This window comes from Acinetobacter sp. GQ146, assembly GCF_059758585.1.
The window spans coordinates 519044-576714 of the sequence record NZ_JCAXDV010000002.1; the positions used below are offsets into that span (position 1 = coordinate 519044).

Consider the following 57671-nt stretch of genomic DNA (forward strand, 5'->3'; position numbering starts at 1 on the left):
TTCGGGTAAACCACGTGTTTCTGGCCCCATGAGCAAAGCAATCGGGCGATTCAAATCAGAAGTATGCGGCGTTTCAGTGCCTTTGGTAGTCAAAGGATAAACTGCATTCTGATCCACCCCTTGCGCGGCTAAAAATTCAAGACATTGTTCAATATTGTCCCAAATTTGCATACGTGCCCATTCATGGTAATCCAAGCCTGCTCGTTTCAGTTTTTTATCATCCAACTCAAAACCCAATGGCTTAATCAGATGTAGCTGCGCTCCAGTATTGGCACATAAACGAATGATATTTCCTGTATTGGCAGGAATTTCAGGCTCGTATAAAACAACATGGATCACAGTTTTTCTCTACTTAATAACTTGACCATCTATGCTACTTGCCAATTACGGTACAGTGCCATACCGCAATTGCAAATAAAAGAGATAGCGAATGGATGAAACAATGGCAAGGTGCTATTGCCATTGTAATTGTTCGCGCAAACTCACTACTTCACCAATAATGGTTAAAGTTGGCGCTTGAATATGATGTTCACTGACTTTGCTGGCAATATCTGCCAAAGTTCCCACCACAACTTTCTGTTCTGGAGTCGTGCCTTTTGAAATCAGGGCGACAGGCATGTTCGGGCGCTGACCATGCGCAATCAATTGTTGGCAAGTATTCTCTAGACCCACCAAGCCCATATAGAGCACCAGCGTCTGATTTTCATAAACCAGTTCAGGCCAAGGCAGTTCAGGTGAACCCTCTTTAAGATGTCCGGTCAAGAACCGTACACTTTGCGCATAATCCCGATGGGTAAGTGGAATGCCCGCATAAGCGGAACAGCCTGATGCTGCCGTAATGCCTGGTACCACTTGAAAGGTAATACCAGCATCAAACAGTTCTTGGATTTCCTCTCCACCACGACCAAAGATAAACGGATCGCCTCCTTTGAGACGGCAAACTCGTTTACCTTGACTGGCGTATTTCACCAATAAAGCGTTAATGCCTTCTTGCGGAACAGCATGATTAGATCGTGCTTTGCCGACATAAATTTTTTCAGCATCACGACGACAGAGATCCATGATCGGTTGCGATACCAAGCGGTCATAAATCACCACATCCGCTTGTTGCATTAAGCGTAGGGCTTTTAAGGTGAGCAGTTCTGGATCTCCAGGTCCTGCTCCGACCAAATACACTTCGCCTTTTGGCGTTTTCCATGCCTCTAAGGCGAGTTCAATCAGCCGATCAGCTTCAGCCTCATTACCATGAAACACCTGCTCTTTGAGTGGACCCGCGTACAAGTCTTCCCAAAAAATTCGACGCTCATCTGGATTACTGATTTTCTCTTTCACCGTTGCACGCCATTTCCCTGAAAACTCAGCCAGCTTACCCATACCATGGGGAATTAAGGTTTCTAACTGAGTCCGTAGCTGACGCGACAACACTGGAGAAGTACCGTTACTGGCAACTGAAATCACCAATGGGGAACGATCAATAATGGCAGGAACCATAAAGCGACAATGTGGCGGATCATCCACACTATTGACCAGTACCTTTTCGGCTTCGCAAGCTTCAAATACCTGCTGGTTGACAGCACGGTCATTGGTCGCAGCAATCACTAAACGATAGTCACGCAAATTGACTTGCATGGCAAAATGTTCAGCAAAATACTGGCCTTGGGTTTGTTCTACCAAAGCCAATAGATCATGTTCAATTTCAGGCGCAAGCACATGCAATATTGCCCCTGCTTTGGCTAATAAAACTGCTTTACGATAGGCAATACGCCCACCGCCGACAATCAGACACGCTTGCTGTTGCAACTTCAAAGAGATTGGAAATATCTCCACGGAATACCTCTAATATTTGTATCTGATCGTCTTAAAGCAATTTTCGTGCACAAATGCAGTCATTCATCGACTTTAATATTAGTCAATGAAGGTTAAGCCGCCCATATAGGGTTGCAATACTTCTGGAATCTCAATCGAGCCATCTGCGCGCTGATAGTTTTCCATCACGGCCAATAAAGTACGCCCGACGGCAAGTCCAGAACCATTTAAAGTATGCACAAACTCGGTCTTCTTCTGATCTGCACGATAACGTGCCTTCATACGACGCGCTTGGAAATCCCACATATTTGAGCATGAAGAAATTTCACGATAAGTGTTTTGACTCGGCACCCAAACTTCAAGATCATAAGTTTTTGCAGCACCAAAGCCCATATCACCGCCACATAATGTGATTTTACGGTAAGGTAAGCCTAATGCTTGCAAAATACCTTCTGCATGACCGGTTAATTCTTCAAGGGCTTGCATTGAATCTTCTGGTTTAACAATTTGCACCATCTCAACTTTATCAAATTGATGTTGGCGAATTAAACCACGCGTATCACGACCATAAGAACCCGCTTCACTACGGAAACATGGCGTATGTGCTGCATATTTTAACGGTAAACGATCTGCATCAATAATTTCGTCACGCACAAAATTAGTTACAGGCACTTCGGCAGTCGGAATCAAATAGTATTCTTTTTCACCTTGCAATTTGAACAAATCTTCTTCAAATTTAGGCAGTTGGCCCGTACCACGCAAAGAGTCTGCATTGACCAAATACGGCACATACGCTTCGGTATAGCCATTTTTTAGCGTATGCGTATCGAGCATGAATTGGGTGAGCGCACGTTGCAAACGTGCTAAAGGCCCTTTGAGCACGCTAAAACGCGAACCAGTAAGTTTGGTTGCCGTTTCAAACTCTAAACCACCCATCCACTCACCAAGATCCGTATGATCTTTGATGTCAAAGTCAAAGCTACGTGGTGTGCCCCACTTATACACTTCAACATTATCACTTTCGTCCTTACCTTCTGGTACAGACTCATGTGGCATGTTTGGAATAGACAACAATTTAGCTTCAAGCTCTGCCTGCAATTCTGCTAACGCAACTTCGGCCGCTTTGATTTCGTCACCAATCGCAGCCATACGCGTCATAATTTCAGAAGCATCGCCACCCGCTTTTTTAATTTGACCGACTTGCTTCGCACCCGCATTACGCTCAGCTTGTAAAGCTTCTGTTTTGGATTGTAAATCTTTACGGCGAGCTTCTAATGATGCCCACTCTTCTACATCCAACTGGATACCGCGTTTTGCTAAGGCTAAATTTACAGCCTCAATATTTGTTCTGATTAATTTCGGGTCGATCATAGCCAATCTTTGCTAAGGGAAAAAACTGGCTATAGTGTAAGCTGTTCATCTTAAAAAATACAGTCAACAACGTTCCGACACCGAGACATTCAGGTAATAATCCATCAATTAAGCTGATGGCTATAAACTTTAATGCTCAGGATATTGCGGCAGACTTGGTAAATATTCTGGACGGACAAATTTTTTCAGTGTGTAGTAGGGCAAAGTCAGCTCACTCATGCCTTCTGCATAGGAGGCCAGCTCATACAATGGATAAACAAAGACCAGTCCATTCGCACCATAATAAAAATTATCACTCAACTGCAATTTGCCTTTTTCAATATTATGTTCTTGTAGCCAATTCAAATTATTATCATACAGCGCCTCTAAAACTTGTGTATCCACACCCTCAAGCAAAATATCTTGCAAGGCTAAACGTTTTTTCTGTTTCAAATCAAAATTCACAAATTCCTGATGGTACATGCCATGTGCTGCACCTGCGGAATAAGTGTAACTTTGCATGGCAAAGGTGGCAAAATTATTGTTCTGTCCGACATAACGCACATAAGTCGAGCTTTGATTCAGGCTCGGTTGAGCATTATCATCCAAACGCACTTTTTGATTGGGCTGATCCGAAAAGGCTATTGGATCGGCTTTTTTTATCCGATCCATAAAATACTGATCAATCCATTGCATGTTCGTTTTCACAGTTTGAATATCATACTGTGTGCATCCTTCAGCCTCACAGGCTTCCGGTTTATTTAATTTCACCGCAACCACTTTGGCTTGAATGGCGGGAATCGTATCTACGGTTGTCGAGTGTTCGGCCGCCTTAGAATCTGAAACTGGCTTGGATGCTTCCTTAGGTTGGCAAGCTGTTAATAAAATGGTAGAACAAAGCAGCGGTAAGACAAAATATCGTTGTTTTAATTGAAAAGCATTCATAAATAGACCTTAAGTTCGGCATTTTTAAATATTGTCTTCACTATACAAAGTCTGACTTCTAGAAGACATTACAAAATGTAGCCCGACCCTATCTAGCAACTATTTTCTTTTTTCTCTTGTTAAAAAGCAGCGATCTGGTCGCTGCTTTTATGGCTCAATTTTCAATCAAAAACAAGATTCAGCTTATTGATCAATAATATCCGTGCCCTTTGGCGGAGTAAAATTAAACGTCGATGCAGGAATTGCCGCATTAAGCTTTACATTATTGAACTTCACATAAGTGGTTTGACCCAATGAATCTTGTAAAATCATAAGATTCGGGGCTTTGTTTATACCAAAACTAATCGTTAAGCTTTGGAAGGCACCATCATCACTTTTCGGATAAAGGGTATAATAGGTTTTGCCTTTATTCGGTTGAGTAATGCGATAAGACTTCATAATTTGGTTGGTATTACCCGACAATAACAATGCTGGCGTATTCGCAACTTGTTCATCTAGATTCTGACGCACCGCTTGCTGTAAATCTGGATCATAAATCCATACTGTTTTGCCTGAAGTCACGATGGTTTGCTTAGCTGGCGATGTCGTTTCCCAGAAAAACTTCCCTGGTCGAGCGACTTTCATTGTACCTTTAAAAGCCTGATTCATATGTTGAGCCGTCAAGCCTTTCTTTTGACTGCTGCGATTTCCCGATGTTACCTTGGTGGTTTGTACAAAATTCGCACTTAAGCTCTGAATACCACTTAATTGTTTTACCAAGTTAGCTGTTGCTTGTTGCTCCGATGCCGCGACAGGTGCCGCAAAAACAGTCGTACTCATCATTGGAGCCAAGCTCGCAGCTCCCAATGTCATAGCACACATGGTTTTACGAAGCATATTCATGTCATCACCTTTCTTTTTTGCAAGTTTGCAATCTTTGGAAAGACTCATATTAAACTAAATTTTTAGGCTAATAATCGAGAAAATAAGAAGATTTGTATATTTATTAAGGTGAAATGTAGTGATCCATTCATCATAATGAAGATCTTATTGGTATTTTCAAATGCAGAAAAGCCCCTGAATCATCAGAGGCTTCCCTGCTTGAGCAAAGACAAGGATTACTTATTTCCATTGCCAACCCACTGAAGCGCCAGCTCCAAAGTCACCTTCACTATTAAATGTTACTGCTGCTTTATAGACATATTTATTACTTTCAGTCACACCACTCATACCGAAGGCATAACCTTGTTCTCCTTCCCACATACCGACACCAGCACTAAACATACTATAACCAGCTTCAGTAGGTTGCGGTAAGGACGCGATCGCAATACTTGAAGCAACTGCGGCATAGGTTTTATCCTCTAATCTCCGCATATCTTGATTCAATGCATTGACTCGGCTGTCTGTATAAGCTTTCGCATCATTTAAGGTTTGTTTTCCTACTTGATCTACATACGTTTTCGCTTGATTTAGGATAGTCGTATCTGCCGCTGCCATGGCTTCTGGGGTAATACCATTGGTTCCATCAGCACCCGCTTCACCTTTCAAACTAGCCAACCATTCTATAATGGTTCCTTTATAGCCATTTGTAACTGCAGCATTATATGCACTTACACCAGTAGCGCCTGTAGCACCCGTTGCACCTTTTAAACTTTCTAGCCATTCAGTAATAGTACCTTCATAGCCTTGTGATACTGCTTGTTGATAAGCACTCAAACCTTGAGCACCTAGTGCACCAGTTGCGCCTGTAGCACCCGTTGCGCCTGTGGCTCCCGTAGCACCTGTGGCTCCCGTAGCACCCGTTGCGCCTGTGGCTCCCGTTGCACCTGTGGCACCAGTTGCGCCTGTTTCACCTGTAGCTCCCGTTGCGCCTGTAGCACCCGTTGCGCCTGTGGCTCCCGTTGCACCTGTGGCTCCCGTTGCACCAGTTGCGCCTGTTTCACCTGTAGCACCAGTTGCGCCTGTGGCTCCCGTTGCACCTGTGGCACCAGTTGCGCCTGTAGCACCAGTTGCGCCTGTGGCTCCCGTTGCACCTGTAGCTCCCGTTGCACCTGTAGCACCCGTTGCGCCTGTAGCTCCTGTAGCACCTGTGGCTCCCGTTGCACCAGTGGCTCCCGTTGCACCAGTGGCTCCTGTTTCACCTGTAGCTCCCGTTGCACCTGTAGCACCCGTTGCGCCTGTAGCTCCTGTAGCTCCCGTTGCACCAGTGGCTCCTGTTTCACCTGTAGCTCCCGTTGCACCAGTTGCGCCTGTAGCACCAGTTGCGCCTTGAAGACTATCTAACCATTGGCTTTCTGTCCCCTCAAAACCATTGTTCACCGCAACTTGATAGGCACTATCTCCATCTTGACCATCAATACCATTTGTGCCATCCATACCATCTTGGCCATCTGCTCCTTGTAGGCTGTCAAGCCATTCTGTTTCAGTCCCCTCAAAACCATTATTGACTGCTACTTGATAGGCACTATCACCGGCAGGTCCTGTAGGACCAGTAGGTCCAGGTATTCCATCGGTTGGACAATCACCTGTGTCTTGATTAGCATTACACGAAGCTGCAAAAACATTTGTATTCGCTGTCAATAAAATTGCACTTAAAAGAAGCACTTTCAAAGCAAACTTTTGTTTAGGTAAATAATGATTTGGCTCAAGTTGATTTAGATTCATTGCGGTGGCAATTGCAGCGCTCACTGGGCTTTGTTCATTTTTCAACTCATTCACAAAGCCTTGCGTAATTTGGCTGTCCGAAGAGTTCAAGACATTTTTATCTATTTTTTTCATGTCTTACTTCCTTATCTTTCTCCTATTCACACTATTACACCCTTAAAATAATGTGATGTACATCACCATTTATAGGTATATTGTGATAAAAGAAACTTTAACTAATAAGGCTTTTTCTTATCGGAACATGATTAAATTATTCTTTATTTATTAGGTATTAACGATAAAAAATTTAAATAAAAAAACCCGCTCAAAGCGGGTTTTCTCGAACTATTTAAGCTTAAGCTTCAACAGTTACATAGCGACGGCCAAATTGACCTTTCACTTCAAATTTTACTACGCCGTCAGCAGTAGCAAATAAAGTATGGTCACGGCCCATACCAACATTTGCACCAGCGTGGAATTCTGTACCACGTTGACGAACGATGATGTTACCTGCAGTTACAGTTTGACCACCGTAAACTTTAACACCTAACATCTTAGGATTTGAGTCACGACCGTTCTTAGTCGAGCCACCGGCTTTTTTAGATGCCATGTCTATTTACTCCTCGTGATTAGCCTGAGATACCAGTAATTTTCAACTCGGTAAACCATTGACGGTGACCGGTTTGCTTACGGTAGTGTTTACGACGACGCAACTTAACGATGCGGATTTTGTCGTGACGACCATGGCCAACCACTTCTGCAGTTACTTTAGCGCCAGCTACAACTGGAGCACCGATTTGAATGCTTTCGCCGTTTACAACCATTAATACGTCATCAAACGTAATAGTCGCACCAGTTTCAGCTTTCAATAATTCAACTTTAAGGGTTTCACCCTCAACTACACGGTGCTGTTTACCACCGCTTTGGATTACTGCGTACATAATGTACTCCAAACATGCCCGTGTCGTCGTGCCGATAAAGGGATATATCGATCTTAAAACGATCGCCACTGGGGTTATACAAGGGGACAGATTTTAAGTGATAATCGCACAAACAACAAGCCATCTTCAAAAAAAATCCTGAACTTGCTACTCAGTTGGAGTTAAAGTAGCAACATGCTAAATTAAAATAGAATGAAACACATACGACTGTGTAATAAACAATAGATTTTTAAAATCAATTCGCTACTATAGTCAGCAGATACATTTTTGATGTCGCTAATCGCGTCTTTAGCTGAATGAAGGCAAACCAATCGATGCTATTTTCTAACCTAGCAATGCTCTGTGTTCGGTTTTAGTTTCAAAGATATCGATTGGTTGTCGTATCAATTTCCAGCGCAATAGATCAATACATCACCCAACCAGTAGAGGTTTCTATTCCTATGGCCATCGACTTTAAGCAAGATATTCTCGCCCCTGTAGCTCAAGACTTTGCTGAGATGGACACATTTATTAATGAAGGAATCACCTCTAAAGTAGCTCTGGTGATGGCAGTCAGTAAACATGTCGTAGAAGCAGGCGGTAAACGTATGCGTCCGATTATGTGTTTACTTGCGGCAAAGGCCTGTGGTGCAGAAGATTTGGCGCAGCAACGCAAATTGGCCGCAATCATTGAAATGCTGCATACCGCAACACTGGTGCATGATGATGTCGTGGATGAGTCAGGTTTACGTCGCGGTCGCCCTACTGCAAATGCTACATGGAACAATCAAACCGCTGTGCTCGTTGGAGACTTCCTGATTTCACGCTCTTTTGATTTATTGGTCGATCTGAATAATATGACCTTATTAAAAGACTTTTCTACAGGAACTTGTGAAATTGCTGAAGGTGAAGTTCTTCAACTGCAAGCCCAACATCAGCCAGATACCACAGAACAAACCTATTTAGATATTATTCATGGCAAGACCTCACGCTTGTTTGAGTTAGCCACTGAAGGTGCTGCCATTTTGACAGGTACTCCACAATATCGTGAACCATTAAGAATATTTGCAGGCCATTTTGGTAATGCTTTCCAAATTATTGATGACATTTTAGATTACACTTCTGATGCAGAAACACTCGGTAAAAACATTGGTGATGACTTAATGGAAGGTAAACCGACGCTGCCATTAATTGCTGCACTACAACATACCACTGGTGAACAACACCAAATTATCCGTAAAAGTATTGCCACAGGCGGCACAGCACAACTTGAACAAGTCATCAACATTGTGCAGCAATCAGGTGCCTTGGACTATTGCCGCAAACGCGCCACTGAAGAAACTGAAGCGGCTCTATCTGCATTAACAGCCTTACCAGATAGCCCTTATCGTCAAGCCTTGTCTAACTTAGCACAATTGGCTTTACACCGAATTCAATAAAGAAGACTCGCCTATTTGCTTATGCATATCCAATTTAATCATGTGTTACGAAACATGCAGGAACAGCTTGAGAGCACTCAAGCTGTTGAAGATCGTTTACTGATTGAACTGGTCAATCTCGTTCGACCTAGTGACAGCAAGAATGTCGAGGAAATTGAGCTAAAATTTAGACAATTCATTCAGAGCCTGCTCATAACCCCTCAAGCAGCAAATACGTTGCAGTGCTATTTACTCCGCCTCATCAATCAATATAAACAGACCAGTTTATTTGCAGATACAGGCATTTTGTCGCTCGATGGTTTCTGGAATCAGCTGGCCCAACGTCTTGGCGCCCATGTTTTACCGCTCATAAATGACGACACGCAATTACAAGATCTGGTTCGTCGTGTCTTTCACCAACCGAATGACCAATACTGGTTGGACCAAATTTCGGAACAGCACTGGCGTCAATTGTTTCAGTTATTGAATCAGGGCCATAGCAATCAAAAAGAAAAGACCAAGATCAAAGATCAACTGATTAAAGCCATTACCGTCATTTCTTATCGTATTAGTGGCATTGGTCTCTATCCAGAATTTATTAATGCCCAGCCCGAACTGACAGAATACGAGTCTCCATTTTTAGTCCAAAATCGCGAAATTATTGATTTTATTCAACAATATAAAACCCTGCATCAAAATCAGGACGAATTTGCGTTGATTGCCGTACCCGATGCAGCTCAAGCGATGGTCATGATTGATCAATGCCGAGAAGTTGTGCTGAAAATACGACGCGCGACCAAACGCATTGGCGTGAGCATTAGCCTCACCTATTTGCTGTCCTTACTCGAACAATGCTTAGACCGTGTCGAGCTGCTACTGCAATTGATTGTTGAAGATGATGACTTCCGCTATCAAGCCATGAGCAGTTTACTGATTGATATTACCCAAGCTATTTATAACGAGCGAAGTGTACGTGCACTTTTAGCCAACAATAGCGAACTCATTGCCTTACAAGTGACTGAAAATGCCAGCAAAACTGGTGAACATTATGTAAGTACAGACAAAAAAAGCTTTTGGTCCATGTACCGTTCGGCGGCAGGTGCAGGTGTCATTATTGCCATCATGGCGACTTTAAAAACGCTGGCTTCGCGTGTTGTGATGGCTCCCATCATGCAAGCTTTTGTGTTTAGTATGAATTATTCATTCGGCTTTATGTTCATTCATATTATTCACTGTACGGTTGCCACGAAACAACCCGCCATGACAGCTGCGGCATTAGCAGCAACCGTACAACAGCGTAAAGGTTCCAAAACTGCTCAAATTGCGGAATTGGCGGCACTGATTATTAATATTATTCGCACGCAATTTATTGCCATTTTAGGCAACATTTCCATCGCTATTCCTGTGGCCGCATTGATTGCATGGCTCTGGCAAATCGGTTTGCATGAACCCTTAATGAATCATGCCAAAGCAGCAAAAGCCTTACATGACTTAAATCCCTTCACTTCTCTCGCGATTCCCCATGCCGCAATTGCAGGCGTCTGCCTGTTTTTTTCAGGTCTGATCGCAGGTTATTTTGACAACATGGCGGTATATCGCAAGGTGGGACCGCGAATTAAAGCCCATGTCTATTTAAAATTAATGCTGGGACAAGAACGGCTGAACACATTCGCTGAATACATTGAGCGAAATTTAGGGGCACTGGCAGGTAATTTTATCTTTGGCATCATGCTGGGGAGCATGGGAACCATTGGTTTTATTTTAGGACTCCCTCTCGATATTCGTCATATTGCCTTCGCATCTGCCAACTTTATTCAAGGCTTAATGAATATTAACGATAGCCCTGATATTGGTCTAATTATCGTTTCGTTTCTCGGGGTCCTGTTAATTGGTTTAACCAACTTATTTGTGAGTTTTACCCTAACGATTATTGTGGCTTTAAGAGCACGTCGCGTAAGGTTTGAGCAATGGAAACCCTTGGCTAAACTGGTTCTCACTCACTTTTTGACCCGTCCAAGTGACTTTTTCTGGCCACCTAAAACGCCCTTAGTGGTTGAAGAAACTACAAATAATCACAAAACTTTAAGTAAATGATTTGTTATATTTTCACCTCACTATAGATAAATTTAACCGAGTTCACACAGACTTGAAAAAAAGTGTACTGACTAGTACACTTTGACCCAGAGATTAACTGGGGAGGTCCGGTTAAAACGAACAAGAGGTTAATGCATGCCATACTTGTTGTTAATTATTGGTTGTTTTTTATTATTTTTCAGTGTTTTGATCTTAAAAACTCCCACTTTGCTGACACTCGACTTAACAATTGTCGAATGGGCAAGTCTTCATCGCACTGAAGAACTCAATCAAATTACAACCCTTCTTTCAGCAGTCGGCGGTATGCCTTTCGTGCTTTTTTTTACCACTTTATGGTGTTTAGCACTATGGAGGTATAAAAAACACTCATATATCTTTCTAATCTGTTTAGGATTATTTGGAAGTGGAGCAATTGCTTGGCTACTTAAATACTGGATTGCAAGACCGCGCCCACCTGAAATGCTGCATTTGGTTCAGAGTTATGGCGCCTCTTTTCCCAGTGCGCATAGTGTCTATGCAGCAGCATTAAGTTGTTTAGTTCTTTATCTCTATCAGACCCATTCCAAGTCTATCTATATCTGTAGTTTTGCAGTGTTATGGCTGATGGTGATGGGATGTTCGCGAGTGTACTTGGGTGTACATTTCCCTTCCGATGTTCTTGCAGGTTGGAGCATAAGTTTTATTTGGATTAGCCTGCTTTATATAGTGTATACGCATTATACAAAGCGAAAAATAATTTAATTTTTAGATAATAATCTATCCGAGGTGGAACAATGATGTCTGCAAAGCTTTGGGCGCCTGCCCTCACCGCTTGCGCATTAGCAACAAGTATTGCACTTGTTGGTTGTAGCAAAGACCCTGAAGATGCTCAAAAAGCTGCAGCATCTCAAAAAATGCCCCCAACTGAAGTGGGCATTATTGTTGCTCAACCGCAAAACGTCGAACAATCTGTAGAATTATCTGGCAGAACCACAGCGTTTGAAGTATCAGAAGTTCGCCCGCAAACCAGCGGTATTATTCTGAAGCGCTTATTTGCAGAAGGTAGCTATGTCCGTGAAGGTCAAGCATTGTATGAACTTGATTCTCGTGCCAACCGTGCGACTTACGACAATGCCAAAGCATCGCTCCTACAACAAGAAGCCAATCTAAGTTCATTAAGAACCAAGATGAACCGTTATCAACAACTGGTTTCGAGTAATGCTGTTTCAAAACAAGACTATGATGATTTAGTCGGTCAAGTGAAAGTGGCGGAAGCACAAGTCGCGGCAGCCCGCGCACAGGTTAAAAATGCTGAAGTTGACCTCGGTTATTCAACCATTCGTTCACCTATTTCGGGTCAAACCAACCGTTCAACGGTAACTGCGGGTGCCTTGGTAACCGCAAACCAGACTGAACCCTTGGTTACGATTCAACGTTTAGATCCAATTTATGTGGATATTAACCAATCAAGCTCTGAGTTATTGCGCTTACGCCAGCAACTCAGTAAGGGCAGCCTCGACAGCAGCAATAACACCCGCGTTAAGCTCAAACTAGAAGATGGCAGCGAATATCCTGTAGAAGGACGTTTGGCATTCTCTGATGCCAGTGTCAATCCTGATACCGGAACAGTGACGATTCGTGCGGTATTCCCGAACCCGAATCATCTGCTTCTTCCAGGCATGTTTGCCAATGCGAAAATTGTTCAGGGTGTGATTCCGAATGCAATTTTAGTCCCGCAAGCCGCGATTACACGTACTCCAACGGGTCAAGCCATGGCGATGATTGTGGATGCAAAAGGGACGATTGAATCGCGCCCAGTAACAACGGTGGGTGTTCAAGGTCAGGACTGGATTGTGACTGAAGGCATTAAAGTGGGTGAAAAAATTGTAGTCGATGGTATGGCGAAAGTAAAAGCAGGACAAACTGTGACTACCAAACCATATCAACCTCAAGCTGGAGCACCAACTGCTTCTGCACCTGCACCAACTGAAAAACCGCAAGCGAAGCAAGCTGAATCAAATACTGATCAAAAAGCTACTTCACACGCTTAAGGGGTAGACTGAATGGCTCAATTTTTTATTCATCGCCCCATTTTTGCGTGGGTGATTGCACTGGTCATCATGTTGGCGGGTATTCTCACGCTAACAAAAATGCCTGTTGCCCAATATCCAACCATTGCACCTCCTGTGGTGACAATTTCTGCAACGTATCCAGGAGCTTCGGCACAAACTGTTGAAAATACCGTGACCCAGATCATTGAACAACAAATGAATGGTCTAGATGGTTTACGTTATATTTCATCGAACAGTGCTGGTAATGGTCAAGCATCGATTAACTTGAACTTTGAACAAGGGGTCGATCCTGATATCGCTCAAGTTCAAGTACAGAACAAACTACAATCTGCAACCGCGCTTTTACCTGAAGATGTACAACGTCAAGGGGTAAAAGTGACCAAGTCTGGTGCGAGCTTCTTGCAAGTTCTTGCATTCCACTCACCAGATAATAGCCTGACTGCGGCAGACATTAAAGACTATGTAAACTCAAATATTTCTGAACCACTTAGCCGTGTTGCGGGGGTGGGTGAAGTACAAGTATTTGGTGGTTCATACGCCATGCGTATTTGGCTAGATCCTGCCAAAATGACCAGTTTGCAAATCACACCGAGCGACGTAGCTGCTGCGATTAAAGCGCAAAATGCGCAAGTAGCGGTGGGTCAGTTGGGTGGTGCTCCAGCGATTCAAGGTCAAGTATTGAACGCAACCGTCAATGCACAAAGCATGTTGCAAACCCCTGAACAGTTCCGAAATATTTTCCTGAAAAATACCACTTCAGGTGCTCAGGTTCGTTTGGGTGATGTTGCCCGTGTTGAATTAGGCTCAGATAACTATCAGTTTGATTCAAAATTTAATGGTAAACCTGCTGGCGGTATTGCAATCAAATTGGCCACTGGTGCGAATGCGCTAGATACCGCAGCAGCTGTAGAAGAACGTTTAAGTGAACTGCGTAAAAACTATCCTGAAGGTTTAGAAGACACGCTGGCATATGACACAACCCCATTTATTAAGCTTTCAATTGAAAGTGTGGTACACACCTTAATTGAAGCGGTAATTCTGGTCTTTATCGTCATGTTCCTGTTCTTACAAAACTGGCGTGCAACCGTTATTCCTACGCTTGCAGTGCCCGTGGTTGTTTTAGGTACATTCGCAGTCATTAACATGTTCGGCTTCTCGATTAACACCTTAACCATGTTTGCCATGGTTCTCGCGATTGGTCTTCTGGTCGATGATGCGATTGTCGTGGTCGAAAACGTTGAGCGTGTGATGCAGGAAGAACATTTGGATCCTGTGGTTGCAACTGAAAAATCAATGAAACAGATTTCAGGTGCACTGATTGGTATTACCAGTGTTTTAACCGCAGTATTCGTTCCGATGGCATTCTTTGGGGGCACAACCGGGGTTATTTACCGCCAGTTCTCCATCACCCTAGTCACCGCAATGATTTTGTCATTGATTGTGGCATTAACATTTACCCCTGCCCTGTGCGCAACCCTGTTAAAACAACACGATCCGAACAAGCCTGAAAGTAATAATATCTTTGCACGCTTCTTCCGTTGGTTTAACAGCAGCTTTGAAAAACTCTCTGTGAAATACCAAGGTGGTGTCAATCGTATGACCCATCACAAAGTGTTCTCAGGTGTTGTGTATGTCTTGGTGATTGCTGGTTTAGTAGGTCTCTACAAAGTCCTTCCTTCTTCATTCTTACCTGAAGAAGACCAAGGTGTGGTCATGACCCTTGTACAACTTCCACCAAGTGCAAGTCTTGAGCGTACAGACAAAGTCGTCACCACAATGACTGACTACTTCTTGAATAAAGAAAAAGAGCATGTACAGTCGATCTTTACGGTTTCTGGCTTCTCCTTCACAGGGGTTGGTCAAAACGCAGGTCTAGCCTTTATTAAACTGAAAGACTGGAGCGAACGTACCACACCTGAAGCGCAGATTGGTGCCATCATTCAACGTGGTATGGCGTTGAACATGATTGTTAAAGATGCGTCTTACATCATGCCATTACAGTTACCTGCAATGCCTGAATTAGGGGTTTCTTCCGGTTTCGACATCCAATTAAAAGATGCGAGCGGTCAAGGTCATGAAAAACTAATTGCAGCACGTAATGCCATTTTAGGTATGGCCGCTCAAGACAAACGCCTAGCGGGTGTACGTCCAAATGGTCAAGAAGATACACCTCAATACCAAATCACCATTGATCAAGCGCAAGCTGGTGCAATGGGTGTAAGTATTGCAGATATCAATAGCACCATGAGCATGGCTTGGGGTGGTTCATATATTAACGACTTCGTTGATCGTGGTCGTGTGAAAAAAGTTTATGTACAAGGCGAAGCCAATACACGCATGATGCCTGAAGACTTGAACAAGTGGTATGTCCGCAATAATGCCGGCACGATGGTTCCGTTCTCAGCCTTTGCAACAGGCGAATGGACTTATGGTTCACCACGTCTAGAACGTTATAACGGCGTATCTTCAGTCAATATTCAAGGTACTCCAGCACCAGGCGTGAGCTCGGGTGATGCCATGTTAGCCATGGAAGAAATTATTGGTAAGTTGCCATCTATGGGCTTACAAGGTTTCGACTATGAATGGACAGGTTTATCTTTAGAAGAACGTGATTCTGGTAGCCAAACTGGACCGCTTCTGGTTCTTTCCATGTTGATCGTCTTCTTGTGTCTTGCAGCCTTGTATGAAAGCTGGTCTATTCCTGTTTCAGTATTGCTGGTTGTACCTTTAGGTATCGTCGGTGCGTTTACTTTAACTTGGTTAGGCATGATTATTAAAGGTGACCCTAACCTGTCGTTTAACATTTATTTCCAAGTCGCAATTGTTGCTGTGATTGGTCTTTCGGCGAAAAACGCGATTTTAATTGTCGAATTTGCCAAAGAATTGCAGGAAAAAGGTGAAGATCTGTTTGATGCAACCTTACATGCTGCAAAAATGCGTTTACGCCCAATTATTATGACGACCCTTGCCTTCGGTTTTGGTGTACTTCCGCTTGCCCTTTCTGCAGGTGCGGGTGCAGGTAGCCAGCACTCTGTCGGTTATGGTGTGCTTGGTGGCGTCATTAGTTCTACACTTTTGGGTATTTTCTTCATTCCAGTATTCTTTGTTTGGATTCGAAGTATCTTCAAATACAAACCTAAGAAACAAAATCATCAGGAGCAAACATCGTGATGCAAAATGTATGGTCTATTTCAGGTCGTAGCATTGCGGTATCGGCACTTGCGCTTGCTTTGACAGCATGTCAAAGCATGCGTGGTCCAGAACCCGTCGCTCAAGCGAATATTCCACAAGGTTACACAGCGAGTGCTTCTGGTACATCCGTTGCTGAACAAGGGTATAAAGACTTTTTTGCTGATCCGCGTCTGGTACAAGTGATTGAAATGGCACTTGCCAACAACCGTGACTTGCGTACTGCTGCCTTGAATATTCAACGTGCCCAGCAAACCTATCAAATTTCGGAAAACAATCAGTTACCGACCATTGGCGCAAGTGGCAGCATTTTACGTCAAGATACGCTCAGCAGCACCAAGCCGATCACCACTTACAATGTAGGTTTAGGGGTTACCGCCTATGAGCTGGACTTTTGGGGCCGTGTACGTAGCCTGAAAGACAATGCTTTAGACAGCTATCTAGCAACGCAAAGTGCGCGTGATGCCACGCAAATTTCCTTGATTGGTCAAGTGGCTCAGGCGTGGCTCAGCTACTCTTATGCCAATGCAGGTTTAAAACTTGCCGATCAAACCTTGAAAGCCCAGCTTGAATCTTACAATCTCAACAAAAAACGTTTTGATGTGGGGATTGATAGTGAATTGCCTGTACGTCAAGCGCAGATTTCAGTGGAAACTGCACGTAATGATGTAGCGAACTACAAGACTCAAGTGGCACAAGCCCAGAACTTACTCAACCTGTTGGTGGGTCAAGCTGTACCAGAAAACTTGCTGTCTAAACAAGCCGTGACTCAGGTTAGCCGAAGCTCTGCCCTCGGTGCAGGTTTACCTAGTGATCTTCTGACCAACCGTCCCGATGTTCGCCAAGCGGAATATCAACTGTCTGCTGCGGGTGCCAACATTGGTGCAGCCAAAGCGAAGTTGTACCCAACCATTAGCTTAACGGGTTCTGCTGGTTATGCTTCGACAGATTTAAGCGAGTTGTTTAAATCGGGTGGCTTCGTTTGGTCATTAGGTCCAAGTTTGGATATTCCAATCTTTGACTGGGGCACACGTAAAGCCAATGTCAAAATTTCTGAAATTGACCAGAAAATTGCCTTGTCGAGTTATGAGCAAAGCATTCAAGCCGCGTTCCGCGAAGTGAATGATGCGTTGGCAACCCGTGAAAACATTGGTGACCGTTTAGCCGCACAACGTCGTTTGGTTGAAGCCACCAACACCACGTATAAGCTGTCTAGTGCGCGCTTCCGTGCTGGTATCGACAGTTACTTAACCGTACTCGATGCCCAGCGTAGTGCCTATTCCGCACAGCAAAGCCTCTTGTTGTTACAGCAAGCGGACTTAAACAACCAAGTTGAACTGTATAAAACGCTCGGTGGCGGGGTCAAAGCCAATACTGGTGATAGCATTCAGCATCAACCTTCAACTGCAGAAATGAAATCTGCCAAGTAAAAGTTGAAGCGATCAAAGCTCACCTCGGTGGGCTTTTTTTATTGCTTTTTATCGAACTTTTTCCTATCTTCAAGATTCTATTTCAATTTTCTCATTGGTTTTAACCTGCTTATGTTACTCAGTAATCTTGAAACTGTTCCAGGACATCATATTCGCCAACAACTGGATGTTGTCTATGGCAGTACCGTACGCAGTAAACATGTCGGACGTGACTTACTGGCAGGATTAAAAAATATTGTCGGTGGTGAACTCACTGCCTATACCGAACTCTTAGAAGAGTCACGCCAAGAAGCCATGAACCGGATGATTGAAAAAGCCCGCGCCTTGGGTGCCAATGCCGTGGTCGGCATTCGCTTTTCGACCTCGAATATTGCACAAGGGGCCTCAGAACTGTTCGTCTATGGCACCGCGGTGATTGTTGAACCCCAGCAGCGTATTCCCGATCCTTTTCCAGCATAAGGCACACTCATGGATGGTTTAATTTTCCAAGTCATCATCTTTGCCGTGTTGTTTGCTGTCGGTTGGGGCTTTGGACGGCACAATGAGCGTCAGCACCTCATGCAACTGGCCCAGCAGGAACAACGGCTCGCCTATATTCGCCTCGACAGCAGCCGTTTTAAGCAAAATACTGCGCAGGGACAACTGGTCAGCAGTAACGTGGTGATCTCACATGATTACTTCAAATACATCATTGCCAATCTGCAAAATCTACTTGGTGGTCGACTGACTAGCTATGAAACCGTGGTTGATCGCGCACGTCGCGAAGCCATTGTGCGGCTAAAACTCGAAGCAGAAAAACTCGGTGCGACGCAAATTCAGGGCTTACGCTTAAGTACCACAGAAATGGGCATGCAAGGCGGCATGGTTGAAGTATTTGCTTATGGCACTGCCATTCAAGCACCAGCCGCAACTTAAAATAAAAAAAGCGAGAGGATCGCTATCCATCTCGCTTTTTAATCCCGCATGAACAACTTTATTTGACTTTGGCTTTACGAATCATACGGTACAGCGCACTTGGCGATAAACGCGACATAAATACCGCCAGTGTTTCTTTACGCCCACCGACCACAATATATTCTTCACCTTGCATTAAGGCTTTCACGGTGTCTTGGGCAAAGACATCCGCTTCCAAACCATTGGCCGTCACTTCGTTATCATAACCTTGTGCCTGTCCGGCCCCATTTAAGGCATTAATCGACACATTGGTTTTCACAAACCCGGGGAACACCACAGAAACATCAATGCCCTGATCCGCCATTTCAGCACGTAAGCTGTTTGCCCACATATGAATTGCCCCTTTTGCCGCAGAATAAGAAGCGCGATATTGCACCCCCAATAAACCAGCAATACTGGAGACAAACACGACGCGACCAGACTGCTGCTTTAACAGGGTCGGTAACACTGTTTTGGTTAAAAACACCTGTGAAAAATAATCCACTTCCATAATGGTGCGTTCAGTTTGCATGGTGGTTTCAGCAATCAGGGCACGCTGACTTAAACCGGCATTGTTAATGAGCCAGTCGATCCGACCTTTGGCGGCCAAGACTTGTTCATAGGCATGTAATACTTGGGCTTCATTGGTAATGTCCATACAAATAGACAAATGCTGATCGGGGTTCAACAAACCAACACGGACGGTTTCCAACTCATCATAACGACGTGCAGTTAAAATAACTTGTGCGCCTTGCAAAGCACATTCCTGTGCCAATGCCTTCCCCAAACCTGAAGATGCTCCAGTAATCCATACCACTTTATTTTCTAAACTGTCTAGCTTTGCCATTGTTGTCTATCCTGATTCAATTGCGGCGTGCGCCCTCATTGTTGGTTGAATTTCTTAAAAAAACAAGAAAATGATTGAAATAATGACTCATGGTTTTCGCATCATATTGCGTACCTAACTTGTCGAAACGCTTATAGCCCATTTGCGTGGTGACGTGAATCACCCCATTCAAGGTTTTATCCACCATGACATTAAATTTCAGCATCTGTTTCGGAATCCGAATTAGATGGGTCACCCCTTGATCGACAATGTCGGTAAATGCATGAAGTGCCGGCATGACAGCCTCATTAATCCCCTGCTGCATTTGTTCGGCATTACTCAGCAGTGCCTCTACACTTTGTGAATCGACAGGATAGGATAAGAAGTATTCCCCGTCTTGCTCCGACATCAAACCATGTAAATAATTCACCATCGGCAGCAAGCGTTCATTGCCAAAAAGTGACACTGACCATGGCATATATTTACGCGTGGTTTGCATAATATGCTGAATCACGCGAGCCGATTCCTGATCCCCCGACTGTGACACACGCGTAATCTCGCCAAAGACCTGATCAATCACTTCATAAGATATATCCGCCAGCACCTCCCCCAATGCCTTGGCTAAATTGTCATTTTGCCCTTGATTGAGTTGCTGATGAATGTCCTGAAAACGTTGATGGGTTGCTGATTTCAACTGAAGTGAAATAACATAACTCATTCTATTTTTTCCTTTTTATCAAGTTCTGCGATCTGATGCGCAGTCGTTCTACAAGCTTCATCATAAAACCTATCACCTGCCGTGACAATTGCAGAAACAAAGCATTTGACGAACATCCCAAAGCCCTTATTTTTTTGCTACACTAGGTGCAATTTTTTATTCACTTTTTATCTGTTCTGACTATGACTGATTCTGCGCAAAATATTGCTACGACTTACGATCCGACTGAGATCGAGAAAAAATGGTACAAGACTTGGGAAGACAAAGGCTACTTTAAGCCATCGGGTCAAGGCGATTCATTCTGTATCATGATTCCGCCTCCGAACGTCACAGGCAGCTTGCACATGGGTCATGGTTTTAACAATGCCATTATGGATGCCCTAACGCGCTACAACCGTATGTCGGGTAAAAATACCTTATGGCAACCGGGGACTGACCACGCAGGTATTGCAACCCAGATGGTGGTTGAACGTCAGTTGGGCGCGCAAAACATTAGCCGTCATGACTTGGGCCGTGAAAAGTTCATTGAAAAAATCTGGGAATGGAAAGAACAATCGGGGGGCACCATTACCCGTCAAATCCGTCGTCTAGGTTCTTCGGTAGATTGGTCACGTGAACGCTTCACCATGGATGAAGGTTTATCCAATGCGGTGAAAGAAGTGTTCGTAAAACTGCATGAAGATGGCTTGATTTACCGTGGTAAACGCCTCGTTAACTGGGACCCGAAATTACAAACGGCGCTTTCTGACCTTGAAGTAGAGTCAGACAAAGAAGAAGCCGGTTCACTGTGGCACTTCAAATATTTCTTTGAAGATAAATCACTGCGCACGCACGATGGTAAAGATCACATCGTGGTGGCAACCACGCGTCCTGAAACATTACTCGGTGATACAGCTGTTGCAGTTGCGCTAGATGATGAACGCTATACGCATCTTGTCGGTCAGAACATCATTCTGCCGATTACAGGTCGCGCTGTTCCTATCGTTAAAGATGAGTATGTTGATAAAGAATTCGGGACAGGCTGTGTAAAAATTACCCCTGCACACGACTTCAATGACTATGAAGTGGGCAAACGCTGCGAATTGCCAATCATCAACATCTTCAACAAAAATGCTGAAGTGTTGGCTGAATTTGAATACATTGCCAAAGCGGGCGAGCAAATTTCTAAAACCATCGCTGCACCCGCAGACTATGTGGGTTTAGAGCGTTTTGCTGCACGTAAGAAATTGGTTGAACAAGCGGAAGCTGAAGGCTGGTTAGACCAAATTCAACCGTATACCTTGAAACCACCTCGTGGCGACCGTTCAGGCGTGATCGTTGAGCCATTATTGACCGACCAATGGTATGTGAAAATTGCACCACTGGCTGAACCTGCCATTGAAGCAGTGAAAGATGGTCGCATCAAGTTTGTTCCAGAGCAGTACAGCAACATGTACATGGCGTGGATGAACAACATTCAAGACTGGTGTATTTCACGTCAGCTCTGGTGGGGTCACCGTATTCCGGCTTGGTACGATGCGCAAGGTAATGTCTTTGTGGGTCGTGACGAAGCAGAAGTACGTGCTAACAACAACATCCCTGCTGATGTTGCATTGAGTCAAGATGAAGATGTATTGGATACATGGTTCTCTTCTGCCCTGTGGACCTTCTCAACTTTAGGTTGGACAGGCGACAAAGCCAAAGACGCGGAAAACTATTTCCTCAATACCTTCCACCCAACGGATGTGTTGGTAACAGGTTTTGACATCATCTTCTTCTGGGTCGCGCGCATGATCATGATGACCATGCACTTCATGAAAAATGAAGATGGCACGCCACAAGTTCCGTTCAAAACGGTGTATGTACATGGTTTAGTCCGTGATGGTGAAGGTCAGAAAATGTCGAAGTCGAAGGGTAACGTACTTGACCCATTAGACTTGATTGATGGTGTAGACCTTGAAACTTTGGTACAAAAACGTACCACTGGTTTGATGAACCCGAAACAAGCAGCGAAAATTGAAAAATCGACCCGTAAAGAGTTCCCAGAAGGTATTCAGGCTTACGGTACAGATGCTGTGCGTTTCACCTTCTGTGCGCTTGCCAATACAGGTCGTGACATCAAGTTCGATATGAAGCGTGTTGAAGGTTACCGTAACTTCTGTAACAAGATTTGGAATGCCACCCGTTTTGTATTGATGAATATTGAAGGTCAAACCGTGGGGCAAACTGCACGTCCTGATCTTTGGGAATTGCCTGAACAATGGATTATGAGCCGTTTACAAAAAGCGGAAGCTGCGGTTCAACAAGCCTTTGCAACCTACCGTTTAGACTTGGCTGCTCAAGCAATTTATGACTTCATTTGGAATGAATACTGCGACTGGTATGTCGAACTAACCAAGCCAGTATTAAACGATGCAGAAGTGTCTGAAGAGCGTAAAGCTGAAGTTCGTCGTGTGTTGTTGGCGGTGATGGAAGCATCTTTACGTTTAGCTCACCCAATTATGCCGTACTTGACTGAAGAAATTTGGCAAACGCTTGCGCCAATGCTCGGTATTCAAGGTGAAACCATTATGACTGCGGCATACCCTGTGCCTGCTCAAGAGAAAATCAATGAGCAAGCTGAAGCAGACATGCAGTGGTTACAAGGTTTGATTGGTGCGGTGCGTAACATCCGTGGTGAAATGGGCTTAGGTAATGCACGTTTATTACCAGTTCTGCTTCAAAACACCACTGAAGCTGAAAAAGCACAGATCACCCGTATTGAAGCCTTGTTTAAAGCTTTAGCGAAAGTTGAAAGCATTACTTTCCTAAATGATGCTGAACAACCACCATTGTCTTCATCTTCTGTTGTGGGTCACGTATCTGTATTTGTTCCAATGAAGGGTTTAATTGACCCGAAAGCAGAATTGGGTCGCCTTCAAAAAGACTTAGACAAAGTGCAAAAGCAGCATGACCAGATTGCAACTAAATTGGGCAATGAAGGTTTTGTGGCAAAAGCACCTGCGGCTGTGGTTGAAGGTGAAAAAGCGAAATTGGCTGAGTTTGCTGACCAGTTAGCAAAGATTAAAGCGAATATGGAGCAGATTGCGGCGCTTTAAGTTATTGTAATTTAAAATTTAAGATGTAGTATATGGGCTGATTATTCAGCCCTTTATTATTTTAATTATGAAATACTTAATGAATATTAGTGGAAATACTCCACATGCAAAAATTGAAAATATTGATATTCCACTAAATGGAAAAAACTTAATCATTACTGGCAGGAATGGAAGTGGTAAAACCAGTTTTTTAACAACATTGGAAAGGAATATATTAAATAAACTTGAAAAAAAAGATCAGCAATTATTACAATCTCAGAGAAATATCGAAAGCTGGACAAATTATCGTAATACACTTGCTAAAACGTCTGAGCAATATTTTAGTATATCCACACAAATAGAAAATGAACAAAAAAATATTCAACTATTAAATAGTAGTCTTCAGCTAAATTTTAATAGCTTTGATGAATTGCAATCAAATTACGATAATTTTAAAGCAATTTTTAGAAGCTTTCCTGCTATGCGTATTTCCTCTATAAATCACGCCACACAAACCACCTCCCTCATCGAAGAAAAAACTATTGCGAAACAAAATTTCAAACAAAACTTAGGATCAAAGCTCGAACAACATCTTATAAATATAAAAACATCCGAGGCTTTTGCAAAAGGGATTGAAAAAGATGAAATCAAAGGTAAGAAATTTGAAGAATGGTTCCTATTTTTCGACATATCTTTAAAAAAATTATTTGAAAATAATAATGCTGAATTAGTATTTTCAAATGAAGAAAGAAAATTTCGAATAACTGATGGTAAGCTTGTATCATCCTTTCAAGATTTATCATCTGGTTATAAAGCTATTTTTGATATTTATGCTGACTTACTGTTAAGAACTGAGTTTTTTGATATTACTCCATCTGAACTTCAAGGCATTGTCTTAATCGATGAGATAGATGCTCATTTGCATATTTCACTTCAAAAATTAATATTACCTTTCTTTACTGAATCTTTTCCAAATATTCAATTTATTGTAAGCACTCACTCACCATTTGTTATTACATCAACAGATAATAATACTGTGATTTATGATGTCTCTACTGGCGAATTTTTCGAAGAGGATTTGAGTCGATATTCTTATGAATCTGTAATTAAAGGATTATTTCATGTAAATCCTATGAGTGCTGAAACAAAAGAATCTGTTAAAATACTTAAAAATCTTTTAGATGAAAATCCTACTCAATATGATTTTATAAGATCAGTTATCAAAGACTTAATTCCACTAGAAAAAAATGATCTATTAGACAAAAAAGTAAAAACTCTCTATCTTCAGGCTATTAACTTACTCATAGACAACAATGAGCTTGGAGATCTAGATGTTTAAAGTATCTAGATCTGTTAGACCTTCTGATTGGATAACAAAAAATTATCGGGATCCTTTGGTTGTACGTGCTTTAAGAAGAGATTTTCATGGCAAATGTTATATCTGTGAACAGAAACATTTCCCAAACTTAAATGTAGAACATTTTATTCCACATTTAGATGATGAAGCTCTTAAACTTGATTGGAATAATCTTTATTTTGCATGTTCAAGATGTAATTCAATTAAAAATAAGTATTACGACAATATGCTAGATTGCTGTAATCACAATCATTTAGTTGAAGAGTGGATTAAGGCTTACTATAGTAATTTTGACGATGATATTGAAGTTATTAATGCATGTCCTACCGATAACCCTTTTTACGAAAAAGCTTCCGTTTCCCAAGCATTAATTACGAACTGCTACAATAAAAGTGATTCTAGTGGAGCGCAAGAAATATCCAAAGAAAATCTACGTGAAAAAATTCTAGACGAATATAATGATTTCCTAACATTGCGGATAAGTTTAATCAGAAACTTAGATAAGTTATTAGATGAGGATAAAATTAAAGAAGCTAATAAAATTAAGCTTCGTTTGAAATCACATTATCCATTCTCTGCGATTTTGCGTGGAGCATTAGAAAAAGATTCCAGATTAAGAGATGTTCTAGAAGAAATTGAAAATCTCGAACTTCAGCAATCTGCTTAACTCTAACCCTCTCCCTTTGGGAGAGGGAGCATCCTTTGTGAATTTAATAGTTATTCGATACTCAACGTTCCCTCTCCTTTCAGGAGATGAGCAGCGTTGCTGCACAAGGGGAGAGGTGCTTTTATAGGCTTACAACACCCCATGCCCCAACAACATCTCCACCCCACTCACCTTTTTCATATGCTTTAAACGCTCTTTTTCCCACTTCAACTGCTGCTTTAACTCAGCACAGTCAGCATCTATGGCTTTATACACATCACTAATATGTACATGCTCTGCTTTCACCTTTTTCGCCAACTGAAAAGAATCTAAAATCTCAGTAATTTGACTTTCAAGTTGCTGACTTTGTGCATCCAACGCCAGTTTATAAAACTTCACTTGCTCCGCAGATAACGCTTTTGCGCCTACGCCTTTATTCTGTTCAAGCTGCAACTGAAGTTTCAGCAAATAAAATAAATCCTGCTGTTCATAGGCCTGACTGGCTTGTTGGAACAACTCGGTTTTTTCTGCTTTTTTAGACTCGTCTTGTTCACGGTCAGGATGAATCATTGCGGCAATTTTTAAATATACGGTTTTCAGCGACTGCGCTGCCATCTGCTCGGCTTGTTCTCGCTTTTGTTGCTGTCTTTGCTGTTTGGCTTGTTCACGCGCTTGTTGCTGCTCGGCAGCATAGTGTTCAAAGTCATCTGCATACGATGTTATTTGCTCATCACGTTCAGGCTGATCCATACTTATGTGCTGTGCTTTTTTAATTTTCTTAGCGGACTGTTGTGTATGTTGCTGATAAAAATTATAAATCTCATCGACAAGTTGTAGCTGTTGGTTGGAGAGCATTTTGGAATGCTTGAGCATACGCGCACGCTGGGCAATGCTTTCATCCAGTTGCTGCATATCCGCTTTGGAAAATTCATGCAGGTGTAGCACATGCCAAAGCTGTTGCAACTGCTGAAACAAGACACTATGCAATTCGTTATAGACAGGCAGCAGTTTTTGCCGTGTGTGTTGTTGAATTTCGGCTTGGGCATTTTTCCATGTGGTAAGGCTGATTTTTTGCTGTTCGATTTTATCAATCAGGCGATTCAGCTTTTTCTGCTGTGGAGACTGTTCCGCCCTTTGCTGTATGCTGACTTTAAGATCGAAAGACATCGCCAATCCCCACTAAAAACAAGCACTATAGCAATATTCAAGTCAGGGCGAAACGTCAACACAATATGTAAACAAGACCTTCATTTCAGCTGCTGTATAGCCATGTGCATTATTTATGGGCAACTGGGCAATGTGGATTTCCCCATCAAATAAGTGTGCCCAAAAATTCAAAGTTGCCGATTAAATATACAATCAGTAGCGTAAATAGATATTCCCCATCAGATAAAACAACTATTTAATATTTTAAATTCAAATAGATAGTATTAAAAAATATCTTAGCCATTGAATTTTCTTGCTGATGCTGTTCTTCAATTATTGTTTATTTATATTAAAAACATTATGTTATTTAATATCACAATCTTGCTTAGGCATAGTTTCTGCTTTGTTCACTGATGACTTCGTCCATCACGCTTAAATTTGTTTAAATCTTAGACAGTTATCATTAACAAAGCATCAACAATCTGGGCTTCGCAAGCGGTTAAAACTCGCGCTAAGATGAAGTGAAAGCTGTTTGTCTAACAAACAGATATATGCAAAAAACAAATAAGCTGATGGATATTCAGTCAATAAATAAAGCGAATGATGACAATAAAACACAAGGAGTTTTATCTATGTTACTTAAACGGTCTCTAACCTCTCTATTCTGTGCCAGTACCTTAGTACTTGGGCTGAGCGCTTGTAGTGACAAATCACCAAGTAGTAATGAAACAGCGACCAAAGACAACGCGACTTCGGGGACTTTAGACAAAATTAAACAGTCTGGTACCATTGTGCTTGGCTACCGCGACTCTTCTATTCCCTTTTCCTATATTGCCGATAATCCGAACCAACCTGTCGGTTATGCTCATGATTTACAGCTGAAAGTGGTGGATGCCGTAAAACAAAAACTGAATATGCCTGACCTGAAAATTCGCTATAACTTGGTCACCAGTCAAAATCGTATTCCTTTGGTGTCGAATGGTACAGTCGACTTAGAATGTGGTTCGACCACCAACAACAAAGAACGTCAGCAACAGGTCGATTTTTCGGTGGGCTTTTTTGAAGTGGGCTCTCGCCTACTCACCGCCAAAGATTCTGGGGTTAAAGATTTTGCCGACTTGAAAGGTAAAAAACTGGTCACGACTGCGGGCACAACCTCTGAACGGTATATCCGCCAACATGAAAAAGAACTGGGGATTGGAGAAATTATTTCTGCCAAAGACCATGCTGAATCCTTCCTGATGCTGCAAAACGGACGTGCCGCTGCATTTATGATGGATGATATTTTACTGGCCGGGGAAAAATCCAAATCTAAAGATCCCGATCATTGGGTGATTGTCGGAACATCGCCAGTCCATGAAATTTATGGCTGTATGCTGCGTAAAGGCGACCCTGAATTTAAACAAGTGGTGGATGATGCGATTAAATCGGTGTATAGCTCAGGTGAAATTAACAACATGTACAAGAAATGGTTTGAGCAACCGATTCCACCGAAAAACATTAACCTAAACTTCCCGATGTCTGACCAACTCAAAGCTTTGATTAGTGCACCGCATGACCGTGATCAATAATATTGTTGATCACTGATCTTTTATAATTCAGGCAGGTTCAACACCTGTCTGATAGAAAGACTGGAGCTCCTATGAACTATAGCTGGAACTGGGGCGTATTGTTTCAATCTACTGGTGTCGGTGACAGTACCTATTTGAACTGGATTTTAACGGGTCTAGGATGGTTACTGGTCATTGCCCTTGTGGCGTGGTCAATTGCTTTCGTGCTAGGCAGTCTGCTTGGCATTATGCGTACGCTTCCGAACAAAACTGCTCGTGCCATTGGCACAGCCTATGTGACCATTTTTCGTAATGTCCCATTATTAATTCAATTGTTTATTTGGTTTTATGTGGCACCCAATTTCCTACCCGGCTCGCTACATGATTGGTGGGTAAATGACCTGAGTGCCAGTACCAGTGCACTGATTTCCGCCAGTATTGGTTTAGGTTTATTTACCGCAGCGCGGGTATGTGAACAAGTCCGTACAGGGATTGAAGCCCTGCCGACTGGACAAGTCAATGCAGGCTATGCCTTGGGTTTTAGTACGGCACAGCTGTACCGTCACATTATTTTGCCGCAGTCATTTCGCACTATTTTGCCACCATTAAGCTCGGAACTGACCAACTGTGTGAAAAACACGTCAATTGCATCATTGGTTGGTGTGGCAGAAATTATTTCGCAAATGAAAACCATCAGTGAGTACACTCAAAACACCATCGAGATTTATACCTACGTCACCATTATTTTTATTGTGATTAATATCTGCCTGATTCAATTGATGACTTTGCTGGAAAAACGCTTACGCATTCCAGGCCTAATTGCGGGAGATAAATAATGGATTGGCTCACTGCATTTTTTCAAGATTTACATCTCTCTGCGCCTGCTTTATGGCATGGTCTGAGCATTACTTTAAAAGTTGTGATTCTAGCCACGCTGGGCGGGATTTTTATTGGAACCTTGCTGGCGCTGATGCGGCTTTCTTCCATCCGTGCCCTAAATTTAATCGCGCAGGCGTATGTGAATTTGTTCCGTTCCATCCCCTTGCTGCTGGTGCTGATGTGGTTTTACTTTGCGGTTCCATTTTTCTACACTGCGATTACGGGCACTTATCTGACCATTGATACCGCATTGGTGTCGAGTATTGTGGCGTTCATGTTGTTTGAAGCGGCTTATTTCTCGGAAATTGTCCGCGCAGGCATTCAGTCCATTCCCAAAGGTCAAAGTGCTGCAGCCTATGCTTTGGGCATGAATTATAGTCAGTCCATGCGATTAATTATTCTGCCGCAAGCCTTTCGGAAAATGACCCCGCTGTTACTGCAACAAACCATTATCTTGTTCCAAGACTCCACCATGGTCTATGCCATTGGCTTGCTGGACTTTTTCCGTACCAATTATGTCCGTGGCGACCTGATGTCATTATTGACCCAGTACATTCTATTTGCCGGTCTGGTTTACTTTAGCGTCAGTGCCTTGGCGACATTTGCCGTGAAAAAACTACAAAGGAGATTAAAAGTATGAGTGATAAAAAAGTAATGATTGATCTCCAAAACGTCAGTAAATGGTATCAAGATTTTCAGGTGCTGACCGATTGCAGCACGCAAATTTGCCAAGGTGAAGTGGTGGTGGTCTGCGGCCCTTCAGGCTCAGGTAAATCTACTTTAATTAAAACCGTTAATGGTTTGGAACCCTTTCAAAAAGGGCAAATTTATGTCGATGGCATTCCCATTGCCGACCCGAAAACCGACCTGAACAAACTGCGTAGCCGTGTGGGAATGGTGTTCCAGCATTTTGAATTATTCCCCCACTTAAGTATCACTGAAAACCTGACCATTGCCCAGATTAAAGTATTGGGGCGCAGTGCAGAGGAAGCCAAGAAAAAAGGACTCGCCTATTTGGATCGGGTTGGTCTGAGTTCCCAAGCCAGCAAGTACCCGGCGCAACTTTCGGGCGGTCAGCAGCAACGGGTTGCGATTGCCCGTGCATTGAGTATGGACCCGATTGCGATGCTGTTTGATGAACCGACCTCGGCACTCGATCCAGAAATGATTAACGAAGTACTGGATGTGATGGTTGGACTGGCAAAAGAAGGCATGACCATGATGTGCGTGACCCATGAAATGGGCTTTGCCCGCCAAGTGGCAAATCGCATTATTTTTATGGATCAGGGCAAAATTGTCGAAGACTGTACCAAAGATGAATTTTTTAACACTCCGCGCGGAGAACGTGCACAACTATTCCTAGATAATATTTTGCACTAAACCCTGTCTCACCAAGTGCTGGCATGTTGCTGCACTTGGTGAATGAATACCACCGCAAGGCTCTCTGTAGAACCCTCAATCACTCTGCTCTCAATTCTGAATCCATCCACTGATACTCTTGATCAGTTGGTTAATCAAATAGACCATCAGTCTTATGGATTTTCTGAACAATAATTTAATTTATCACTATGATTTCTAATTTAATTCTTCTAAATCTCTAATTTTCTTGTATTTAAAATATGTCAATTACAGCACTGTTTTAAGTCAATACGCACTATTTTCCACCCAATTCATCATAATTTCATCAAAATTGGTGCATTTTTTGCTTAGCTATTTTCATGAACGGAGTATTTTGAAGAAGGACTCCAATTTTTAGATTTACTAAACTATTTTGGTGCAAAATCATTTCCCATATTTGTACCTAAAGTCGTATTTAGCACTTTTTTCGAGCAAACTATGCAAGATATCGATTTACTTTTTCTACTGCTAGGCGCAGTGCTGGTACTGGCAATGCATGCTGGTTTCGCATTTTTAGAACTCGGAACAGTTCGACATAAAAATCAGGTCAATGCGCTCAGTAAAATCCTGACTGATTTTGCACTTTCTGCAATGGCATACTTTTTTGTGGGTTATTACATTGCCTACGGACACCATTTTTTCCACATGGGTGCCACCTTAGCCGCTGATCATGGTTATAACTTGATGCGTTGCTTCTTTTTATTAACCTTTGCTGCAGCCATTCCAGCCATTATTTCGGGCGGGATTGCTGAACGAGCCAAAATGCGTTCCCAAGCAATTGCCACCTTATTACTGGTGGCATTGGTTTATCCTTTTTTTGAAGGGATCGTCTGGAACGGAAACTTAGGCATACAAGCCTGGTTAGAACACACTTTTGGTGCACCATTTCATGACTTTGCAGGTTCAGTGGTCGTGCATGCCATGGGCGGTTGGATTGCCTTAGCCGCGGTGATTCTTTTGGGTGCACGCCATGGCCGCTATAAAAAAGATGGTCGTGTCAGTGCACATCCGCCCTCTTCCATCCCGTTCCTTGCACTAGGGTCTTGGATTCTGATTGTGGGTTGGTTTGGCTTTAACGTCATGAGTGCTCAGCGTTTAGATGCCATTTCAGGCATGGTCGCGATTAACTCCTTAATGGCCATGGTGGGTGGCACCATTACCGCCAACATGATCGGTAAAAATGACCCCGGATTCTTACACAATGGACCCCTCGCAGGCTTGGTAGCGATTTGTGCAGGCTCAGACATAGTGCATCCTTTTGGTGCATTAGTGATTGGTGCCATTGCAGGCATCATCTTTGTGAAATTCTTCACTTATACCCAAAACAAACTCAAAGTTGATGATGTGCTTGGGGTTTGGCCCTTACACGGCATTTGTGGCGCATTTGGTGGCTTGGCTGTGGGCATTTTCGGACAACAATGGTTAGGTGGCATCGGTGGCATTTCCATGATGTCACAAGTGATCGGCACACTATTTGCCATTGTGATTGCGCTGGCTGGTGGCTTCGTGGTTTATGGCGGCTTAAAAGCATGTATTGGCATTCGTCTATCACAAGAAGATGAATTCCGTGGCGCAGATTTGTCTATTCACAAAATTTCAGCCAATTCCGATGACAGTATGTTTTAATCTTTTTCATTTTCTGCATGTTGCGAAGCGATTTTCAAGAATCGCTTTTTTATGCATGTTCTACACATAGAGATCTCGCCCAACCACCCGTGCTTGAGCACATAATTCTGCTGCTACTCCCCTGCGTTTAAGATTCAATTAAGTCTGCCTTAAGATCGCTTTGCTCTAATCAGTGCATCGAATCTTTCTCAGCTCGGCAAGATGATGTCAGAATTACAACGATTTAGTCTGTCCCAAGCCCTGATTTTACTGATCAGTTTTTTATTGCTACAGACTTTTTTCCCTGTCGCAGGACAACTCGACTTAAGCCTCATTCAGCCTTGGACAGGACTACATGGTGAGTTTCCTTGGCGCTATAACTGGTTTTTGGAAACCCTAAACCATCGTTATATCAAAAATCTCATTATTTGCTGTGATGTCATTTTTCTGGGTCTGTGGCTTGCCAGTTTCAAAGTGGAAAGTCTTGCCCCGCAGCGTTGGCAATATGCCTATCTGATTTTCTTGGTCATCTTCAGTAGCAGTATGATTGGTATCCTTAAATCCCAATCAGGACATGCCTGCCCTTGGAATATGACCGATCCCACGGCTACAGGATTTCTGTGGAATTTTAGCCTGCGGCACGGGCACTGTTTCCCGGGCGGACATGCCGCCACTGGCTTTTCCCTAATGGCAGGCTTCTTTGCATTTCGCCAAAGTCAGCCCAAACGGGCTTATTTTTATTTGCTCGCAGGCTTGATATTGGGCTTTGCAATGGGCTGGGCACAAATGATGCGTGGCGCGCATTTTCTTAGTCACAATCTTTGGACGGCGTGGGTCATTTGGAGTTGTAATGTTTGCCTCTATCCAATGTTTAACAAATATTTAGTGCGTCAAGGCATAACACATTCCGCTCAAGTGTCGTCGGACTTACCCGCAGTTCAAGCTATGACAGCCGCATCAAACAAAGAAGCCGCATAAGCGGCTTCTGGGGAAATCCATTTAAATCGACTTAAGATGATAAGCAAAGTGATCTTCACCATCTGCGCTAAATAGACCCGTATCAATTGCAGGGTATTATAAAACCGTGATCTTGAAACATCTGGGTCTAGATGACCGAACTGAGGCTATCCATTCAAACAAGCAAAATGCTTATCTTACAAAATGAGGCTGGATTTATTCATGGACCGGCTGATTTTGCGGAAATTGAATCTGTACAAATAATCCACCCAAGCTTTCACTGCGACCAAACTGGATTTTTCCGCCTAGGTGTTCTGTGGCTTTCTGCACAATCGACAAGCCCAAGCCACTGCCCATTTCCAAATGATGATGAATCCGATAAAACCGCTTCATAATCTGCTCATACAGCTCAGGTTCAATGCCGGGTCCACTGTCCTCAACTTGAATCATCGCATTGCCATCTTGAGAAAAAATAGACACATTAATCACGCCACCTTTAGGTGTGTATTTAATCGCATTATCAATCAAATTATAAATAATGGAGCGTGCGGCAAATTCAATCCCATACACCACAACTTCTTCCTGCCGTTCCATACCCAAATCAATATCTTTTTGCAAAGCCACATGGATTAATTGCTCAACACAATTTACGGCCACTTGGTTTAAGTAAAAGGGATGCAAAGTGACAGTATCTAGGCTGCTGGCATCTTGCTTGGCCAAATCCAGTAACTGGCTAATCAGATGCTGAATACGAATAAGCCCCTGACTTAATTTTTCTAGTGCCGCATGTTCTGGAAATTCACGTAATAAAATCTGCATCTGTAAGTTCAGGGCAGTAATCGGCGTTCTGAGTTCATGGGCAGCATCGGCAATAAACTGGCGTTGTTCCTGCTGTGCTGAAGAAATCCGCTCAAAGAGATAATTCATCTCTTGAATGGTAGGAATCAATTCCACAGGATAACGGTTCAAGCGAATCGGACTCAGTTCATCGAGTCCACGGCGTGCAATTTCTTGTCTAAATTCATCCAAGGGTCTGAGGCTACGCAAAATCACCCAACCTAAGCCCCATAAAATAAAAGGAATCATCAGCAGATAAGGCACAAACATGCTGCCAGCCAATTCCAGTGCTAGATGACGTCGGACAGTTAAAGGCTGACTGACTTGAATTTGATAGGTGTCTGTGGGGAGAACATAGGTTCTCCAGTCACCTTGGCTGGTCGCCTGATCGTAAAAACCAGCCTGCTTCACCTGATGTAACAACAAATTAAACTGATGATCTGGCTGCTTTTGTTTTTCCCAGACATCAACAAATAAATCTTCTTCGTGGTAGTGTTTGTGCATGTCGTAATGACTTTTGATCGGCTCGGGATCATGCGCTGCAACACGTTCCGCCAAATTTTGCATTTGCGCATCAATAATTTCATCAATTTCACCTAATGAAATCCAATACGCTGTAAAAATAAGCAAACCACCCAACAATAGACTAAAACCTGAAACAAATAGAATTAAGCGTTGCTTCAGCGACATTTTGGCCCGTTTTTCAGTCCATCGTTGCATCATGTTTTTAGTCCAATTTACCTAAACGATAACCCAAACCACGAATCGTCCGAATAAAATCTTTTCCCAGTTTGGCACGTAAGTGATGTACATAGACTTCAATGGTATTGCTATTCACTTCACTGTCGAAGTCATACAGCTTATCTTCTAAATTGGCTTTGGAAAAAATCTTGTTCGGGAAACTCACCAACGGAACCAGAATCGCCCATTCTCGATTCGACAGTTCTAATTCCTGCCCATTCAGCAAGGCAATATGTTGTTCAACATCTAACTCCAAATGGCCATAGCGCAATAAGCTCACTTCTGAGCTGACGGTTTCATGATTACTTCGACGTAACAAGGCCTGAATCCGTGCCAGTAACTCAACAAATTCATACGGTTTAACCAAATAATCATCTGCACCCTGATTTAAACCATCAACCCGATTTTGAACCTGATCACGTGCAGAAATAATCAATACAGGCAAGGCTGGAAAGCTCTGACGGATTTTAGCAAGCACTTGCATGCCATCCATCATGGGCAGCCCTAAATCCAGCAACACCAAATCAAAAGGCTGTTGCGACAACAGTTTTAACGCATCTAAACCGTTATTGACCCACTCAACGGCATAGTCATGCAATTCCAGTAAGGTTTTACTGGATTCTGCAATCATAAAATCATCTTCAATCATTAAGATTTTAGTCATTCTTGTTATTCCGACTTAGGCTTTGCCCGTTGAGTTACTATTACATTGTTTTAACATATCATGTTTTTCATCAATCACTTGGGTTTGTACATCCAGTAGACTCAAAAGGGTTGGGAATAAATTGTCTTGACTACGTACTGCCTGTTTTTGTTGTTGCAAACAGTTCACTTGCTCAGGATTATGCTGCTGCCAAGCCCCCGAGAACCACATGATCATTGGCACATGCGTTTGTTGACTCGGTGCAATCGCATAAGGTGCACCATGCAAATACATCCCACTTTCACCGGTTGATTCGCCATGGTCGGACAAATACCAGAATCCAGTTTGATAATTCGGCACCGCTTGAATGGTCTGAATCACCTGATTTAAAACATGGTCAGTGTAGACAATCGAGTTATCATAACTATTGAGTAACTCATCATGACTACAGCCCTGAATCGCATTGGTATTACACAGCGGTTTAAATGGCTGGAATTTTTCCGTCGAACGTTTGTAATACGCAGGACCATGACTACCCATTTGGTGTAAAACAACCAACTGTGGGGTTTTATCGTCGGCTGGAGTGCTGGCGAGGTAGCTTTTTAAGCTATCCACCAAAAGTTCATCCCTACACTCGCCTTCAGCATCACACCATTTCTGTTTTAATGCCGCTGGAATTTCAAATTTGTGTACACGATCACAAGCACCTTTACAGCCCGAATTGTTGTCAATCCAAGTGACTTTATAACCTGCACGTTGTGCAATATCGAGGAGACCTTCTCGATGGCTTGCCAATTTTTCATCATAATTCACACGAGGCATACCCGAGAACATACACGGCACTGACACCGCTGTTGCCGTACCACAGGAACTCACCTGAGAGAAGTTTATGACGTTTTGTTTCGACAATTCTGGATTGGTATTTTTTGCATAACCATTTAACGAGAAACTTTCTGCACGCGCTGTTTCGCCCACCACCAATACCATGAGTTTAGGCAAATTTTGTCCACTGGTTTTTTCAACACGATGGGCGTCTGTACCATAAGTGACTAAAGGCAGATTTTCTTTCGGGGCTTTCTTTTTATAGTAAGAGCTTAATGATGCAATCATGTTTTGCGGGGAAATCATGCCTTTTAAATCGCGGTTCTCACGGAAAATTGCAGCAAAATCGACATAAAAAACAAACAATAATGCCAAGACCATAACCAACGACATCACAGCGGCTGCCGATTTTTTCATGACTTGGCGAAGCATCAGCTCAGGCTTAATTTGCACCAGAATAATGGCCAAAATTGGCAATATGGTCATGCCAAGGGTCCAGGTCAGCAATTGCCATGACCAAGTATCACGTGCTTCAGCCATATCGGTTTGCATTAGGTTTTGAATTTGATCCGGGGTAATTAAAACCCCCAGACTACTAACCGCATAAGAGGCAAAACCTCCCAAAAACACCAATACAATCGCAATCGGTTTCGCGGTATATCTCCAATTAAATAACTGAAAGATAAAAGTATAGGCTGCAATTAAGACACCCGCTGAAGCAGCAACAAATAGACCCGATTTAAACCCCGTATACGGGGTTAAAGCATGTAGTTTTTCATAAAAAGCGTAGTTCAGAAAAACCGCCAACCAAATCGCAAGCAGCGAGTTAAAGGTCAAAAGCGAAATTGGTCTGGTCTTGAATTTTTGTCGCAGCATTTGTTATCACAATTAAAAAAACCTTAGCCTGTGAGCTAAGATAAAAAAATAAACTTAAAACTGACTTAAAATAAAAAAAGGACGCTGCTTTTGCACCGTCCTTTTGAATGGTTTTTTAGAGTTAAAATTAGAACTTGAATTCTAAACCTGTACCGACAACAGGTTGTTTAGTCTCTAAGTCACCACGTTCAAGTGTTAAATAGCCACCATAGCCATACAACTTCACTTGCTTACTGAACGCATAGTCTACGCCTGCCATAATTTGGTCAGCATCGTAATCATCAGAGTTATCTTTAAAGCTAGTAGAGTTCGCGCTGTACTGTGCTTTAATGGTCCATGCTTTTGCTGATGGGAAGTTATATTCCGCACCCACTAACCAGCCGTCAGATTTATCAATATTCGCTGCAGCTGCATCATTGCCTTTTTCGTTGTTTACTTCAGAGGTTTGGTATAACGCTTTTAATGCCAAGCTATTGTTGAGCACATTTAAACGACCAATCGCACGCAGTGTATCTGCTGCAGCAAAAGCTGTACTAGCGACTGTACTAGTCACTTCTGGTGCAGAAGCATTTGCCATACCACGACCTGCAAATGTGGTTGGTACTGCTTGGTCATACGCCACACCTGCAACAAACATTGGGCTGTCATACACCAAAGAAGCCGACCAAGTGTCGCCTAAACCACGACCACCCGCTTTAGAAGCACCATTACCTTTAGAAATACCGCTATCTTCACCTGTTGCAAGTAAAGCATTAAATTTGATTGCACCTGTTGGTAAAGTCAGCGCAGGAGATTCATAAACTACTACATTCGCAAGACGTACTTCACCCGTCATAATGCCTGTAATATCTGCTTTGTTCGCAACATAGTTATTGAACGTATCAACAACACCAGACAGTTGTTTTAATGGCGTGTCATGTGCACCGACTTTCACTGTACCCAATTTTGCATCTTTTAAACCCACGTAGCGGTTACGAGCAGACCAATCAGTCCCGTCACCATCGGCATTAAATGCCCACTCAGCCAAGTAAACTGCACTTAGGCGATCATTTAATTTTTCATCCCCTTTGACACCAAGGTAAGAACTGTTTGAACTAACCTCTACAACATCTTTATCTGAAGTACCCGAAGCATTATCTTCTGGTAAATAGTCCACACTTGCATCAATCTCACCATAGAACGTTGGTGCTGCAAAAGTTGAACCCGCTAACAAACTTAAAGCAATCGCTGCTGCAATTTTGGTTTTCATTAATCATTTTCCCTGGTGTTAATTTTGTTACAAATATTACATTGCAGTGACATATTACAAAAGGATGAATTTTTTATTTATATATATGTTTTAATACTTTAGGCTAACTTAGGCCAAACAACTGAATTGTAAGATTATTTTTCAACCACCATCCATCGAAAAATTGTAACAAGACAGAGAATCGCGATAAAAAGAATAAAAAAGAGGTAGTTTGCATAGCCTAAAGCATCTGCAAACATCCCACTCACGCTATATAAAAGGCCGCTAATGGTTGCCATTAAAGCAACCTGAAAGGTGAAATCTGTTGCGGCAAAATTGGGGCGACTATAGTGCATAATCATGGTGAGCATAACGACTAACAGCATGGCGGATACACAATCTTCAGCAGCATTAATCGCATAAATCAGCCATGTACTCACCGCCTGCTGTTGTTCATATTGATAAGCCAACCAGCAATAAGCTGCCAAACACATAATTTTAAGTAAAGAAAACCACCACAGCGCATGAGTACGCGGCATTCGCTTGAGCAATGCACCAGCCAGCCCGGCGCCACATAAAGCCGCCAGCGCCCCCAGCATCGTAATGTACAAGCCTATTTGACTAAAACTTAAGCCCAAATCCACCATCAAAGGTTTCAGCAAAGGACCAGCCAAACCATCAGCAATTTTAAAAGTACACAGCACCGCTAGCCAACGCCATAAATTCGGGCTGCTACGGTAATACGCTAAATACTGACGGATAGCCCTATATTTTTGTGAGTAAGATAAGGACTGATGCTGAACCGTGTTATTTCTTTTGGGTTCTTGATAACGCCAAATGGGCAAGGTGTTGAATAACACCAAAGCGGCGAGCAACCCGAAGCTTATACGCCAATCGAACAGATCAAGCATCCAGAGTACAGCACCCCCTCCAATGATAAAGCCCAGACGCGACCCGATCACCTGAAAGGTATTGCCCCAATGCTGCTGCTCAGTTTTTAGAATGCGTACCGCAAGTCCATCGGTAGCGACATCCTGCGTTGCCCCCACAAAATTGATCGCCAGGAGCACAATAAAAAACAGGCCGAGATATAAAGGCTGCTGCAATAAATGAATCGGTAAAAATGACAGCATGATCAGCAAAATGACGGTCAATAATTGTGTAGGTACAATCCAGCTGCGATAATGTCCACGCTGATTATTTCCCAAGCGGTCGACCCATGGTGCCCAGAGAATCTTAATCGACCAAGGCAACATTAACAGACCAAAACCGCCAATATGAGTTAGCGATACGCCCTCTGCTCTTAGAATAACGGGCAGTGCATGCGTCATAAAGCCGACGGGTAAACCTTGTGCCCAATACAGCGAGAACAATAGCAGATATATATTCTGTGCTATGGGCATGGCGACCATCCGGTTGGTTAATTTTTCACACAATGCTGAGCATTTTTGCATATTTCGGCTCACATTTTGCCAATGAAGCGCGAGAAGTGAAAGCGTAATATCAAGAAAAACCAAGAATATTTGTCAGGATGACAAGCCCATGTCTGCGTCTCGCTTCCCTACCTTACCGCCGCATGTGCCTGCACGAGGCTCGCGTTGGAGTAAGTCTCTTTTCCGGAAAATTTTTCTGGCGCAAGGCTGGTCATTTGAGGGTGAGTTTCCAGACTTAGCCAAAGCTGTCGCAATTATTTCCCCACATACCTCAAATATCGATGCCTGGCATGGTTTTACAGCCCTCTTAGGTTTGGGAATTCAAATTACCGTGTTTGGTAAGCACACCTTGTTCCATACCCCGCTTAAGCCTTTGCTAGAATGGGTGGGTGTGATTCCTGTTAATCGAGCGACCCCACATGGACTCACCCAGCAAATTATCCAGATTATTCAGAATAAAGATCAAATTTGGGTGGGTATGGCACCTGAAGGTACGCGTAAAAGTGCCAACACTATAAAAAGTGGCTTTTATCGAATTGCTGTTGGGGCACAGATTCCGATTGTGATGTTTGCTTTTGATTATGAAAAGAAAATGATTCGCTGTTTAGGCGTATTTCATCCCTCTGGAAATTTTAACGAAGATTTGCCTAAAATTCTGGCCTGCTATTCGGGACAGTTCTCGGCAAAAAATCCTGCATGGTTAGCCAAACCGTTACAAACTCTCGTCAAAAAGTGACTGGAAAAACATGCCAAAATTTGCTCTGATGTGCGCAACTTTTATGCTATTTCGTGTGTAATGACCCAGCTACGTTTTTTTCAATATGGCCTGATTGGCTTACTCGGCTTGAGCCTTGCAGCGTGTGATAAAACTGCCACCAAACCACCTGTAACCACGCCAGTCCAAGCCCGGGAACCTGTTATCGCGATTGCACTTGGTGGTGGTGGGGCCAAAGGTTTTGCACATATTGGTGTACTTAAAGTGCTTGAATCACATGGTATTAAGCCAAAAATTGTGACAGGAACCAGTGCAGGCAGCTTCGTGGGCAGTATTTACGCCAGTGGAAAAACGCCATATCAATTACAACAACTCGCTCTTCAACTCCAAGAGTCTGACCTACGTGACCTAACGCTCAGCAGCCAAGGCATTGTGCTCGGGCAGAAATTGCAAGACTACGTCAATAAAAATGTCAGCAATAAACCAATTGAAAAATTCCCGATCCGCTTTGCCGCGGTTGCCACCCGTTTGGACAATGGCAAGAAAGCCGACTTTATTATGGGTAATGCAGGTCAGGCTGTGCGGGCATCGTGCAGTATTCCGAATGTGTTTGTACCGACCACCATTCGTGGCACCAAATATGTCGATGGCGGCTTAGTCAGCCCCATTCCAGTCACCACGGCCAAAGCCATGGGGGCCGATATTGTGATTGCCGTTGATATTTCTGCCCGTCCAGTCGGCAATAAACCACTAAATATGTGGGGACTGCTTGATCAAACCATCAATATTATGGGGCAACAGAGCATTAATGCCGAATTAAATCAGGCCAATATCGTCATTCAGCCCAAAGTCGGCCATGTAGGTACACTTGATTTAAAAGCCAGCAATCAATCCATCTTAGAGGGTGAAAAAGCCGCCCAACTTAAAATCAAGGCCATTCAAGGGGCGATCAGTAATTTTAAAAAATCACCAGCCGCCTTTAAACCTGCGCCCAAAGCCAAATTCTAAATAAACACTTTTTTAATTTTCATCATCTTAGACATCTGATACAGTGAATGGTGCGTCTTTTATCATCACCATTCACTAACAGAATACACGAGTAGATGTATGGAATTTGTTTTTGAACCTTGGCATTGGTTTGTCCTCGGTGTTGTTTTAATGCTGTCCGAATTGATCATTCCTGCTTTTGCCGCATTATGGTTTGGTATTAGCGCCATTTTAGTGGGCATTATCTTTTGGCTTTTCCCATCGCTCAGCCCAATCTTCCAATTGGTCTTATGGATTATTTTGTCCATTCTCTGCACTGTCGCTTGGTTTCGCTTTGTTAAACCACTTTCGATTGATAAAACACAAGCGGGACTTTCACGCGAAGCCACCATCGGCCAAGTCGGCATGGTAATTCAGGTCAATATGGAACATGAGCAAATCAGAGTTCGGTTTCCTATGCCAGTTTTAGGCTCAGATGAATGGAACTGCCGCACACTTAGCAGCGTTAATGTCGGTGATCGAGTGCGCGTGGTCGATATTCTGGGCAATGACCTTGTGGTTCAACCACATCGTTCCAATAATGACAATCAATAAAAGCGAGTAAACTTATGTCAGCGGGATCTATTATTGTTATTGCGTTGCTGGCCTTTGTCGGCATCACGATTTTTAAAGGGGTACGTATTGTTCCTCAAGGCTACAAATGGATTGTGCAACGTTTAGGTAAATATCATATTACCTTGAGTCCAGGGCTAAACTTTGTCATTCCCTATATTGATGATGTGGCCTATAAAGTCACCACCAAAGATATTGTTTTGGATATTCCTTCACAAGAAGTGATTACCCGTGACAATGCCGTGTTATTGATGAATGCGGTGGCCTATATTAATTTAACCACGCCTGAAAAAGCCGTGTATGGCATTGAAAACTACACTTGGGCAATTCAAAATCTCGTTCAGACCTCGCTGCGCTCGATTGTCGGTGAAATGGATTTGGATGATGCCCTGTCATCACGTGATCACATTAAAGCCAAGCTTAAAGCTGCGATTTCCGACGACATTGCCGACTGGGGCATTACCTTAAAAACCGTTGAAATTCAAGATATTCAACCTTCGCAAACCATGCAGTCTGCGATGGAAGCGCAAGCCGCTGCGGAACGTCAACGTCGTGCGACCGTGACCAAGGCCGATGGTGAAAAGCAAGCTGCTATTTTAGAAGCGGATGGTCGCTTAGCAGCGTCTCGTCGTGATGCCGAAGCACAAGTGGTTTTGGCAGAAGCTTCGCAACGTGCCATTGAAATGGTTACATCGGCTGTGGGAGATAAAGAAATTCCTGTGGCGTACTTACTTGGCGAGCAGTATGTCAAAGCCATGCAAGAAATGGCCAAATCCAACAATGCCAAGACCGTGGTCTTGCCTGCCGACGTGTTAAATACCATTCGCGGTGTTATGGGTCGTAACCCTTAATTCCGATAAACAATTTCTGATTAGCTTTCAAAGCAATAGGCAGTTTATGACTGCCTATTCTTTTTTACAGAACAAAAAAAACAGAAAACATTGTGAATTTATGTTTAAATCGCGCCCTTGTTTTTAGGATATTGTTGGCTTTTTGTAATTTTTTACATTTTAAAAGCCATTTTTCAGTTTGTGATTTGACTCCCAAGGATAAGCGTATGAGTTCACTGAATCCGACCTTAATCACTTTTTTCTTCTATATCATTGCCATGGTTTTTATCGGCCTCATGGCATATCGTGCAACCACCAATTTTGATGATTACATTCTCGGTGGTCGTAGTCTAGGAAGCTTTGTAACTGCACTTTCTGCAGGTGCATCCGACATGAGTGGTTGGTTACTCATGGGCTTACCGGGTGCCATCTTCCTTTCTGGTTTATCTGAAATGTGGATCGGCGTTGGTTTAATTATCGGGGCTTGGCTCAACTGGCTTTTGGTTGCGGGTCGCCTACGTGTACACACCGAAGTGCAATACAATGCTTTAACCCTACCAGACTATTTTTCAAATCGTTTTAACGACCATAAAAAAGTCCTGCGTATTGTCTCTGCATGCGTCATTTTAGTGTTCTTTGCAATTTACTGTGCCTCAGGCATGGTTGCAGGCGCACGTTTATTCGAAAGCATGTTTGGAATTTCTTATACAACCGCGCTTTGGGTGAGTGCAATTGCCACCATCAGCTACGTATTTATTGGTGGTTTCTTAGCAGTGAGCTGGACCGATACCATCCAAGCTACACTTATGATTTTTGCTTTAATTCTCACCCCAATCGTGGCTGTACTCAGCTTTAGCGACACCCAAGAATTAACGCTGGCGCTAGAAGCTGCACGCCCTCAAGCGATGAACCTGTTTGGGGATTTAAGTGTTGTCGCGATTATTTCGCTAATGGCATGGGGTTTAGGCTACTTTGGTCAACCGCACATTCTGGTGCGTTTTATGGCAGCCGACTCTGTGAAATCAATTCCGAATGCACGTCGTATTGGCATGGCATGGATGATTTTCTGCCTTGCGGGTGCGGTTGCTGCTGGTTTCTTCGGGATTGCTTACTTCCAACAGCACCCCGAATTGGCGGCTGCTGTGAATGCCAACCCTGAAACGGTATTTATTGAATTAACCAAAGTGCTGTTTAACCCATGGGTAGCGGGTATTGTCTTGGCTGCAATCTTAGCCGCAGTCATGAGTACCTTAAGCTGTCAGCTCTTGGTGTGCTCAAGTACCTTAACTGAAGATTTTTATAAATCATTCTTGCGCAAAAATGCCTCACAAAAGGAATTGGTTTGGGTCGGTCGTCTGATGGTACTGCTGATTGCCATTCTTGCAATTTGGATGGCGGGTAATCCAGATGCGAAAGTTCTTGGCTTAGTGGCATATGCATGGGCGGGCTTTGGTGCTGCGTTTGGTCCATTAATTATTCTGTCTTTGTTCTGGAAACGCATGACCTTGAAAGGTGCTTTAGCAGGTATGATTACTGGTGCAATGATGGTTATTCTCTGGAAAAACCTGTTCAGTGCGACTGGCATTTATGAAATTATTCCAGGCTTTATCTGTGCAAGCATCGCGATCGTGGTGGTGAGTTTAATGGATAAACCCCCTGCGAAAGACATTACTGAACGCTTTGAACAAGCGGATACATTGTACAAATCATCGCACTAATGTGCGTAAAAAAACTCTATATTGCCTACGGGCGATATAGAGTCTTTGAGTTCAAGACCTGAGTGCTCGGTTCAGAAAGAGTCAGGGCAGCGGGTTAAAACTGACGCGACAATAAAAACTGAGAAATCTGTTCTAATTCTTGAGCCTGACCTTCAAAGTAATGAAGTGCAGCAAATGCCTGATCATGTAAATCTTGGGCATAAGCTTGGGCCTGCTCTAGTCCCATTAGCGCAGGATAGGTCGACTTCTCGACTTGCTCATCCTTCCCTGCAGTTTTCCCCAGTTGTTCGGTATTGGCAATAATATCTAGAATGTCATCTTGGACTTGAAAGGCGAGACCAATATTTTGGCCATATTGGCGTAATTGCGGAATTGCGGGATCTATACCCGGAAAAATGGTGACCGCAGCCATCATAATGGCCGCTGTAATCAACGCCCCTGTTTTATTACGATGAATATTTTCTAGCGCCTCTTGATCGATGTGCTTGCCTTCGGCCTGTAAATCCAAAACTTGCCCACACACCATTTTTGACGAAGCCGTCGCCAGAATTTGCATCTGTTTTAAAACGATCGATGCCTCTACCGCTTCACCTTGATCGAATAGACGGCTGCCCAAAACCTCAAAGGCCATTGACTGTAAAATATCCCCAGCCAAAAGTGCGGTGTCTTCGCCATACGCCACATGACAAGTGGGTTGACCACGACGTAACTGGTCATTGTCCATGCAGGGTAAATCATCATGTGCCAAGGAATAACAATGAATCAGTTCGACTGCGACCGCAGCACGACGCACAGCGGCACGATGTTGATTGGGACGAATGGCTGCAGTTGCATAACATAAGGCTGGACGTACACGTTTTCCGCCCAACATCACGGCATGATGTACTGCACTTTTTAACGGCTCAGGTAAAGAAAAAGCCTGTAATGCAGCAAGGAGATCTTGCTGAATCTGCTGTTGCGCTTGTTGCAACGTATTATTTTGTACGTCGGTTAAAGATGACACATTCGCCTCGCGTATTTTCGCTAAACAGATCCATGAGGATGCTGTTTAACCATCAAACTTTGGATTGGCTGTGATTGTACGCTAAATGCGAATTTCGCCATACACCCAAATCCCAATTAGATCAAAGTTAATGCTCTACAATCCACACCCTGCTCAAAATCAAGCATCCCACCAGAGGTCGTGTGAGAGTGAATGTCTTACAGCATTCGGCTTGGTCCAATAAAGATGAGCATGCCTTGGGAGATGACTTAACCACATGCAGCACCACGGCAACAGACGGATTTGAGTGGATACGAATAGCAATCGGTATGATTGGTGTAGTAGACACAATTTTTGCGCGAACTTTTCGCACAATACAGGGCTTGATCCGCCAGTTCATACAAACGACGTGCGAAGAGGAATTCCGCGGTATGCGCCACCCCCACCGAAATCGAAAACTCGTTTAAGCACTGACCATGAAAATCTTGCCCCAATGCTTCAACAGCTTGACGATATTGCTCGGCTTGGATACAGCCCTGTTCTAAAGTCGTATTCGGCAACAAAATCGCAAATTCCTCGCCACCAACCCGATAAATATTCTTTGCCACCTCCACCGCACTCACATTCAATAAGGTTTTTGCCATGGCCTTTAAGGCATCATCTCCTAGGCTATGCCCATAGCAATCATTAATTTGTTTGAAATTATCCACATCAATCAGCAGGAGTGTCAGTTCCTGAATCTCATTTTGTGCCAAGCCCTGCAAATAGTGCTGCAACTTCAAATCAAATGCTCGGCGATTGGCTAAGCCGGTCAAATAATCCTTTTCACTGATACGACGCAACTCATGGTTACGTGCCTCTAACTGCATTTGATTCTGTTTTAAATCGGAAATGTCTGAACTGCACAAAAGTAACGATTCAATTTCACCATTTGGAGCACAGTTCGGTTTTACGACAATCCAGTAATAACGCCCCTCCATTTGATATTCAAACGGTTCCACAGGCAAGCCCTGCTTAAAGCGCAGCAAATTTTGCTCAAAGACCTGAAAGCATTGTGGTGAAAACTCGGCAATGTTTTGCCTCTGCATCTGTTCTACCGAAACAGCAAAGCATTCTGCAAAAAAACGATTGGCGAAAAGAATTTCTCCCGATGGTTTAAGCAATGCTGTCGCCAAAGGCAGTGAATCCAAGACTTCATGTGCATCAAAGTCACTGGTATTTTGAGTCGAATGAGCAACCATAATATTTACATTTTTTCAGGTTAAAGCTACGCAAAATGCTATCAAAATTAGAATGTCAAAATATCTAATAAATTACGAATAGTTTATGAAAATAAAATATATACAAATTTAAGATTTATATATTCATTTAAATGCATAAGACATAAAAAAAGCCCTTATCTTGCGATAAGAGCTTGTTATTTAAATTTCTTTTAGGAGGGATTATTTGAGACAGTCTTCGGGTACACGCACCCAGCCTTCCATTAATACCCGCGCACTCCGGCTCATGATGGCTTTTTTCACCTGCCACTGACCCTGTGCAAATAAGGCCTGAGCACCAACTCTTAAAGTCCCTGATGGATGACCGAAACGTACTGCTTCACGTTCACCCCCACCCGCAGCCAAATTCACCAAAGTGCCTGGAATGGCGGCAGCCGTTCCAATTGCAACAGCAGCGGTGCCCATCATGGCGTGGTGCAGTTTACCCATCGATAATGCACGAACCAATAAATCGGTATCGGCTTCCGTAATCGCTTTACCACTCGAAGATACATAGGCTTTAGGCTTGGAAACAAAGGCGATCTTAGGCGTATGCTGACGCTTTTCTGCTTCAGAAATGTCTTGAATAATCCCCATCTTTAGAGCGCCATAAGCACGAATGGTTTCAAAACGGGCTAAAGCGGCTGCATCACCATTAATCGCATCTTGCAGTTCAGTGCCGGTATAGCCAATGTCTTCGGCATTTAAAAAGATGGTCGGAATACCTGCATTAATAAAGGTTGCAGGGAATGAGCCAATATTCGGCACCTCCAAAGTATCCACCACATTGCCTGTTGGGAACATGGCACCACCATCTTCACCATCATCCGCAGGATCTAAAAATTCAATTTGAACTTCTGCAGCTGGAAAAGTCACGCCATCTAATTCAAAGTCACCGGTTTCTTGAACCTGACCATTGGTAATCGGCACATGGGCAATAATGGTTTTTTCAATATTCACCTGCCAAATACGCACGGTGCAAATACCATTTTCAGGAATGCGTTCCGCATCGACCAAACCATTAGAAATCGCAAACGAACCGACCGCAGCCGTTAAATTACCGCAGTTACCACTCCAATCCACAAAAGGTTGATCAATCGAAACTTGTCCAAACAGATAATCCACATCGTGATTGGCTTGAGTGCTCTTGGATAAAATCACGGTTTTACTGGTACTGGAGGTTGCTCCACCCATTCCATCAATTTGTTTAGCATAAGGATCTGGACTGCCAATCACGCGCAGTAAAATTTGATCACGAATTTTACCTGGTACTTGAGCCGCTTCAGGTAAGTCATCGCGCTTAAAAAATACACCCTTACTGGTACCACCGCGCATATAAGTGGCTGGAATTTTAATTTGTGGTGCGAAACTCATGGCTTGTTCATCCTTCCTGATTCTTTGTTTTGGCGTATTTGCTCAATTTCAATCGTACTCATCATACTGCTTTTTATGAAAAAATTTGGCGTTGCAGGACTTAAGTATAAAAAAACAACGCTTGATCATTTTTTTCACAGCAGGCAGAACGTTAGAGTCATTTTTTAAATAAATCTAAACAATTGATTCATCATTCGATTTTATATGCAAAGAAACAATTCCCCCTAGTTAAATTATTTGACCGTTGGTTCATCTACTAGGCTAAGTGTAATCAATCCTTTACAATCCCTATACATTCATCGTCGGGCTGAGAACTTTGAACAATAACTCTTCACAACTTCAGCGTGGCTTAAAGAACCGTCACATCCAACTTATCGCCATGGGTGGCGCAATTGGTACAGGCTTATTCTTAGGTTCCGCACAGGTTATTCAATCTGCAGGTCCATCCATCATTTTAGGTTATGCCATTGGTGGTTTAATTGCATTTTTGATTATGCGTCAATTAGGGGAAATGATTGTCCATGAACCAGTTGCTGGTTCATTTAGTCATTTTGCTTATCGATATTGGGGGAAATTCCCTGGCTTCCTAGCTGGATGGAATTACTGGATTCTCTATATTTTAGTGGCGATGACCGAGCTGACGGCTGTCGCTAAATATATTAATTACTGGTGGCCTCACATCCCTGCTTGGGCTTCTGTACTCTTCTTCTTTATTGTCATTACGCTTATTAACCTTGGCAATGTGAAGTTTTATGGAGAATCAGAGTTCTGGTTAGCAATTATTAAAGTTGCTGCTGTCATTTCCATGATTGTCTTCGGTTTATACTTATTATTTACCGCAGATGCTACCTCTACAGCGTCTTTTAGTAACCTTTGGACTCATGGTGGATTCTTCCCGAATGGTTTTGAAGGCTTATTTTATATGCTGGCTTTCTTGATGTTCGCCTTTGGTGGGATTGAGTTGATCGGGATGGCTGCAGCAGAAGCGAAAGACCCTGAAAAAACTATTCCTAAAGCCATCAACCAAGTCGTTTTTCGTATCCTGATTTTCTATGTGGGTTCATTGACCATTCTCTTGTCTTTGGTGCCTTGGAATCAGCTTGATTTAGGTGGTTTGGACAAAAGCCCATTCGTGATGATCTTTAGTCAAATGGGAATCCAATGGGCGGCACATTTACTGAATTTCATTATTTTGACCGCAGCACTTTCTGTATATAACAGCGGGATGTATGCAAATAGCCGTATGTTGTTTGGTTTAGCGGAACAAGGAAATGCGCCAAAAGTTTTCTTGAACGTGAACAAACAAGGGGTGCCTATTCCAGCTGTGCTGTTCTCTGCATTATTAATTTTCGGTTGCGTACTATTAAACTACTTCGTTCCTGAAGATGCATTGGGTCACTTGATGTATGTGGTTGTCGGTGCATTGGTTTTAAACTGGGCCATGATTAGCTTGACCCACTTAAAATTCCGTCAAGCGATGAAAGCGACGGCAACACAAACCAAATTTCCTTCATTGTGGTCTCCGCTAAGTAACTATTTGGTACTGATCTTTATTGCGACAGTGCTTTACATTATGTGGACGCAAGGCTTCAAAGAATCTGTACTCATGCTTCCAATCTGGGTTGTACTGATGTGGATCTTCTTTAAAATGATTAAACCAAGCAAGAACTAAATCGTTTATTGCTTAGGAAAGAAGTTATTGTTTCGGCAATAACTTTTTTTTTGCTTTAAAATCAGTTACATTATTTGCGCTTGGCGCTCTTAGCTTAACTGGATAGAGCAGTTGCCTCCTAAGCGACCGACGTGGGTTCGAGTCCCGCAGAGCGCGCCATCCATTTATTATCATCGACCAAGCTTGGCTTTCTCAGTATTTAGACCGAGCTACCCGTGATCTGTTTTTTTCTCAGCCCATTGCATGGCAAATTTTACTGGCTATCGTAATTAATGCGGCTAACGAATAATGATCAACCCTTAGCTTTGTTATTAATACACAGCCTTGAGGTAAGCGTTCCAAGGTCAAGACTGCTCTCCCTTGCACAAAAAAAAAGATTAGGGACAGATTCGAGATCGTTTTCTATTCCTACTCAGCAACATGGAGCAGCTATTCAGATTTGTACAGAACAACCTATTTCGCTAGGCTTATTCATGCACAAATCTCTGAATAACTACTTTTTCAATTAAAATCGAACGATGAATTTACCGGTATTTTCACCTTTAAATAACTGGATTAAACCATCCGGTAAGGCTTCAAAACCTTCGATCATATGGGTCTTAAATTTAATCTTACCCTCTGCAACATAACGACCCAGCGTAGACATGGCTTCATCGCTAATGCCCACATAGTCCGTCACAATAAAGCCCTGCACGCTTAGACTTTTAAGGTTGATATCCACCCAGCTTGGTCCTTTGGTTGGCGTGTCATTGCTGTAGTCTGAAAGTACGCCACATACGATGACTTTACCATAGCGATTTAATTGTTTAAAAATTACCTCTTGAATTGGACCGCCCGTATTTTCATAGAAAACATCGACACCATTAGGTGCAGCGGCAAGAAGCTGTTCTTCTAAATTGTCAGACTTGTAGTTAATGGCTGCATCGAAACCCAATTCCTCAACTAACCATTTGCATTTTGCATCCGAACCTGCAAAACCAACTACACGCAGCCCCTCAGCTTTGCCCAGTTGGCCTACCAATGAGCCAACTGACCCAGCAGCACCCGTCACAACTAGCGTGTCACCTTTTTTCGGTTTTCCGACTTTCATCAGACCAACATAAGCCGTTAAGCCTGTGAAATAAAAAATTGATAATACCGCTTCAGGAGACAAGGCGGCATCTACAACATTCATTTCTTCATGCCCCAGCACATATTCACTCCAGCCGGTAATTCCCACCACCTGTGCATCTACTGGATATTTTGGATTCAGTGACTCGACAACAGTACCAACACCATATGAGCGCATAACTTCGCCAATTTGTACTGGAGGTAAGTAGCTGTCTTCACGCTGTTGCAGCCAAGTACGCATGGCTGGATCTAATGACATATGTGTCTGCTTGACCAGAAACTCTCCGTCTTTCAAAACGGGTTTTGGCAATGCCACCAAATCAAAAATATCTTTTGAAATATGACCCTGAGGGTACTTTGCTAATTTAAATGCCTTATAACTCATCTTCTTTCCTGAATATCATTCTGTATTTTCATACCGTTAAGTTGCAGCTATTTTGAATAGTGCATATTTTTTTCAGACACTTTGTAAAAGTGCTGAATCCTAATGAAGTATCACAAACTACAAAATAGTGAAGATGACCGATGAAGAAACCACTCGAATGAATGGTTTCTTGATATTTATTGCTGTTCTGTACTTGCAAGCGAGAATGCAATTACAATGCATTAACAGCATAAGAGTCTGAAAATAAATAATTTATGCAAAAATTAGGCTGTCTTTTCTCAAATATCGTAAAAATGGTGCTTGCTTGCCGCACTGAACAACAAGATGGTTGAAGCCATTGCGGTTCATCATTTTCAAATGCAGGCCATGCAAAGCTTCAGCAGTGTTCCTGAGCAACAAGTTTTTTCAGCTTGCTTCGCCCTATCGCATGCAAACGCGATGATTGCTCAAAGCAGAACATTGTCTTCGGACTTAGCCAGCATGAAGCTAAGGGGTTCGAGTGTCCAAAGGTATATACCGTAGTAGACACGGTTTGACCCATTTATAAAGCACTTAAGTCCTTCAATTTAAAACAGATGCTCTTAGACTTCCCAAGCTAAAGATCCATCGAACTGGTTTTTAGCCTGATGCTGATGTCTCCCAAAGTTAAATATCTGTCTCATAAGGTCAAGTTTAATTTTGCTCAAAGGTTAGTATAAAAAGAAGAATACAAAAACTGCGACATGGAGCCGCAAAAATGCAAATGGAATATGATGTAGTCATTATTGGTGCAGGTTTGTCTGGAATTGGTATGGGATGCCAGCTTGTCCAACAAAATCCAAATAAATCATTCACAATTTTAGAACGCCGCCAAGCACTGGGTGGAACATGGGACTTGTTCCGCTACCCAGGTATTCGCTCTGATTCTGACGTAATTAGCTTTGGTTTTAAATTCAGTCCGTGGAACAGTAATAAAGTTCTGGCTTCAGGTGAATCGATTAAAAAGTATCTTGTCGAAACCGCAGAGAAGTTTGGCGTGAATCAAAAAATCCGTTATGGGATTAAAATACTTTCTGCAAATTTTTCTACGCAAACCAACCGCTGGACGGTAAATGCGATTGATGAGTCAAATAATGAAGCTTGCCAATTTACGTGTAATTATCTTATTACTGCAACTGGTTACTATAATCACGATCAAGGTTATACGCCAAAGTTTGAGGGTGTAGAAAACTTTAAGGGGCAATTTGTGCATCCACAGCACTGGCCTGAAAACTTGGATTACCGCAATAAACGTGTGGTGGTTATTGGTAGTGGTGCAACAGCCGTCACTCTGATTCCGGCTATGGCGAATGATACTGCGCATATCACCATGCTTCAGCGTTCACCAAGTTACGTGATTAATGTCCCAAATACCGACAAATGGGTGGATGCTTGCCGTAAAGTGTTATCGGAAGAACTGGTCTATAAAATCTTCCGTAAGCGAAATATTTTTATGCAGCGCGGTATTTACAAGGTCTCTAAACGTTTCCCTAAACAAATGCGCTCGTTCCTGCTTTCAGGAGTACAAAAAGCTTTGGGCGATGACTATATGTCACACTTTACCCCGAAATATATGCCTTGGGATGAGCGTTTATGTGCCATTCCAGACAACGATTTGTTTGATGTGATTCGTGATGGCAAAGCGTCTGTCGTGACCGATCAAATTGAACGCTTTACTGAGAATGGCATTTTACTCAAATCAGGACAAACCCTGGAAGCCGATATTATTGTGACTGCAACTGGTCTTGAGTTACAAATGTTGGGTGGTATTCAAATTTCGGTGGATCAAGAGTTAATTCAACCCAATGAAAAAATGAGCTATCGTGGTGTCTTGATTGAAGATGTACCGAATTTTGCTTATTTATTTGGCTATACCAATGCCCCTTGGACCTTAAAAATTGATTTAGCGTGTGATTATATCTGCCGCCTAATCAATGAATTGGATATTCGTCAAGTGCTCGCGGTCAAAGCTGTTGCACCGGTCAATGAAAAAACTGAGCACAGTATTGTACATGGTATGCAGTCTGGTTATGTTCAGCGTGGTGACTGGGTCTTGCCGCGTCAAGGAAAGTCGGAAGATTGGTTTGTCAGTCACAATCTGGAAAAAGATAAGACGATGTTCAGCCAGCCGATTGATAGCCCGCATTTAGTCTGGCTAAAAAAAAGCGAACAGCAAAATAAAGCAAAGGCTAAATCTAAAGCAGCTTAAGTCGTGAGTGACTGTGGATTCGATACGAGGATGAGTATCGAATCCACTATAAAGATAACAAGGGACTACAATCATGAACACCTCACAACTCAATTTTATTAGTCGTGGCACGCGTTGTGCAGCAACCTTACAATTACCCGCAAACCATCGTAAAGCTCCCGTCATTATTATGGCGCAAGGTTTTGGCATGATTAAGGATGCTGGCCTGCCTAAATTTGCAGAACGCTTTGTTGCACAGGGCTATGCCGTATTTTCTTTTGATTATCGTGGTTTTGGTGAAAGTGAAGGACAACCTCGCCACTGGGTGAGTCCAAAGCGCCATTTAGAAGATTGGCGAGCTGCTTTAAGTTTTGTAAGAACACTCAATGAGATTGATACACAGCAAATTATTCTTTGGGGTTATTCATTTTCTGGTGGGCATGCTATTCAAACTGCTGCACGTGATGGGCACGTCCAAGCTGTGATTTTACAGGCACCTCATGTTGATGGTCTGTCTGGTTTGAAAGGCGTTCCATTATCTAAACTTGCAAAATTAAGTCTTGCTGGATTTATGGACTTATTTGGTGGCTTAATTAACAAACCAGTTTATCGCCCGATTATTGGTCGTGAAGATGAAATTGCCGCGATGACCATGCCAGAAGCTTGGGATGGGTATTTATCCCAGCTACCTGATCATGCAAATTGGGAAAATAAAGCGCGCGCCCGGGTTTTCCTAGAAGTCGGCACTTACAACCCGATCAATTTTGCACATAAATTATCTATGCCTGTTATCGTGATTTCGGGGCAACGAGATACTGTCATTCCAGAACATTCTATCCGTAAGGCTGTACAAAAAATGCCAAATGCACAGTACTTTATGTTGGATAGTAATCATTTTGAACTGTGTGATGGAGAGCTTTTTGAGCAAAACATCCGTTTACAACTTGAATTTCTGAAAAAGCATTGTCATATACAGGGCGAAATTAAAATCGCTGCGTAACAATCTAGCCACTTAACGCCTAAAAAAGCTCAGTGCTGAAGTCATGAATCAGACCTTTTAGACAATTAAACAAGTCACGCAGTACTATGTATCAAAATTGAAAGACGATATTTAGTAAAGCTTATTGTTTGATCTCTAAAAAGGTTTGAGCTTCGCACTCGCCATTCTCATCAAGCCTTTAAAACTAAAAAAATAATGTGCTGAGCAGCTCAATACAATTTATCTTTTTATCCATATTTTAGATTAAATCTGGATGAAACAATTCCACTACTGCATGGAACAGTAAGGCTGATTCAATCGCTAAATGAAATTAAATCAGCCTAGTGCAATATAAGACTGTAACAAAAAGGCTCAGGGAAATGAGCTTATCGTTTTATGCACAGTATTCGTCACGTTGATGTTCAATCAGAGACAATGCGGCATTCCATGCTTTTAACATCACCATTTCAATGAGTTCACTTTCGAATTGTTGCGTTGTGTGTTGACGTACCGCTTCAGAAGGCAGGTGCAACTCTGCTCCACCCGCCATGGCTTTAATCTGGGCTTGGCAAGCACGCTCTAAGAAATAGATTTCGTGGAAAGCGCGCTGAATAGAATCCCCTGTCGACAATAATCCATGATTACGTAAAATCATGACACGGTTTTGCCCCAAGTCTTTTACCAAACGCTCGCGTTCTTCGGTCAATAAAGCTACGCCTTCATATTCGTGATAGCTGACCTTGTTGTAAAACTTGAGGGCATGCTGAGACAGCGGTAACAACCCATGCTTTTGCGCCGAAACTGCAATACCATCCGCTGTATGGGTATGAATTACACAGTGCACATCTTTACGTGCATCGTGAATCGCTGAATGAATCACAAAGCCTGCAGTATTGACCATTTTACCTTGATCATAATCTGCAACAATTTTGCCATCATAATCAATTTTGACCAGATGTGAAGCGGTCATTTTTTCAAATGGAATGCCATATTGATTAATCAGGAAATGCCCCTCTTCGTCGGGGACACGTAAGCTAATATGGGTGTCAATTAAATCGGTCATCCGAAAATGCGCGATTAAACGATACAGTCCCGCCAACTGACAACGTGCTTCCCATTCTTTTTCAGATACCACATCTTTTAAACTGTGCATTGCTTGTAAACTGGTCATCCATCTACCTCTGCTTTTTTCCATGATTTTATGCAGCACTGAACTGCGGTGGCTCCGACAAGTCCAGTGCCTATCTGCATCCATGCGGTGACATGGATTGTTGTGTTGTATTGATTGCATCCAGCAACTGAAATATGCCCACTCAACTCGAGTGCCGAGCAATTTCATCCAAAACTTTTTCAAAGTCTGAATTTTTAAACTATCCCAGCCTTGAGCTTTGCTCAATGTTATTTTCCATCACCACTTGTCCGCAGGCGCAATGATGGATCTGAGAAAATGCGTGATACCTTTGAGTAAAGGCTTTGAATTTTGCTAAAACCCACGTTTTATCCACGCCAATGCCCAAAGTCTTAACTTTTATTTAGCGATAGCTCGATTGCCAAAGTGTCCATTTTTAAGGATTTTGGGAACTGGACAGTTTCTCCAATCAGGGATGCAGGGATTACGGAAGTAAAGCTGCTCTGATTCACCGCAACACTGATAGTAATCAGGGGAAATTAGACCTCAAAACATAAACCGACCCCAGCAATGGTCGAGATATATTGCGGACTGATGGCAGAGTCACCCATTTTTGTTCTGATTTTTTTCACCAAAATACGCAAATAATGCGTGTCTTCTTCATGCGTGATGCCCCACAATTCCGTCATAATCTGTTTTTGCGTAACAATTTTTCCTTGATGGCGAATGAGTAAAGCGTCAAACAGGGGCAAAAGACCCACCCCAGCAATAGAAAAACTAGGCAAGATCAAACAGATATGGGGAAATCAGAAAGCGCTATGGCTTTCTGACTGTATTTCGAGTTAAGAGGCTTGGCTTTTAATGACATGATCAGAATTAAAATGCGTATGGGTCAAACGCTCAGCCGTATTTTCAGCCAGAGGTTCAACTTCTTGCATTGTAGTGAGGCAGCGTGTGGTTAAATCCATATATTGCTGTGTACCCTTAAATTTCCACGCCATCTCTTTTTCAGTCAGGGTACGAATGATCCGTGCAGGACTTCCCACCACCATCGAGTTGGCTGGAATCTCGGCTTTGGCTTTGACTGTGCTATTGGCACCGACAATGCTATTTTCGCCAATATAAGCCTCATCCAAAATCACGCTATTCATGCCAATCAGGACATTTTTTCCAATGCGGCAACCATGCAGAATCGCACCATGTCCAATATGGCCATACTCTTCCACCACAGTCACATTATTCGGAAAACCATGAATAATGCAGGAGTCTTGCACATTGGCATTTTGATGGATGTGAATACCACCAAAATCTGCGCGCAAGGCCGCAAACGGACCAATATAAGCCCCTGCTTCTACGATCACATCGCCAATCAAGACTGCGGTCGGATGCACATAAGCTTTGGGGCTGACCACGGGAATGACACCATCAATGGCATAACACGGCATAGTTTATTCCTTAAACTGTTAGATAAATTTTTATGTGCCTAGTAATTCAATTCTTCCTGTTTTAAGCCACCAAAACGCTTATAGAATTGAGGATGAGCAGGCGGCATAGAACCTTCTGACGTCCGCGCAATCTCCATAAAGAATTCATCGCCTGCCATGACCACGGTTTGATACAGATTGCTGCTCAAGTTGCGCGAATTCAGTGACAGCCAGTTGGATGGCAATAATTCAAAGGGTAAATTTGGATCTTTGAGCAAAATTCGACGATATTGATGAATCAGTAAAATACGAATCTGAAACGCCTGCATCGGATTGAGTTCTTCTTCACTGTCGACCAGATTAAAGAACTCTCTGAAATCACTGATGAACTTTTCATAACGCTGATGCAGCTCTTGCACAGGCCAGTTAATTTCAACCATGCGTTTCACGGTCGGATAAGACTCTTGCCAGAGCTGCAAGGCTTCGGCTTTAAAGATCACCACTTGATCGGTCATCTTTAAGCTGAGCAACAGGTTTTGTAATTTGAGATGGTCACAACCTGGATAGGCCATGACATTGGTTGCGATATTGGCAAAGCCCAGCCATTCCAGCTCTTTTTTCAAGGTGACTTTATTTTCCAGTTCCACCGAACTGAGCAAAACCAGATCCCATTTTTGGTCCCACTCTTGTTGTGTGAAACTGTAAATTTTCTGATCGGCCATAATAAAGCGCTGACGACTGCTTTCCGTGACACGGTAATAACTAGTGCGGCCGATTTTCTCCGAAATCAGCCAACCATTCTGGACAAGGCGA

The 57671-nt window shown here is 42.9% G+C and carries 48 protein-coding genes, 1 tRNA gene and 1 pseudogene (2 of these 50 running past the window's edge); 26 read left to right on the forward strand and 24 right to left on the reverse strand.

Translation table 11 applies throughout. From position 1 onward, the window contains the following. The 8 genes from AC6CHI_RS05730 to rplU all read right to left on the reverse strand — a co-directional run. A protein-coding gene (locus AC6CHI_RS05730; RefSeq protein ID WP_498119962.1) for a tRNA (cytidine(34)-2'-O)-methyltransferase crosses the window boundary here: on the reverse strand, positions 1-339 show its 5' portion. Its footprint begins 144 nt before the window's first position; the window shows 339 of its 483 coding nt (coding positions 1-339); the start codon lies at positions 337-339; its stop codon lies beyond the left edge, outside the window. Between the two features lie 114 nt (positions 340-453). Next, complete coding sequence (gene cysG, locus AC6CHI_RS05735; protein ID WP_498119964.1) at positions 454-1827, reverse strand: siroheme synthase CysG; 1374 nt, start codon at positions 1825-1827, stop codon at positions 454-456. Between the two features lie 78 nt (positions 1828-1905). Then, the gene (gene serS, locus AC6CHI_RS05740) at positions 1906-3177 is read right to left on the reverse strand and encodes a serine--tRNA ligase (protein WP_458891205.1); all 1272 of its coding nucleotides are present in this window, start codon (positions 3175-3177) and stop codon (positions 1906-1908) included. A gap of 129 nt (positions 3178-3306) precedes the next feature. Continuing rightward, the gene (locus AC6CHI_RS05745; RefSeq protein WP_498119965.1) at positions 3307-4101 is read right to left on the reverse strand and encodes an RsiV family protein; all 795 of its coding nucleotides are present in this window, start codon (positions 4099-4101) and stop codon (positions 3307-3309) included. 183 nt (positions 4102-4284) lie between these two features. Next, positions 4285-4983, reverse strand: coding sequence for an outer membrane lipoprotein periplasmic chaperone LolA (lolA, locus tag AC6CHI_RS05750; RefSeq protein WP_498119966.1), 699 nt, complete (start codon positions 4981-4983; stop codon positions 4285-4287). A gap of 219 nt (positions 4984-5202) precedes the next feature. Continuing rightward, positions 5203-6858: a YadA C-terminal domain-containing protein gene (locus AC6CHI_RS05755; RefSeq protein ID WP_498119967.1), complete on the reverse strand. Its 1656-nt coding sequence runs from the start codon at positions 6856-6858 to the stop codon at positions 5203-5205. A gap of 220 nt (positions 6859-7078) precedes the next feature. Further along, entirely contained in the window at positions 7079-7333 is a 255-nt protein-coding gene (gene rpmA / locus AC6CHI_RS05760; protein ID WP_054580114.1) for a 50S ribosomal protein L27, read from the reverse strand. Between the two features lie 19 nt (positions 7334-7352). Further along, positions 7353-7664, reverse strand: a complete 312-nt coding sequence (gene rplU, locus AC6CHI_RS05765) for a 50S ribosomal protein L21 (RefSeq protein ID WP_100242544.1) — start codon at positions 7662-7664, stop codon at positions 7353-7355. Positions 7665-8104: 440 nt separating this feature from the next. On the opposite strand from rplU, the gene sdsA reads away from it, so the two are divergent. From sdsA to AC6CHI_RS05805, 8 genes are all read left to right on the forward strand, one after another. Then, a complete protein-coding gene (sdsA, locus tag AC6CHI_RS05770) occupies positions 8105-9082 on the forward strand; it encodes an All-trans-nonaprenyl-diphosphate synthase (RefSeq protein WP_458891599.1) in 978 nt (325 codons plus the stop codon). Positions 9083-9103: 21 nt separating this feature from the next. Beyond that, a complete protein-coding gene (locus AC6CHI_RS05775; RefSeq protein WP_498119970.1) occupies positions 9104-11155 on the forward strand; it encodes a site-specific recombinase in 2052 nt (683 codons plus the stop codon). A gap of 135 nt (positions 11156-11290) precedes the next feature. Continuing rightward, entirely contained in the window at positions 11291-11896 is a 606-nt protein-coding gene (locus tag AC6CHI_RS05780) for a phosphatase PAP2 family protein (protein ID WP_498119971.1), read from the forward strand. A gap of 32 nt (positions 11897-11928) precedes the next feature. Beyond that, a complete protein-coding gene (locus tag AC6CHI_RS05785) occupies positions 11929-13185 on the forward strand; it encodes an efflux RND transporter periplasmic adaptor subunit (protein WP_498119973.1) in 1257 nt (418 codons plus the stop codon). Positions 13186-13197: 12 nt separating this feature from the next. Beyond that, positions 13198-16377 (forward strand): multidrug efflux RND transporter permease subunit AdeJ, encoded by a 3180-nt coding sequence (gene adeJ, locus AC6CHI_RS05790; protein ID WP_498119975.1) that lies wholly within the window; start codon positions 13198-13200, stop codon positions 16375-16377. Continuing rightward, positions 16377-17825, forward strand: coding sequence for a multidrug efflux RND transporter AdeIJK outer membrane channel subunit AdeK (gene adeK, locus AC6CHI_RS05795; protein ID WP_498120071.1), 1449 nt, complete (start codon positions 16377-16379; stop codon positions 17823-17825). The genes adeJ and adeK overlap by 1 nt, the downstream gene beginning before the upstream one ends. Positions 17826-17936: 111 nt before the next feature. After that, a complete protein-coding gene (locus AC6CHI_RS05800; RefSeq protein ID WP_498119977.1) occupies positions 17937-18284 on the forward strand; it encodes a YbjQ family protein in 348 nt (115 codons plus the stop codon). 9 nt (positions 18285-18293) lie between these two features. After that, the gene (locus AC6CHI_RS05805) at positions 18294-18740 is read left to right on the forward strand and encodes a YbjQ family protein (RefSeq protein WP_498119978.1); all 447 of its coding nucleotides are present in this window, start codon (positions 18294-18296) and stop codon (positions 18738-18740) included. A gap of 58 nt (positions 18741-18798) precedes the next feature. Here the strand turns inward: AC6CHI_RS05805 and AC6CHI_RS05810 are convergent, their stop codons facing one another. Then, on the reverse strand, positions 18799-19605 hold the full coding sequence (locus AC6CHI_RS05810) for an SDR family NAD(P)-dependent oxidoreductase (RefSeq protein ID WP_458891195.1): 807 nt from the start codon (positions 19603-19605) through the stop codon (positions 18799-18801). Positions 19606-19621: 16 nt separating this feature from the next. Next, positions 19622-20302, reverse strand: a complete 681-nt coding sequence (locus AC6CHI_RS05815; protein ID WP_498119980.1) for a hypothetical protein — start codon at positions 20300-20302, stop codon at positions 19622-19624. Positions 20303-20484: 182 nt separating this feature from the next. Between AC6CHI_RS05815 and AC6CHI_RS05820 the strand changes: the two genes are divergently transcribed. The 3 genes from AC6CHI_RS05820 (at position 20485) to AC6CHI_RS05830 (ending at position 25382) form a co-directional block, all read left to right on the forward strand. After that, positions 20485-23379 carry a valine--tRNA ligase gene (locus tag AC6CHI_RS05820; protein WP_498119982.1) on the forward strand — a complete coding sequence of 965 codons (2895 nt, stop codon included), beginning with the start codon at positions 20485-20487 and terminating at the stop codon, positions 23377-23379. A 79-nt stretch (positions 23380-23458) separates the two neighbouring features. Beyond that, the gene (locus tag AC6CHI_RS05825) at positions 23459-24697 is read left to right on the forward strand and encodes an AAA family ATPase (RefSeq protein ID WP_498119983.1); all 1239 of its coding nucleotides are present in this window, start codon (positions 23459-23461) and stop codon (positions 24695-24697) included. After that, a complete protein-coding gene (locus AC6CHI_RS05830) occupies positions 24690-25382 on the forward strand; it encodes an HNH endonuclease (RefSeq protein ID WP_498119984.1) in 693 nt (230 codons plus the stop codon). The genes AC6CHI_RS05825 and AC6CHI_RS05830 overlap by 8 nt, the downstream gene beginning before the upstream one ends. Before the next feature lie 129 nt (positions 25383-25511). Here AC6CHI_RS05830 and AC6CHI_RS05835 read toward each other — a convergent pair whose 3' ends face one another. Further along, positions 25512-26528, reverse strand: coding sequence for a molecular chaperone DnaJ (locus AC6CHI_RS05835; RefSeq protein ID WP_498119986.1), 1017 nt, complete (start codon positions 26526-26528; stop codon positions 25512-25514). A gap of 611 nt (positions 26529-27139) precedes the next feature. Between AC6CHI_RS05835 and AC6CHI_RS05840 the strand changes: the two genes are divergently transcribed. From AC6CHI_RS05840 to AC6CHI_RS05865, 6 genes are all read left to right on the forward strand, one after another. After that, positions 27140-28078 carry a transporter substrate-binding domain-containing protein gene (locus tag AC6CHI_RS05840; RefSeq protein WP_498119988.1) on the forward strand — a complete coding sequence of 313 codons (939 nt, stop codon included), beginning with the start codon at positions 27140-27142 and terminating at the stop codon, positions 28076-28078. A gap of 71 nt (positions 28079-28149) precedes the next feature. After that, positions 28150-28893 carry an amino acid ABC transporter permease gene (locus tag AC6CHI_RS05845; RefSeq protein ID WP_458891188.1) on the forward strand — a complete coding sequence of 248 codons (744 nt, stop codon included), beginning with the start codon at positions 28150-28152 and terminating at the stop codon, positions 28891-28893. After that, the gene (locus AC6CHI_RS05850; RefSeq protein WP_458891187.1) at positions 28893-29576 is read left to right on the forward strand and encodes an ABC transporter permease subunit; all 684 of its coding nucleotides are present in this window, start codon (positions 28893-28895) and stop codon (positions 29574-29576) included. The genes AC6CHI_RS05845 and AC6CHI_RS05850 overlap by 1 nt, the downstream gene beginning before the upstream one ends. Positions 29577-29590: 14 nt before the next feature. Next, entirely contained in the window at positions 29591-30316 is a 726-nt protein-coding gene (locus AC6CHI_RS05855) for an amino acid ABC transporter ATP-binding protein (RefSeq protein ID WP_498120073.1), read from the forward strand. A 456-nt stretch (positions 30317-30772) separates the two neighbouring features. Then, positions 30773-31960, forward strand: a complete 1188-nt coding sequence (locus tag AC6CHI_RS05860) for an ammonium transporter (RefSeq protein ID WP_498119990.1) — start codon at positions 30773-30775, stop codon at positions 31958-31960. A gap of 204 nt (positions 31961-32164) precedes the next feature. Beyond that, on the forward strand, positions 32165-32917 hold the full coding sequence (locus AC6CHI_RS05865) for a phosphatase PAP2 family protein (protein ID WP_498119992.1): 753 nt from the start codon (positions 32165-32167) through the stop codon (positions 32915-32917). A gap of 195 nt (positions 32918-33112) precedes the next feature. Here AC6CHI_RS05865 and AC6CHI_RS05870 read toward each other — a convergent pair whose 3' ends face one another. From AC6CHI_RS05870 to AC6CHI_RS05890, 5 genes are all read right to left on the reverse strand, one after another. After that, positions 33113-34453 (reverse strand): sensor histidine kinase, encoded by a 1341-nt coding sequence (locus tag AC6CHI_RS05870; RefSeq protein WP_498120074.1) that lies wholly within the window; start codon positions 34451-34453, stop codon positions 33113-33115. 7 nt (positions 34454-34460) lie between these two features. Continuing rightward, positions 34461-35138, reverse strand: a complete 678-nt coding sequence (locus tag AC6CHI_RS05875) for a response regulator transcription factor (protein WP_498119994.1) — start codon at positions 35136-35138, stop codon at positions 34461-34463. A gap of 15 nt (positions 35139-35153) precedes the next feature. Further along, complete coding sequence (locus tag AC6CHI_RS05880; RefSeq protein WP_498119995.1) at positions 35154-36815, reverse strand: phosphoethanolamine transferase; 1662 nt, start codon at positions 36813-36815, stop codon at positions 35154-35156. Positions 36816-36942: 127 nt separating this feature from the next. Further along, positions 36943-38064, reverse strand: a complete 1122-nt coding sequence (locus AC6CHI_RS05885; protein ID WP_498119997.1) for a porin — start codon at positions 38062-38064, stop codon at positions 36943-36945. Between the two features lie 134 nt (positions 38065-38198). Beyond that, positions 38199-39446, reverse strand: a complete 1248-nt coding sequence (locus AC6CHI_RS05890; protein WP_498120076.1) for an MFS transporter — start codon at positions 39444-39446, stop codon at positions 38199-38201. 139 nt (positions 39447-39585) lie between these two features. On the opposite strand from AC6CHI_RS05890, the gene AC6CHI_RS05895 reads away from it, so the two are divergent. From AC6CHI_RS05895 to putP, 5 genes are all read left to right on the forward strand, one after another. Next, positions 39586-40212 carry a 1-acyl-sn-glycerol-3-phosphate acyltransferase gene (locus AC6CHI_RS05895; protein ID WP_458891179.1) on the forward strand — a complete coding sequence of 209 codons (627 nt, stop codon included), beginning with the start codon at positions 39586-39588 and terminating at the stop codon, positions 40210-40212. A gap of 60 nt (positions 40213-40272) precedes the next feature. Continuing rightward, positions 40273-41199: a patatin-like phospholipase family protein gene (locus AC6CHI_RS05900; RefSeq protein WP_498119999.1), complete on the forward strand. Its 927-nt coding sequence runs from the start codon at positions 40273-40275 to the stop codon at positions 41197-41199. 99 nt (positions 41200-41298) lie between these two features. After that, a complete protein-coding gene (locus AC6CHI_RS05905; protein ID WP_498120000.1) occupies positions 41299-41772 on the forward strand; it encodes an NfeD family protein in 474 nt (157 codons plus the stop codon). Between the two features lie 14 nt (positions 41773-41786). Next, complete coding sequence (locus AC6CHI_RS05910; RefSeq protein WP_458891176.1) at positions 41787-42641, forward strand: SPFH domain-containing protein; 855 nt, start codon at positions 41787-41789, stop codon at positions 42639-42641. Positions 42642-42847: 206 nt separating this feature from the next. Further along, complete coding sequence (gene putP / locus AC6CHI_RS05915) at positions 42848-44338, forward strand: sodium/proline symporter PutP (protein WP_498120002.1); 1491 nt, start codon at positions 42848-42850, stop codon at positions 44336-44338. Positions 44339-44432: 94 nt separating this feature from the next. Here the strand turns inward: putP and AC6CHI_RS05920 are convergent, their stop codons facing one another. The 3 genes from AC6CHI_RS05920 to prpF form a co-directional block, all read right to left on the reverse strand. Beyond that, the gene (locus AC6CHI_RS05920) at positions 44433-45341 is read right to left on the reverse strand and encodes a polyprenyl synthetase family protein (protein WP_498120004.1); all 909 of its coding nucleotides are present in this window, start codon (positions 45339-45341) and stop codon (positions 44433-44435) included. A gap of 248 nt (positions 45342-45589) precedes the next feature. After that, on the reverse strand, positions 45590-46561 hold the full coding sequence (locus AC6CHI_RS05925) for a sensor domain-containing diguanylate cyclase (protein WP_498120005.1): 972 nt from the start codon (positions 46559-46561) through the stop codon (positions 45590-45592). A 201-nt stretch (positions 46562-46762) separates the two neighbouring features. Further along, positions 46763-47953 carry a 2-methylaconitate cis-trans isomerase PrpF gene (gene prpF / locus AC6CHI_RS05930; protein WP_498120006.1) on the reverse strand — a complete coding sequence of 397 codons (1191 nt, stop codon included), beginning with the start codon at positions 47951-47953 and terminating at the stop codon, positions 46763-46765. Positions 47954-48269: 316 nt separating this feature from the next. Here prpF and AC6CHI_RS05935 point away from each other — a divergent pair, with 316 nt between their 5' ends. Together AC6CHI_RS05935 and AC6CHI_RS05940 are read left to right on the forward strand one after the other, a co-directional pair. After that, positions 48270-49625, forward strand: coding sequence for an amino acid permease (locus AC6CHI_RS05935; protein ID WP_458891171.1), 1356 nt, complete (start codon positions 48270-48272; stop codon positions 49623-49625). Between the two features lie 83 nt (positions 49626-49708). After that, positions 49709-49784: transfer RNA gene (locus AC6CHI_RS05940), tRNA-Arg, on the forward strand. Between the two features lie 346 nt (positions 49785-50130). Here AC6CHI_RS05940 and AC6CHI_RS05945 read toward each other — a convergent pair. Next, positions 50131-51120: an NADP-dependent oxidoreductase gene (locus AC6CHI_RS05945; protein ID WP_498120007.1), complete on the reverse strand. Its 990-nt coding sequence runs from the start codon at positions 51118-51120 to the stop codon at positions 50131-50133. 736 nt (positions 51121-51856) lie between these two features. Between AC6CHI_RS05945 and AC6CHI_RS05950 the strand changes: the two genes are divergently transcribed. Continuing rightward, on the forward strand, positions 51857-53347 hold the full coding sequence (locus AC6CHI_RS05950; RefSeq protein ID WP_498120008.1) for a flavin-containing monooxygenase: 1491 nt from the start codon (positions 51857-51859) through the stop codon (positions 53345-53347). A 73-nt stretch (positions 53348-53420) separates the two neighbouring features. Then, a complete protein-coding gene (locus AC6CHI_RS05955; RefSeq protein WP_498120009.1) occupies positions 53421-54326 on the forward strand; it encodes an alpha/beta hydrolase in 906 nt (301 codons plus the stop codon). Positions 54327-54699: 373 nt separating this feature from the next. Here AC6CHI_RS05955 and AC6CHI_RS05960 read toward each other — a convergent pair whose 3' ends face one another. The 4 genes and pseudogenes from AC6CHI_RS05960 to paaX form a co-directional block, all read right to left on the reverse strand. After that, complete coding sequence (locus tag AC6CHI_RS05960) at positions 54700-55476, reverse strand: class II aldolase/adducin family protein (protein WP_498120010.1); 777 nt, start codon at positions 55474-55476, stop codon at positions 54700-54702. A 497-nt stretch (positions 55477-55973) separates the two neighbouring features. Then, positions 55974-56171: pseudogene (locus AC6CHI_RS05965) on the reverse strand (winged helix-turn-helix domain-containing protein); the annotation flags it as partial. Between the two features lie 105 nt (positions 56172-56276). Beyond that, positions 56277-56879, reverse strand: coding sequence for a gamma carbonic anhydrase family protein (locus AC6CHI_RS05970; protein ID WP_498120011.1), 603 nt, complete (start codon positions 56877-56879; stop codon positions 56277-56279). A gap of 38 nt (positions 56880-56917) precedes the next feature. After that, on the reverse strand, positions 56918-57671 hold the 3' portion of the coding sequence (gene paaX / locus AC6CHI_RS05975; RefSeq protein ID WP_458891160.1) for a phenylacetic acid degradation operon negative regulatory protein PaaX. Its footprint extends 188 nt past the window's final position; only the last 754 of its 942 coding nucleotides appear in the window; the start codon falls outside the window, past its right edge; the stop codon is at positions 56918-56920.

Coding starts and splice junctions, on each gene's coding strand:
- serS (WP_458891205.1), bottom strand. CDS start 3,177: ATGATCGACCCGAAATTAATCAGAACAAATATTGAGGCTGTAAATTTA.
- AC6CHI_RS05745 (WP_498119965.1), bottom strand. CDS start 4,101: ATGAATGCTTTTCAATTAAAACAACGATATTTTGTCTTACCGCTGCTT.
- lolA (WP_498119966.1), bottom strand. CDS start 4,983: ATGAATATGCTTCGTAAAACCATGTGTGCTATGACATTGGGAGCTGCG.
- AC6CHI_RS05755 (WP_498119967.1), bottom strand. CDS start 6,858: ATGAAAAAAATAGATAAAAATGTCTTGAACTCTTCGGACAGCCAAATT.
- rpmA (WP_054580114.1), bottom strand. CDS start 7,333: ATGGCATCTAAAAAAGCCGGTGGCTCGACTAAGAACGGTCGTGACTCA.
- rplU (WP_100242544.1), bottom strand. CDS start 7,664: ATGTACGCAGTAATCCAAAGCGGTGGTAAACAGCACCGTGTAGTTGAG.
- sdsA (WP_458891599.1), top strand. CDS start 8,105: ATGGCCATCGACTTTAAGCAAGATATTCTCGCCCCTGTAGCTCAAGAC.
- AC6CHI_RS05775 (WP_498119970.1), top strand. CDS start 9,104: ATGCATATCCAATTTAATCATGTGTTACGAAACATGCAGGAACAGCTT.
- AC6CHI_RS05780 (WP_498119971.1), top strand. CDS start 11,291: ATGCCATACTTGTTGTTAATTATTGGTTGTTTTTTATTATTTTTCAGT.
- AC6CHI_RS05785 (WP_498119973.1), top strand. CDS start 11,929: ATGATGTCTGCAAAGCTTTGGGCGCCTGCCCTCACCGCTTGCGCATTA.
- adeJ (WP_498119975.1), top strand. CDS start 13,198: ATGGCTCAATTTTTTATTCATCGCCCCATTTTTGCGTGGGTGATTGCA.
- adeK (WP_498120071.1), top strand. CDS start 16,377: ATGCAAAATGTATGGTCTATTTCAGGTCGTAGCATTGCGGTATCGGCA.
- AC6CHI_RS05800 (WP_498119977.1), top strand. CDS start 17,937: ATGTTACTCAGTAATCTTGAAACTGTTCCAGGACATCATATTCGCCAA.
- AC6CHI_RS05805 (WP_498119978.1), top strand. CDS start 18,294: ATGGATGGTTTAATTTTCCAAGTCATCATCTTTGCCGTGTTGTTTGCT.
- AC6CHI_RS05810 (WP_458891195.1), bottom strand. CDS start 19,605: ATGGCAAAGCTAGACAGTTTAGAAAATAAAGTGGTATGGATTACTGGA.
- AC6CHI_RS05815 (WP_498119980.1), bottom strand. CDS start 20,302: ATGAGTTATGTTATTTCACTTCAGTTGAAATCAGCAACCCATCAACGT.
- AC6CHI_RS05820 (WP_498119982.1), top strand. CDS start 20,485: ATGACTGATTCTGCGCAAAATATTGCTACGACTTACGATCCGACTGAG.
- AC6CHI_RS05825 (WP_498119983.1), top strand. CDS start 23,459: ATGAATATTAGTGGAAATACTCCACATGCAAAAATTGAAAATATTGAT.
- AC6CHI_RS05830 (WP_498119984.1), top strand. CDS start 24,690: ATGTTTAAAGTATCTAGATCTGTTAGACCTTCTGATTGGATAACAAAA.
- AC6CHI_RS05835 (WP_498119986.1), bottom strand. CDS start 26,528: ATGTCTTTCGATCTTAAAGTCAGCATACAGCAAAGGGCGGAACAGTCT.
- AC6CHI_RS05840 (WP_498119988.1), top strand. CDS start 27,140: ATGTTACTTAAACGGTCTCTAACCTCTCTATTCTGTGCCAGTACCTTA.
- AC6CHI_RS05845 (WP_458891188.1), top strand. CDS start 28,150: ATGAACTATAGCTGGAACTGGGGCGTATTGTTTCAATCTACTGGTGTC.
- AC6CHI_RS05850 (WP_458891187.1), top strand. CDS start 28,893: ATGGATTGGCTCACTGCATTTTTTCAAGATTTACATCTCTCTGCGCCT.
- AC6CHI_RS05855 (WP_498120073.1), top strand. CDS start 29,591: ATGATTGATCTCCAAAACGTCAGTAAATGGTATCAAGATTTTCAGGTG.
- AC6CHI_RS05860 (WP_498119990.1), top strand. CDS start 30,773: ATGCAAGATATCGATTTACTTTTTCTACTGCTAGGCGCAGTGCTGGTA.
- AC6CHI_RS05865 (WP_498119992.1), top strand. CDS start 32,165: ATGTCAGAATTACAACGATTTAGTCTGTCCCAAGCCCTGATTTTACTG.
- AC6CHI_RS05870 (WP_498120074.1), bottom strand. CDS start 34,453: ATGCAACGATGGACTGAAAAACGGGCCAAAATGTCGCTGAAGCAACGC.
- AC6CHI_RS05875 (WP_498119994.1), bottom strand. CDS start 35,138: ATGACTAAAATCTTAATGATTGAAGATGATTTTATGATTGCAGAATCC.
- AC6CHI_RS05880 (WP_498119995.1), bottom strand. CDS start 36,815: ATGCTGCGACAAAAATTCAAGACCAGACCAATTTCGCTTTTGACCTTT.
- AC6CHI_RS05885 (WP_498119997.1), bottom strand. CDS start 38,064: ATGAAAACCAAAATTGCAGCAGCGATTGCTTTAAGTTTGTTAGCGGGT.
- AC6CHI_RS05890 (WP_498120076.1), bottom strand. CDS start 39,446: ATGCCCATAGCACAGAATATATATCTGCTATTGTTCTCGCTGTATTGG.
- AC6CHI_RS05895 (WP_458891179.1), top strand. CDS start 39,586: ATGTCTGCGTCTCGCTTCCCTACCTTACCGCCGCATGTGCCTGCACGA.
- AC6CHI_RS05900 (WP_498119999.1), top strand. CDS start 40,273: ATGACCCAGCTACGTTTTTTTCAATATGGCCTGATTGGCTTACTCGGC.
- AC6CHI_RS05905 (WP_498120000.1), top strand. CDS start 41,299: ATGGAATTTGTTTTTGAACCTTGGCATTGGTTTGTCCTCGGTGTTGTT.
- AC6CHI_RS05910 (WP_458891176.1), top strand. CDS start 41,787: ATGTCAGCGGGATCTATTATTGTTATTGCGTTGCTGGCCTTTGTCGGC.
- putP (WP_498120002.1), top strand. CDS start 42,848: ATGAGTTCACTGAATCCGACCTTAATCACTTTTTTCTTCTATATCATT.
- AC6CHI_RS05925 (WP_498120005.1), bottom strand. CDS start 46,561: ATGGTTGCTCATTCGACTCAAAATACCAGTGACTTTGATGCACATGAA.
- prpF (WP_498120006.1), bottom strand. CDS start 47,953: ATGAGTTTCGCACCACAAATTAAAATTCCAGCCACTTATATGCGCGGT.
- AC6CHI_RS05945 (WP_498120007.1), bottom strand. CDS start 51,120: ATGAGTTATAAGGCATTTAAATTAGCAAAGTACCCTCAGGGTCATATT.
- AC6CHI_RS05950 (WP_498120008.1), top strand. CDS start 51,857: ATGCAAATGGAATATGATGTAGTCATTATTGGTGCAGGTTTGTCTGGA.
- AC6CHI_RS05955 (WP_498120009.1), top strand. CDS start 53,421: ATGAACACCTCACAACTCAATTTTATTAGTCGTGGCACGCGTTGTGCA.
- AC6CHI_RS05960 (WP_498120010.1), bottom strand. CDS start 55,476: ATGACCAGTTTACAAGCAATGCACAGTTTAAAAGATGTGGTATCTGAA.
- AC6CHI_RS05970 (WP_498120011.1), bottom strand. CDS start 56,879: ATGCCGTGTTATGCCATTGATGGTGTCATTCCCGTGGTCAGCCCCAAA.